Origin of the sequence: Rhodocyclus purpureus, from assembly GCF_016653115.1 — a bacterium.
Taxonomy (GTDB): Bacteria; Pseudomonadota; Gammaproteobacteria; order Burkholderiales; family Rhodocyclaceae; genus Rhodocyclus; species Rhodocyclus purpureus.
In genome coordinates this window covers 95,147-139,231 of record NZ_NHRX01000063.1, presented here as the reverse complement: position 1 = coordinate 139,231, position 44,085 = coordinate 95,147, and the positions used below count along the sequence as shown (strand labels likewise).

Genomic DNA, 44,085 nt, shown 5'->3' with positions numbered 1-44,085 from the left:
TCGGTACGATCGGTCACGTTGACCACGGCAAGACGACGCTGACGGCGGCGATCACCACCATCCTGTCGAAGAAGTTTGGCGGCGAAGCCAAGGCCTACGACCAGATCGACGCGGCGCCGGAAGAAAAGGCGCGCGGCATCACGATCAACACCGCACACGTCGAATACGAAACCGAATCGCGTCACTACGCGCACGTCGACTGCCCGGGGCACGCCGACTACGTGAAGAACATGATCACCGGTGCCGCCCAGATGGACGGCGCCATCCTGGTCTGCTCGGCCGCTGACGGCCCGATGCCGCAGACGCGCGAGCACATCCTGCTCGCCCGCCAAGTCGGCGTTCCGTACATCATCGTCTTCCTGAACAAGTGCGACATGGTCGACGACGAAGAGCTGCTCGAGCTGGTCGAGATGGAAGTTCGCGAGCTCTTGTCGAAGTACGACTTCCCGGGCGACGACATCCCCATCGTCAAGGGTTCGGCGCTGAAGGCGCTCGAAGGCGACACGGGCCCGCTCGGCGAGCAGGCGATCATGGCGCTGGCCGCTGCGCTGGACAGCTACATCCCGACGCCTGAGCGCGCCATCGACAAGCCCTTCCTGCTGCCGATCGAAGACGTGTTCTCGATCTCGGGTCGTGGCACGGTCGTGACCGGCCGCGTCGAGCGTGGCATCGTCAAGGTCGGCGAGGAAATCGAAATCGTCGGTATCAAGGCGACGACCAAGACGACCTGTACCGGCGTCGAAATGTTCCGCAAGCTGCTCGACCAGGGTCAGGCGGGCGACAACGTCGGCGTGCTGCTGCGCGGCACCAAGCGTGAAGACGTCGAGCGCGGCCAGGTTCTGGCCAAGCCGGGTTCGATCACGCCGCACACGCACTTCACGGGCGAAGTCTACGTCCTGTCGAAGGAAGAAGGCGGCCGCCACACGCCGTTCTTCAACAACTACCGTCCGCAGTTCTACTTCCGTACCACCGACGTGACCGGCGCGATCGCGCTGCCGGAAGGCACCGAGATGGTCATGCCGGGCGACAACGTGTCGATCACCGTCAAGCTGATCGCCCCGATCGCCATGGAAGAAGGCCTGCGCTTCGCCATCCGTGAAGGCGGCCGTACGGTCGGCGCCGGTGTGGTTGCGAAGATCATCGAGTAAGTGCAGTTCAATGACGCCGGGCGGCCTTGCAGGCTTGCCCGGTAGTCTCTGCCGCAGGGGTATAGCTCAACTGGCAGAGCGTCGGTCTCCAAAACCGAAGGTTGGGGGTTCGATTCCCTCTGCCCCTGCCACACATATCAAAGCTGAAGAAATGGCCGACAAACTCAAGTTCGCGCTGGCGCTGGCCTTGCTTGCCGCTGGCGTAGCCGGCTTTTATCTGCTCGGCGAGCAGGCGCTGATCGTGCGCGTCCTGTCCGTGCTCGCGGGCCTTGCCGCCGCCGTCGGGACTGCATGGACGACCGAACAGGGGCGTCAATTCTTCGGTTTTGCGAAGGACGCGGTCGATGAAACGCGCAAGGTCGTCTGGCCGACGCGCAAGGAAACCCTGCAGACGACCGGGATGGTCTTCGTGTTCGTCGTGGTCATGGCGCTTTTCCTCTGGCTCGCCGACAAGAGTCTCGAGTGGCTGTTGTACGACCTGATTCTTGGATGGAAACAATCATGAGCATGCGCTGGTATGTCGTTCACGCCTATTCGGGCTTCGAGAAGAGCGTGCAGCGCGCGCTGGCTGACCGCATCGCCCGCCAGGGGATGCAGGATCATTTCGGTCGCATCCTGGTTCCCGTCGAGGAAGTCGTCGAACTGAAGGGCGGCCAGAAGAGCATCACCGAGCGCAAGTTCTTCCCGGGCTACGTCCTCGTCGAAATGGAAATGAACGACGACACCTGGCACCTGGTCAAAAGCACGCCCAAGGTTACCGGCTTCGTCGGCGGCGCTGCCAACAAGCCGACGCCGATTTCCGAGAAGGAAGTCGACAAGATCATGCAGCAGATGCAGGAAGGCGTCGAAAAGCCGCGGCCCAAGGTCCTGTTCGAGCCGGGCGAAGTGGTCCGTGTCAAGGAAGGCCCGTTCACCGACTTCCACGGCTCGGTCGAGGACGTCAATTACGAGAAGAACCGTCTGCGCGTCTCGGTCACCATCTTCGGCCGGTCGACGCCGGTCGAGCTCGAATTCAGCCAGGTCGAGAAGTCCTGAGGACTTCATGGCCCGGAAGGCTGCCGGCGTGATGCGCCGGGGCAGCCAAGGCTTGCGGCCAAGTGGCCGCAAGTGTCGTTTGGGGAGCGTCGGCAACGGCGCGCTCGTACCCGTCTTTTGGAGCGTTTAACGTGGCAAAGAAGATAATCGGCTTCATCAAGCTGCAAGTGCCCGCCGGCAAGGCGAATCCGTCGCCCCCGATCGGTCCCGCACTCGGCCAGCGCGGTCTCAACATCATGGCGTTCTGCAAGGAATTCAACGCCAAGACGCAGGGCATGGAGCCCGGTCTGCCGATCCCGGTGGTGATCACCGCGTTCGCGGACAAGAGCTTCACCTTCATCATGAAGACCCCGCCCGCAACGGTGCTGATCAAGAAGGCATCGGGCGTGCAGAAGGGCAGCGCCAAGCCGCATACCGACAAGGTCGGCAAGCTGACGCGTGCCCAGTGCGAGGAAATCGCCAAGACCAAGATGCCCGATCTGACCGCCGCCGACATGGAAGCTGCGGTGCGCACGATCGCTGGCAGCGCCCGCTCGATGGGCATCACGGTGGAGGGTCTCTGAGATGGCCAAACTGAGCAAGCGTCAACAGGCCCTGCAGGGCAAGATCGATCGTAACCGCAACTACGCCGTCGCCGAAGCGCTGACGCTGGCCAAGGAAGTCGCGACCGCCAAGTTCGACGAGTCGATCGACGTCTCGGTGAACCTCGGCATCGACCCGCGCAAGTCCGACCAACTCGTCCGTGGTTCGGTCGTGCTGCCCGCGGGGACCGGCAAGACCGTCCGCGTCGCCGTCTTCGCGCAGGGTGAAAAGGCTGAAGCCGCCCGCGCCGCCGGCGCCGACATCGTCGGCTTCGACGACCTCGCCGCCGAAATCAAGGCCGGCAACATCAACTTCGATCGCGTCATCGCCACCCCCGATGCGATGCGCGTCGTCGGTCAGCTCGGCCAGATCCTCGGTCCGCGCGGCCTGATGCCGAACCCGAAGGTCGGCACCGTGACCATGGACGTCGCCACCGCCGTGCGCAACGCCAAGGCCGGTCAGGTCCAGTACCGCACCGACAAGGGCGGCATCGTGCACTGCACGATCGGTCGCGCCTCGTTCGAAGTCGCGCGCCTCGAGGAAAACCTGAAGGCGCTGATCGACGCGCTGAGCAAGGCCAAGCCGGCCAGCTCGAAGGGCCAGTACCTGAAGAAGGTTGCCGTGTCGAGCACGATGGGTCTCGGCGTTCGCGTCGACCTCGCCAGCCTGCAAGGCTGATCGCAGTAACAAGCGCCGGCGTCCCTGACGTCGGCGCCAACGTACTTTGGGACGTCGCATCCTCGCGGGTGCGGCGGATCGTCAAAGACCGCAGGCGCTGCCGGAGTCATCCGGCAGTCTAAGCGCGCAAGCGACCTGCGCAGACGGTGTGCCCGAAACAGGATTTTTTGCCGACGCCCGCCAAGGCGGCGGTGACGCTCCTGATCGAGGTCGCCGTGGGTGCGACGTGTCCAGCCGGACGCGTCGTGTGTGGACTTGATAGGAGGACAGGCCCGTGGGTCTCAATCTTGATGATAAAAAGGCCGTAGTCGCCGAAGTATCGGTGAAAGTGGCCAGCGCCCAGACGATCGTTCTGGCCGCGTACAGCGGGATCGCCGTCGGCGACCTGACCCGCTTGCGCGCCCAGGCACGCCAGTCGGGCGTCTACCTGCGCGTGGTGAAGAACACCCTCGTACGTCGCGCAGTTGCGGACACCCCGTTCGCTCCCCTCGCCGAGCAGATGACCGGCCCGCTGATCTACAGCATTTCCGAAGATCCGGTGGCAGCGGCGAAGGTGCTCAGCGATTTCGCGAAAACCAACGACAAGCTCGTGCTCAAGGCCGGCTGCTACGGCGGCAAGGTGCTCGACAAGGCCGGCGTGCAAGCGCTCGCCTCGATCCCCAGCCGCGAAGAACTGCTCGCACGCCTGCTCGGCGTCATGCAGGCTCCGGTTTCCGGGTTCGCGCGTGCGCTCGCTGCGCTCGCCGAGCAGCGCGGTGGCGCCGCAGCCCCGGCCGAAACGGCCGCGGCTTAAAGCACGCTTCGACATTTCGCATCCCTTTTCAAGATTTATCTGGAGTTAATCGATTATGGCTATCAGCAAAGAAGACATCCTCGAAGCCGTCGGCGCAATGACGGTCATGGAACTGAACGACCTGGTCAAGGCGTTCGAAGAGAAGTTCGGCGTTTCCGCTGCCGCGATGGCGGTTGCCGCTCCGGGCGCTGCTGCCGCCGCCCCGGCTGAAGAGCAGACCGAATTCACCGTCATCCTCGCCGCTGCCGGCGACAAGAAGGTCGAAGTCATCAAGGTCGTGCGTGCGGTCACCGGTCTGGGCCTCAAGGAAGCCAAGGACCTCGTCGACGGCGCGCCGAAGCCTGTCAAGGAAGGCATCTCGAAGGCCGACGCCGAAGCGCTGCAGAAGCAACTCGAAGGCGCTGGCGCGAAGGTCGAGGTCAAGTAAGACGGCCTCTCCTGGGCGGGTCGACGGCTTACGGCCGTCGGCCCGCTTGCGTTTTTCTGTCAGGCAAGTCGTTCCCTGCCGGCAAATGGGGACGGCGGGCACCGGTCGGGGCTCGCGCGCAGACAAACGTGAGGTTGATTGCGAAGGCAGTCTCCTCACGTTTGTCCGCTGTACGGTGTGGCGGGACTGATCCCCCGCGCACCGCGCAATCTAGGATCTTTCAAGCTCGGAGCGACCATGACCTACTCCTACACCGAGAAAAAACGCATCCGCAAGAGCTTCGCCAAGCGCGCCCGCGTGCTCGACGTGCCCTTCCTGCTGGCGACCCAACTCGACTCCTTCACCGCCTTCCTGCAGTCCGGCGTGCCGGCGTCGCAACGGCGGGTCCAGGGCCTGCAGGCGGCGTTCAACTCGATCTTCCCGATCACCAGCCACAGCGGTAACGCGCGCCTCGAGTTCGTCAGCTACACTCTGGCCGATCCGGCCTTCGACGTGCCCGAATGCCAGCAGCGCGGGCTGACCTACGCCTCGGCGCTGCGTGCGCGCGTGCGCCTCGTCATCCTCGATCGCGAAGCGCCGGACACGATCAAGGAAGTCAAGGAGCAGGAAGTCTACATGGGCGAGATCCCGCTGATGACGACGACCGGCTCCTTCGTCATCAACGGTACCGAGCGCGTCATCGTCTCGCAGCTGCACCGTTCGCCCGGCGTGTTCTTCGAGCACGACCGCGGCAAGACGCACAGCTCGGGCAAGCTGCTCTTCTCCGCGCGCGTCATCCCCTACCGCGGTTCGTGGCTCGACTTCGAGTTCGATCCCAAGGACATCCTCTTCTTCCGCGTCGACCGCCGGCGCAAGATGCCGGTGACGACGCTGCTGCGTGCGATCGGGCTGAACAACGAACAGATCCTGCGCGAGTTCTTCGAGTTCGACACCTTCACGCTGGGCAAGGGCGCCGCCGAATTCGAGCTGGTTCCCGAGCGCCTGCGCGGTGAAGTCGCCCGCTTCGACTTCGTCGATACGACTGGCCGCGTCATCGTCGCCAAGGACAAGCGCATCACCGCGCGTCACATTCGCGAGCTCGCCGAAGCCGGCGTCAAGCGCATCGCCGTTCCCGACGACTTCGTCCTCGGCCGCGTCGTCGCGCAGAACGTGATCGACGCCGAAACCGGTGAGATTCTCGCCAACGGCAACGAAGAGGTCACCGAGAGCCTGCTCGACCGCCTGCGCGAGGCCGGCGTGAGCACGCTGCAGACGCTCTACGTGAACGATCTCGACCGCGGCGCCTTCATCTCGCAGACGTTGCGCGCCGACGACACGACCACGCGCCAGGCTGCGCGCATCGCCATCTACCGCATGATGCGCCCGGGCGAGCCGCCCACCGAAGAAGCGGTCGAGATCCTGTTCAACGGCCTGTTCTACTCCGACGAGCGCTACGACCTCTCGGGCGTCGGCCGCATGAAGTTCAACCGTCGCGTCGGACGCCAGGATGTCGTCGAATACAAGGTGATGGTCCGCCACGTCCCGCACAAGCGCGAGGCCATCGTCCAGGCGATCGCCGACGCGACCGGCAGCACCGCCGGTGCCGTCGAGCTGGTGCTCGGCGAGCTGCCCTTCGGTGCGCGCGCCGTCGCCGAAAACCTCACCGAGGAAAAGGCACGCGCGATCGCCGAGCAGCTGAAGGCGCTCGGCGCCGGCGTCGAGGTGCGCGAGCAACTGACGCTCTCCCCGCGTGACATCACCGAAGTGATCAAGATCCTGGTCGAACTGCGTAACGGCCGCGGCGAAATCGACGACATCGACCACCTCGGCAACCGCCGCGTGCGCTCGGTCGGCGAACTCGCCGAGAACCAGTTCCGTGCCGGCCTCGTCCGCGTCGAGCGTGCGGTCAAGGAGCGCCTGAGCCAGGCCGAGTCCGACAACCTGATGCCGCACGACCTGATCAATGCCAAGCCGATCAGCGCCGCGATCAAGGAGTTCTTCGGCTCGAGCCAGCTGTCGCAGTTCATGGACCAGACCAACCCGCTGTCCGAGATCACGCACAAGCGTCGCGTCTCGGCCCTCGGCCCGGGCGGCCTGACGCGCGAACGCGCCGGCTTCGAGGTGCGCGACGTGCACCCGACGCACTACGGCCGCGTCTGCCCGATCGAGACGCCGGAAGGTCCGAACATCGGCCTGATCAACTCGCTCGCTCTCTACGCGCGCACCAACGAGTACGGCTTTCTCGAGACCCCGTACCGCAAGGTGGTCGACGGCGCGGTGACCGACCAGATCGAATTTCTGTCGGCGATCGAGGAAGGCCGCTACGTCGTCGCCCAGGCCAACGCCTCGCTCGACGAGCGCGGCGTGCTCTCCGACGAGCTCGTCACCTGCCGTGAAAAGGGCGAAACGATCCTTGCCGAACCGTCGCGCGTCCAGTACATGGACGTCGCTCCCGGTCAGATCGTCTCGGTCGCCGCCTCGCTGATCCCCTTCCTCGAGCACGACGATGCGAACCGCGCGCTGATGGGCGCCAACATGCAACGTCAGGCGGTTCCCTGCCTGCGTCCGGAGAAGCCGCTGGTCGGCACCGGCATCGAGCGCACCGTCGCCGTCGACTCGGGCACCGCGGTGCAGGCGCTGCGCGGCGGCAAGGTCGACTACGTCGACGCCTCGCGCGTCGTCGTCCGCGTCAATGACGACGAGACCATCCCGGGCGAAGTCGGCGTCGACATCTACAACCTCGTCAAGTACACGCGTTCGAACCAGAACACCAACATCAACCAGCGGCCGCTGGTGCGCGTCGGCGACATCATCGCCAAGGGCGACGTCGTCGCCGACGGCGCGTCCACCGACAAGGGCGAACTCGCGCTCGGCCAGAACATGCTGGTCGCGTTCATGCCGTGGAACGGCTACAACTTCGAAGACTCGATCCTGATCTCCGAACGCGTCGTCGCCGAGGACCGCTACACCTCGATCCACATCGAGGAACTGACCGTCGTCGCGCGCGACACCAAGCTCGGACCCGAGGAAATCACGCGCGACATCGCCTCGCTCGGCGAAGCGCAACTCGGCCGTCTCGACGAATCGGGCATCGTCTATATCGGTGCCGAGGTCGAGGCCGGCGACGTGCTGGTCGGCAAGGTGACGCCGAAGGGCGAGACGCAGCTGACGCCGGAAGAAAAGCTCCTGCGCGCGATCTTCGGCGAGAAGGCCTCCGACGTGAAGGACACCTCGCTGCGCGTGCCGTCGGGTATCGCCGGCACCGTCATCGACGTGCAGGTGTTCACCCGTGAAGGCATCGAGCGCGACAAGCGCGCACAGTCGATCATCGACGACCACCTGCGCGGCTACAAGCTCGACCTCGCCGACCAGATGCGCATCGTCGAACGCGACGCCTTCGCCCGTGTCGAGCGCCTGATCGTCGGCAAGACCGCCAACGGCGGACCGAAGAAGCTGGCCAAGGGCACGGTGATCAGCCAGGCCTACCTCGACGGCATCGACCCGCACCACTGGTTCGACATCCGCATGGCCGACGACGAGGTCGCGACCCAGCTCGAACAGCTGCGCGAAGGTCTCGAGCAGACGCGCAAGAACTTCGACGTTGCCTTCGAGGAGAAGCGCAAGAAGCTCACCCAGGGCGACGAACTGCCCCCGGGCGTGCAGAAGATGGTCAAGGTCTATGTCGCGGTCAAGCGTCGCCTGCAGTCCGGCGACAAGATGGCCGGCCGTCACGGCAACAAGGGTGTCGTCTCGCGCATCGTCCCGGTTGAGGACATGCCCTACACCGCCGATGGCAAGCCGGTCGACATCGTCCTCAACCCGCTCGGCGTTCCGTCGCGGATGAACGTCGGCCAGATCCTCGAAGTGCACCTCGGTCTCGCCGCCAAGGGCCTCGGCAACAAGATCGACGCGATGCTGCGCAGCCAGGCGGCGATCGCCGATCTGCGCGCCTTCCTCGACCGCGTGTACAACGAGCACGGACGCAGCGAAGACCTCGGCGAACTTAATGACGCCGAGATCGTCGAACTCGCCGAGAACCTCAGGAACGGCGTCCCGTTCGCGACGCCGGTCTTCGACGGCGCCAAGGAAGCCGAGATCAAGGCCATGCTGGCACTCGCCGACATGCCCGAGTCCGGCCAGATGACGCTGTTCGACGGCCGCACCGGCGAGCGCTTCGAGCGCGAAGTCACCGTCGGCTACATGCACATGCTGAAGCTGCACCACCTGGTCGACGACAAGATGCACGCGCGTTCGACCGGCCCGTACTCGCTGGTGACGCAGCAGCCGCTCGGCGGCAAGGCGCAGTTCGGGGGCCAGCGTTTCGGGGAAATGGAAGTGTGGGCGCTCGAAGCCTACGGCGCTTCCTACGTGCTGCAGGAAATGCTGACGGTCAAGTCGGACGACGTGAACGGACGGACCAAGGTCTACGAAAACATCGTCAAGGGCGAGCACAAGATCGACGCCGGCATGCCCGAGTCGTTCAACGTGCTGGTCAAGGAAATCCGCTCGCTGGCGATCGACATCGACCTCGAACGCTTCTGATACGAGCCGCCGGCCCGATCGGGCCGGCATCGGGGACGGCGCGTACCGGAGTGCCGCCGTCCCGACATCCAGAATTCTCACCCCGGATGGAGTGAAAGATGAAAGCACTACTTGATCTGTTCAAGCAGGTAACGCAGGAAGAAGAATTCGACGCGATCACCATCGGCCTCGCGTCGCCCGAGAAGATCCGTTCGTGGTCGTACGGCGAAGTCAAGAAGCCGGAGACCATCAACTACCGCACCTTCAAGCCCGAGCGCGACGGTCTCTTCTGCGCCAAGATCTTCGGCCCGATCAAGGACTACGAGTGCCTGTGCGGCAAGTACAAGCGCCTGAAGCACCGCGGCGTCATCTGCGAGAAGTGCGGCGTCGAAGTGACGCTGGCCAAGGTTCGTCGCGAGCGCATGGGCCACATCGAGCTGGCCAGCCCGGTCGCCCACATCTGGTTCCTGAAGAGCCTGCCGAGCCGTCTCGGCATGGTGCTCGACATGACCCTGCGCGACATCGAGCGCGTCCTCTATTTCGAAGCCTTCGTTGTCTATGACGCGGGGATGGTCGACAGCCTGAAGCGCGGCCAGCTGCTCACCGAAGACCAGTACCTCGAAATGGTCGAGGAGCACGGCGACGACTTCCGCGCCGCGATGGGTGCCGAGGGTATCCGCGAGTTGCTGCGCGCGCTCGACCTCGACAACGAAGTCGAGCACCTGCGTGCCGAGCTCGAAACGACGACCTCGGAAACCAAGAACAAGAAGCTGGCCAAGCGCCTGAAGCTGCTCGAAGGCTTCCAGAAGTCCGGCATCAAGCCCGACTGGATGGTGCTCGAAGTGCTGCCGGTGCTGCCGCCCGACCTGCGCCCGCTGGTGCCGCTCGACGGCGGCCGTTTCGCGACCTCGGACTTGAACGACCTCTACCGCCGCGTCATCAACCGCAACAACCGCCTGAAGCGCCTGCTCGAACTGAAGGCCCCCGACATCATCGTGCGCAACGAGAAGCGCATGCTGCAGGAGGCCGTCGACTCGCTGCTCGACAACGGTCGCCGCGGCAAGGCGATGACCGGCGCCAACAAGCGTCCGCTGAAGTCGCTCGCCGACATGATCAAGGGCAAGGGCGGTCGCTTCCGTCAGAACCTGCTCGGCAAGCGCGTCGACTACTCGGGCCGTTCGGTCATCGTCGTCGGTCCGCAGCTCAAGCTGCACCAGTGCGGCCTGCCGAAGCTGATGGCGCTCGAACTATTCAAGCCGTTCATCTTCAATCGCCTCGAGATCATGGGCCTGGCGACGACCATCAAGCAGGCGAAGAAGATGGTCGAGACCGAAGAGCCGGTGGTCTGGGACATCCTCGAAGAGGTGATCCGCGAACACCCGATCATGCTGAACCGCGCGCCGACGCTGCACCGCCTCGGCATCCAGGCGTTCGAGCCGACGCTGATCGAAGGCAAGGCGATCCAGCTGCACCCGCTCGTCTGCGCGGCCTTCAACGCCGACTTCGACGGCGACCAGATGGCCGTGCACGTGCCGCTGTCGCTGGAGGCGCAGATGGAAGCGCGCACGCTGATGCTCGCCTCCAACAACGTCCTCTCGCCCGCCAACGGCGAACCGATCATCGTCCCCTCGCAGGATATCGTTCTCGGTCTGTACTACGCGACGCGCGAGCGCATCAATGCGCGCGGCGAAGGCATGATCCTGCGCGACCTGGCCGAGGTGCAGCGCGCCATGCAGGCCGGCGAACTCGACATCCACGCCAGGATCTCCTGCCGCATCCGCGAATACGAGCGTGACGGCGAGAACGGCTGGAAGGAAAAGATCACGCGCTACGAGACCACCGCCGGCCGCGCCCTGCTGTCCGAGATCCTGCCCAAGGGCCTGCCCTTCAGCGTCCTCGACAAGCCGCTGAAGAAGAAGGAAATCTCGAAGCTGATCAACACCGCGTTCCGCCGCTGCGGACTGAAGGACACGGTCGTCTTCGCCGACCAGCTGATGCAGAACGGCTACCGCCTGGCGACCCGCGCCGGCATCTCGTTCTGCTCGGACGACATGCGCGTGCCGCAGCAGAAGTACGAGATCATCGCTGCTGCCGAAGCCGAAGTGAAGGAAATCGAGAGCCAGTACACCAACGGTCTCGTCACCTTCGGCGAACGCTACAACAAGGTCGTCGATATCTGGGGCCGCACCGGCGACCAGGTCGCCAAGGTGATGATGGAGCAGCTCGGCCAGGAGCAGGTGATCGACCGCCACGGCAAGGAAGTCAAGCAGGAGTCGTTCAACTCCATCTACATGATGGCCGACTCGGGCGCCCGCGGCTCCGCCGCCCAGATCCGCCAGCTCGCCGGCATGCGCGGCCTGATGGCCAAGCCGGACGGCTCGATCATCGAGACGCCGATCACCACCAACTTCCGCGAAGGCCTGAACGTTCTCCAGTACTTCATCTCGACCCACGGCGCACGTAAGGGCCTCGCCGACACGGCGCTGAAGACCGCCAACTCGGGTTACCTGACCCGTCGTCTGGTCGACGTGACCCAGGATCTGGTCGTCACCGAGGACGATTGCGGCACCGAGAACGGCGTCACCCGCAAGGCGCTGGTCGAGGGCGGCGAAGTGATCGAGGCGCTGCGCGAGCGTATCCTCGGTCGTGTCACGGCGGCCGACGTCGTGAACCCCGACACGGCCGAGACGGTGATCGTCGCTGGCACCCTGATCGACGAAGACCTGTGCGACCTGATCGACCAGCTCGGCATCGACGAGGTCAAGGTGCGCACGCCGCTGACCTGCGACACGCGCTACGGCCTCTGCGCCAAGTGCTACGGCCGCGACCTCGGCCGCGGTTCGCTGGTGAACGTCGGCGAGGCGGTCGGCGTCATCGCCGCGCAGTCGATCGGCGAACCGGGTACGCAGCTCACCATGCGCACCTTCCACGTCGGCGGTGCCGCTTCGCGGGCCGCGGTGGCCAGCCACGTCGAGACCAAGATCGCGGGTATCGCGCGTTTCAGCGCCAACATGCGCTACGTCACCAATCCGAAGGGCGAGAAGATCGTCATCACGCGTTCGGGTGAGGTGATCATCACCGACGACAACGGCCGCGAGCGCGAACGGCACAAGACGCCGTACGGCGCGACGCTGCAGGTGGCCGACGGCCAGGCGGTCAAGGCCGGCACCAAGCTGGCGACCTGGGACCCGCACACGCGTCCGATGATCGGCGAATACGCCGGTACCGTCCGCTTCGAGAACGTCGAGGAAGGCGTCACCGTCGCCAAGCAGATCGACGAAGTCACCGGCTTGTCGACCCTGGTCGTCATCGATCCGAAGCGCGGCGGCAAGGCGCAGACCAAGGGCCTGCGTCCGCAGATCCGCCTGTTCGACGAGAACGGCGAAGAGGTCAAGGCGCACGGCAGCGAGCACGCGGTGACCATCACCTTCCAGGTCGGCGCCATCATCAACGTCCTCGACGGCCAGCAGATCGCAGTCGGTGACGTGCTTGCGCGTCTGCCGCAGGAATCGGCGAAGACCCGCGACATCACCGGCGGTCTGCCGCGCGTCGCCGAGCTGTTCGAGGCGCGCACGCCTAAGGATGCCGGCATGCTCGCCGACGTCACCGGCACCGTCTCCTTCGGCAAGGACACCAAGGGCAAGCAGCGTCTGGTCATCACCGACCTCGAAGGCGTCGCCCACGAGTACCTGATCCCGAAGGACAAGCACGTCCTGGTGCACGACGGCCAGGTGGTGAACAAGGGCGAGAACATTGTCGACGGCGAACCCGACCCGCACGACATCCTGCGCCTGCAGGGCGTCGAGGCGCTCGCCGTGTACATCACCGACGAAGTGCAGGACGTGTACCGTCTGCAGGGCGTCAAGATCAACGACAAGCACATCGAAGTGATCGTCCGCCAGATGCTGCGCCGCGTCGCCATCGTCGAACCCGGCGACACGCGCTTCATCAAGAGCGAACAGGTCGAACGCGCCGAAGTCCTCGACGAGAACGACAAGATGATCGCGCAGGGCAAGCTGCCGGCGACCTACGAGCACGTGCTGCTCGGCATCACCAAGGCCTCGCTGTCGACCGACTCGTTCATCTCGGCGGCTTCGTTCCAGGAAACGACGCGCGTGCTGACCGAAGCGGCGATCATGGGCAAGCGCGACGAACTGCGTGGCCTCAAGGAAAACGTCATCGTCGGTCGCCTGATCCCGGCCGGTACCGGTCTTGCCTACCATACGGCGCGCAAGAAACGGGCGGCGGGCGAGGACATCGCCGGTGGCTTCACCAGCGAGATCGAGTCGGTGTTTGCCGATCCGCTGCCGGGTGCCGAACAAGCGGCCGAACCGGCGCCGGATTCGACGCTCGGTTGACTCGGGGCTTGATTGCCCATAGAATCCCCGGTCTTTTATGGCGGAATGCGACCAAAGCACCCGCCCTGACTGGATAATCGCCAAGGCGGTCCCTTTGGTCCGCCTTGGTTTTTTGCAGCGTTCGAGCGGCTTCCCGTCGCTCACGTCCTACGTGTTCTTTGGAAGAGAGTATGCCGACTATCAACCAGCTCGTACGCAAGCCGCGTACGCTTGTGCGCAGCAAGAGCAAGGTGCCTGCGCTGGAAAACTGCCCGCAGAAGCGCGGCGTCTGTACGCGTGTGTACACGACGACCCCGAAGAAGCCGAACTCCGCGCTGCGTAAGGTGTGCAAGGTTCGCCTGACCAACGGTTTCGAGGTCATCTCGTACATCGGCGGTGAAGGCCACAACCTGCAGGAGCACTCGGTGGTGCTGATCCGCGGTGGCCGTGTCAAGGACTTGCCGGGTGTGCGTTACCACACCGTGCGCGGTTCGCTCGACACCCAGGGCGTCAAGGACCGCAAGCAGTCGCGTTCGAAGTACGGCGCCAAGCGCCCGAAGAAGGCCTGATCCAGGTCTTAGTAAGTGGCCGCTCGCCTGGGCGGCCGGGAGGGGCGCGTCCTGCGACCCCTCGACTGAATCCTTTCATTTCTGAGGTCATCCATGCCCCGTCGTCGTGAAGTTCCCAAGCGCGATATTCTCCCCGATCCGAAGTTCGGGAGTGTCGAAGTCTCCAAATTCGTCAACACCATCATGATGTCCGGCAAGAAGTCGGTCGCCGAGCGCATCGTCTATGGTGCCTTCGACATCATCGCCGCCAAGGGCGGCAAGGATCCGCTCGAGGTCTTCACCTCCGCGATGGGCAACGTCAAGCCGCTGGTCGAAGTCAAGAGCCGCCGCGTCGGTGGTGCCAACTACCAGGTTCCGGTCGAAGTCCGCCCCAACCGCCGCATGGCGCTGGCGATGCGCTGGCTGCGTGAAGCGGCGCGCAAGCGTTCGGAAAAGTCGATGGGTCAGCGCCTGGCCGCCGAGATGCTCGAAGCCTCGGAAAACCGTGGCGGTGCCGTCAAGAAGCGCGATGAAGTCCACCGCATGGCCGAGGCGAACAAGGCCTTCGCCCACTACCGCTTCTAATGCCGACGAACCTACTTAGCGAAGGCTGACAACGTGGCACGTAAAACCCCTATCGAGCGCTACCGCAACATCGGTATCAGCGCGCACATCGACGCCGGCAAGACCACCACGACCGAGCGCATCCTCTTCTACACCGGTGTGAACCACAAGCTCGGCGAAGTTCACGACGGTGCTGCGACCATGGACTGGATGGAGCAGGAGCAGGAGCGTGGCATCACCATCACCTCCGCGGCGACCACCTGCTTCTGGAAGGGCATGGACCTGTCCTTCCCGGAACACCGCTTCAACATCATCGACACCCCGGGGCACGTCGACTTCACCATCGAAGTCGAGCGCTCGATGCGCGTGCTCGACGGCGCCTGCATGGTCTACTGTGCGGTCGGCGGCGTGCAGCCGCAGTCGGAAACCGTCTGGCGCCAGGCCACCAAGTACAAGGTGCCGCGTCTCGCGTTCGTGAACAAGATGGACCGCTCCGGCGCCAACTTTTTCAAGGTCGTCGAGCAGATGAAGACGCGCCTGAAGGCCAACCCCGTGCCGATCGTGGTTCCGATCGGTGCCGAGGACAGCTTCGTCGGCGTCGTCGATCTGCTGAAGATGAAGGCGATCGTCTGGGACGAGGCGAGCAACGGCATGAAGTTCGAATACGCCGACATCCCCGCCGACCTCGTTGACGTCGCCAACACCTGGCGTGAGCAGATGGTCGAGGCCGCCGCCGAGGCGTCCGAGGAACTGATGAACTCGTACCTCGAGAACGGCGAACTGTCGGAAGAGGACATCATTGCCGGCCTGCGCCAGCGCACCCTCGCCTGCGAAATCCAGCCGATGCTGTGCGGTTCCGCGTTCAAGAACAAGGGCGTGCAGCGCATGCTCGACGCGGTCATCCAGTTCCTGCCGTCGCCGGTGGACATCCCGCCGGTTGCCTGCGAAGACGACAATGGCCAGCCGACGACGCGTGAAGCCAGCGACGACGCCAAGTTCTCCGCGCTCGCGTTCAAGCTGATGACCGACCCCTACGTCGGCCAGCTCACCTTCATCCGCGTGTACTCGGGCGTGCTCAAGTCGGGCGACACCGTCTACAACTCGGTCAAGGGGCGCAAGGAGCGCGTCGGCCGCGTGCTGCAGATGCACGCCAACGATCGCGTCGAAATCAAGGAAGTGCTCGCCGGCGACATCGCCGCCTGCGTCGGCCTGAAGGACGTGACCACGGGTGAAACCCTGGCCGACCCGGAAGCGCCGGTCATCCTCGAGCGCATGGAGTTCCCCGAGCCGGTGATCCACGTCGCCGTCGAGCCGAAGACCAAGGCCGACCAGGAGAAGATGGGCATCGCGCTCGGTCGCCTGGCTGCCGAGGATCCGTCCTTCCGCGTGCGCACCGACGAGGAGTCGGGCCAGACCATCATCTCGGGCATGGGCGAACTGCACCTCGAAATCATCGTCGACCGCATGAAGCGCGAGTTCGGTGTCGATGCCAACGTCGGCGCGCCGCAGGTGGCGTACCGCGAGTGCATCAAGAAGGCGGTCGAGCAGGAAGGCAAGTTTGTCAAGCAGTCCGGCGGTCGCGGCCAGTTTGGCCACGTCTGGCTCAAGATCGAACCGAACGAAGCCGGCAAGGGCTACGAGTTCGTCGACGCGATCAAGGGCGGCGTCGTTCCGCGCGAGTACATCCCGGCGGTGGACAAGGGTCTGCAGGACGCGATCACCAGCGGCGTGCTCGCCGGCTTCCCGGTCGTCGACATCAAGTTCACGCTGTTCGACGGTTCCTACCACGACGTCGACTCGAACGAGAACGCGTTCCGCATGGCCGCCTCGATGGCGTTCAAGGAAGGCATGCGCAAGGCGCAGCCGACCCTGCTCGAGCCGATGATGTCGGTCGAAGTCGAGACCCCGGAAGACTACATGGGCAACGTCATGGGCGACCTGTCCAGCCGCCGCGGCATGGTGCAGGGCATGGACGACATCCCGGGTGGCATGAAGGCCGTCCGCGCCGAGGTGCCGCTGGCCGAGATGTTCGGCTACGCGACGCAGCTGCGCTCGCTGACCCAGGGTCGCGCGACCTACTCGATGGAATTCAAGCACTACGCCGAAGCGCCGAAGAACGTCGCTGAAGCCGTCATCAACAAGAAGTAATCATTCAAGGGAATAGCAATGGCTAAGGGAAAATTCGAACGCAAGAAGCCGCACGTGAACGTCGGCACGATCGGTCACGTTGACCACGGCAAGACGACGCTGACGGCGGCGATCACCACCATCCTGTCGAAGAAGTTTGGCGGCGAAGCCAAGGCCTACGACCAGATCGACGCGGCGCCGGAAGAAAAGGCGCGCGGCATCACGATCAACACCGCGCACGTCGAATACGAAACCGAATCGCGTCACTACGCGCACGTCGACTGCCCGGGGCACGCCGACTACGTGAAGAACATGATCACCGGTGCCGCCCAGATGGACGGCGCCATCCTCGTCTGCTCGGCCGCCGACGGCCCGATGCCGCAGACGCGCGAGCACATCCTGCTCGCCCGCCAGGTCGGCGTTCCGTACATCATCGTCTTCCTGAACAAGTGCGACATGGTCGACGACGAAGAGCTGCTCGAGCTGGTCGAGATGGAAGTTCGCGAGCTCTTGTCGAAGTACGACTTCCCGGGCGACGACATCCCCATCGTCAAGGGTTCGGCGCTGAAGGCGCTCGAAGGCGACACGGGCCCGCTCGGCGAGCAGGCGATCATGGCGCTGGCCGCTGCGCTGGACAGCTACATCCCGACGCCTGAGCGCGCCATCGACAAGCCCTTCCTGCTGCCGATCGAAGACGTGTTCTCGATCTCGGGTCGTGGCACGGTCGTGACCGGCCGCGTCGAGCGTGGCATCGTCAAGGTCGGCGAGGAAATCGAAATCGTCGGTATCAAGGCGACGACCAAGACGACCTGTACCGGCGTCGAAATGTTCCGCAAGCTGCTCGACCAGGGTCAGGCGGGCGACAACGTCGGCGTGCTGCTGCGCGGCACCAAGCGTGAAGACGTCGAGCGCGGCCAGGTTCTGGCCAAGCCGGGTTCGATCACCCCGCACACGCACTTCACGGGCGAAGTCTACGTCCTGTCGAAGGAAGAAGGCGGCCGCCACACGCCGTTCTTCAACAACTACCGTCCGCAGTTCTATTTCCGTACCACCGACGTGACCGGCGCGATCGCGCTGCCGGAAGGCACCGAGATGGTCATGCCGGGCGACAACGTGTCGATCACCGTCAAGCTGATCGCCCCGATCGCCATGGAAGAAGGCCTGCGCTTCGCCATCCGTGAAGGCGGCCGTACGGTCGGCGCCGGCGTCGTTGCGAAGATCATCGAGTAATACTGCCCGGGAGGGCGCCGCCTGCGCGTGGCGCCTTCGCGCTCCCCCTCGCTCTTTGGAAAAAACATGCAAAGCCAGAAAATCCGCATCCGCCTCAAGGCCTTCGACTATCGCCTGATCGACCAGTCGGCCCAGGAAATCGTCGACACCGCCAAGCGTACCGGCGCCGTCGTGCGTGGCCCGGTGCCGCTGCCGACGCGTATCGAGCGCTTCGACGTCCTGCGTTCGCCGCACGTCAACAAGACCTCGCGTGACCAGTTCGAGATCCGTACCCACCTGCGCCTGATGGACATCATCGACCCGACCGACAAGACTGTCGACGCGCTGATGAAGCTCGATCTGCCCGCGGGTGTGGACGTCGAGATCAAGTTGCAGTAAGCAGTATTGCATCAAGCAGTCGCGGCGGCTATAATCCGCCGCTTTAGCCGGGCGACCTCATCGAGGCCGCCCATTTTGACTTGCATCGCTCGCCGGCCAATCGCAGCCGGCAAGAGGAGAAAACAATGAGTCTAGGCCTTGTTGGGCGCAAGGTCGGCATGACGCGCATCTTTACCGACGACGGTGCTTCCGTCCCGGTCACGGTGCTCGACGTGTCGAACAACCGCGTCGCCCAGATCAAAACGCCTGAAAACGACGGCTACGCCGCCGTCCAGGTGACCTTCGGTCAGCGCCGCGCTTCCCGTGTCAATAAACCGCTGGCGGGTCACCTCGCCAAGGCCGGCGTCGAAGCCGGGCACACGCTGCGCGAGTTCACCGTCACCCCCGAACAGCTGGCTTCGCTGAAGCCGGGCGACCACATCGCCGTCACCCTGTTCGCCGTCGGCCAGAAGGTCGACGTCACCGGCAAGAGCATCGGTAAGGGCTTCGCGGGCGGCATCAAGCGCCACAACTTCAGCTCGCAGCGCGCCTCGCACGGTAACTCCGTGTCGCACAATGCACCGGGCTCGATCGGCATGGCGCAGGATCCGGGTCGCGTCTTCCCGGGCAAGCGCATGGCCGGCCATCTCGGCGACGTGAAGCGTACGCAGCAGAACCTCGAAGTCGTCCGTGTGGACGTCGAGCGTCAGTTGCTGTTGGTCAAGGGCGCCGTGCCCGGCTCCAAGGGGTCGGACGTGATCGTGCGTCCTGCAGTCAAGGCGGGGGCATAATGGAACTCAAGGTCATCAACGAACAAGGCCAGGAAGCTAGCCGCCTGCAGGCCTCCGACGTGCTGTTCGGCCGCGACTACAACGAAGCGCTGATCCACCAGGTCGTCGTCGCCTACCAGGCCAATGCCCGTAGCGGCAACCGCGCCCAGAAGGACCGTGAGCAGGTCAGCCACACCACGCGCAAGCCGTGGGGCCAGAAGGGCACCGGTCGCGCGCGTTCGGGTATGTCGTCCTCGCCGCTGTGGCGTGGCGGCGGTCGTACCTTCCCGAACTCCCCCGACGAGAACTTCAGCCAGAAACTGAACAAGAAGATGTATCGCGCCGGCATGGCGTCGATCTTCTCGCAGCTGGCACGCGAAGACCGTCTGGCCGTGGTCGAGTCGATCGCAGTCGAAGCGCCGAAGACCAAGCTCTTCGCGCAGAAGATCAAGGGCATGGGCTACGACTCCGTGCTGGTCATCACCGACTCGCTCGACGAGAACGTGTTCCTTGCTTCGCGCAACCTGCCCAACGTGCTGGTTCTCGAAGTCAGCGAAGCGGATCCGGTGTCGCTGATCCGCTTCCCGAAGGTGCTGCTGACCAAGAGCGCCGTCGCCAAGTTTGAGGAGATGCTGGGATGAACCAGGAACGTCTATTGCAGGTTTTGCTCGCTCCCCAGATCTCGGAAAAGGCGACCTGGGTCGCCGAGAAGAACGAGCAGGTGATCTTCCGCGTCGCCAGCGACGCGACCAAGCCTGAAGTGAAAGCTGCCGTCGAGCTGCTGTTCAAGGTGCAGGTCGAGTCGGTGCAGATCGCCAACGTCAAGGGCAAGCAGAAGCGCTTCGGTCGCTTCAACGGTCGCCGCAAGGGCTGGAAGAAGGCTTTCGTCAGCCTCGCCGCTGGTCAGGCTATCAATTTCGTCGAAGGGGGGGCAGCGTAAATGGCTCTCGTCAAAGTCAAGCCCACGTCGCCGGGCCGTCGTGCCGTCGTCAAGGTCGTCAATCCCGACCTGCACAAGGGCAAGCCGCTGGCCTCGCTCGTCGAGCCGCAGTCGAAGAAGGCCGGCCGCAACAACAACGGTCGCATCACCACCCGTCACCAGGGCGGTGGTCACAAGCAGCACTACCGTGTGATCGATTTCCGTCGCAACAAGGACGGCATCGTCGCCAAGGTGGAGCGTCTCGAATACGACCCGAACCGCAGCGCCAACATCGCGCTGGTTCTCTACGCCGATGGCGAGCGTCGTTACATCATCGCGCCGAAGGGCCTCACCGTCGGTCAGCAGATCGTCAGTGGCTCGGAAGCGCCGATCAAGGCCGGCAACACGCTGCCGATCCGCAACATCCCGGTCGGTACCACGATCCACTGCATCGAGATGATCCCGGGCAAGGGTGCGCAGCTGGCGCGCTCGGCCGGTGCTGCGGTGCAGCTGCTCGCGCGCGAAGGCGTCTATGCCCAGCTGCGTCTGCGTTCCGGTGAAATCCGCCGCGTGCACGTCGAGTGCCGCGCGACCATCGGTGAAGTCGGTAACGCCGAGCACAGCCTGCGCTCGATCGGCAAGGCCGGTGCGATGCGCTGGCGTGGTGTGCGTCCGACGGTTCGCGGTGTCGTCATGAACCCGATCGACCACCCGCACGGCGGTGGTGAAGGCCGTACTGCGGCCGGTATGGCGCCGGTCAGCCCGTGGGGCACGAAGACCAAGGGTTATCGTACTCGTCGCAACAAGCGCACGAACTCGATGATCGTTCAGCGCCGTCACAAACGCTAAGGGATAGAGAACCATGGGACGTTCCATCAAAAAGGGCCCGTTCGTCGACGCCCACCTGATCAAGAAAGTCGACGCCGTTCGTGTGTCGAAAGACAAGCGCCCGATCAAGACCTGGTCGCGTCGCTCGACGGTCCTGCCCGATTTCGTCGGCCTGACCATTGCCGTGCACAACGGCAAGCAGCACATCCCGGTGTACATCACCGAAAACATGGTCGGCCACAAGCTCGGCGAGTTCTCCCTGACGCGTACCTTCAAGGGACATACCGCCGGCAAGAAGGCGAAGAGGTAAGGAGAGGATATGGAAACTCGTGCTGTATTGCGCGGCGTACGCCTGTCGGACCAGAAAGGTCGCCTCGTTGCCGACCAGATCCGCGGTTTGCCGGTGGATAAGGCCCTGAACATTCTGGCGTTCAGCCCGAAGAAGGGTGCCCAGATCATCAAGAAGGTGCTGGAGTCGGCGATCGCGAATGCCGAACACAACGACGGCGCCGACATCGACGAGCTCAAGGTCAAGACGATCTACGTTGAAAAAGGCGCGGTGCTGAAGCGCTTCTCCGCCCGTGCGAAGGGTCGTGGCAACCGCATCGTCAAGCCGACCTGCCATATTTACCTGACCGTCGGGAACTGAGGACTACAAATGGGACAGAAGATTCATCCGACCGGTTTTCGCCTGGCTGTCACGCGTGACTGGTCCTCGCGCTGGTACGCGAATAGCAAGAACTTCGCGGGCATGCTCAACGAAGACATCAAGGTCCGCGATTACCTGAAGAAGAAGCTGAAGCACGCCTCCGTCGGCCGCGTCCTCATCGAGCGCCCGGCGAAGAACGCGCGCGTCACCGTGTTCTCGGCCCGCCCCGGCGTTGTCATCGGCAAGAAGGGCGAAGACATCGACCAGCTCCGCGTCGACCTGCAGCGCATCCTCGGCGTCCCCGTGCATGTGTCGATCGAGGAAATCCGCAAGCCGGAACTCGACGCGCAGCTGATCGCCGACTCGATCGCCCAGCAGCTCGAAAAGCGCATCATGTTCCGCCGCGCCATGAAGCGCGCGATGCAGAACGCGATGCGTCTCGGCGCCCAGGGCATCAAGGTGATGAGCTCGGGCCGTCTGAACGGCGCCGAGATCGCGCGTCGCGAGTGGTATCGCGAAGGTCGCGTGCCGCTGCACACGCTGCGTGCCGACATCGACTACGCGACCTCCGAAGCCGAGACGACCTACGGCATCATCGGCATCAAGGTATGGGTTTACAAGGGCGACCTGCTCAACCGCAACGAAGCTCCGGCGGCCGCTGAGGCTGACGAGGCAGCGCGCAAGGCGCGTCGCGGTGTTCGTCCCGGCGATGACCGTCCGCGCGGTCGCGTCGTGAAGACTGAGGGTGCCGAAGGCGACAAGGCGCCGGCAAAACGTGTAAGAAAGGCAGGAGTCAAAGATGCTGCAGCCAGCTAGAAGAAAGTATCGCAAGGAGCAGAAGGGCCGTAACACCGGCCTGGCGACTCGTGGCGCCAAGGTCAGCTTCGGCGAGTTCGGCCTCAAGGCGACCGATCGCGGTCGTCTGACTGCGCGTCAGATCGAGGCGGCGCGGCGGGCGATGACCCGCCACATCAAGCGCGGCGGCCGCATCTGGATCCGTGTCTTCCCCGACAAACCGATCTCGAAGAAGCCGGCTGAAGTGCGGATGGGTAACGGCAAGGGCAACCCCGAGTACTACGTCGCCGAGATTCAGCCGGGCAAGGTGCTCTACGAGATGGACGGCGTGGCCGAGTCGCTCGCCCGCGAGGCGTTCGCCCTGGCAGCTGCCAAGTTGCCGATTGCGACGACTTTCGTCACGCGAATGGTGGGATAAACATGAAAGCCAGTGAACTCAGAACGAAGAGCGTCGACGAGCTGAAGCAGGAATTGCTTGATCTGCTGAAGGCGCAGTTCGGCCTGCGCGTCCAGGTGGCGACGCAGCAGATTTCCAACACTAGCCAGCTTGGCAAGGTGCGTCGCGACATCGCGCGCGTGCGCACCGTCCTCCGTGAAAAGGCGGTGCAACAATGAGCGAATCGACCTCCATCAAGCGTACTCTGATCGGTCGCGTGGTCAGCGACAAGATGGACAAGACGGTGACGGTGCTGATCGAACGTCGCGTCAAGCACCCGATGTACGACAAGATCATCGTGCGCACCAAGAAGTATCACGCGCACAACGAAGGCAACGAGGCAAAGGCCGGCGACCTGGTGGAAATCACCGAGACCCGTCCGGTTTCGAAGACCAAGGCGTGGGCAGTCACGCGCCTGCTGGAAAAAGCGTCCGCAATTTAACGCTTTGCAATCTAGACGGAGGCGGCTATAATGCCGCCTCTTTGTCGTGCGGCCGCCCGGCCGCACGTTCCTCCCGTACGGGTTCCAAGACTGTCCGCGAATTCGGCGGGATAAGTTGGAGTAAATAATGATTCAGATGCAGACGGTACTGGACGTCGCCGATAACACCGGCGCGCGTTCGGTCATGTGTATCAAGGTGCTCGGTGGCTCCAAGCGGCGCTACGCAAGCATCGGCGACGTCATCAAGGTCAGCATCAAGGATGCTGCCCCGCGTTCCCGCGTCAAGAAGGGCGACGTGTATAGCGCGGTGGTCGTTCGCACCGCCAAGGGCGTGCGTCGTGCCGATGGTTCCCTGGTCAAGTTCGATAATAATGCGGCGGTGCTCCTCAATAACAAGGGTGAGCCTATCGGTACGCGCATCTTCGGCCCGGTGACGCGCGAACTGCGCTCCGAGCGCTTCATGAAGATCGTGTCGCTGGCGCCGGAAGTGCTGTAAGGAGCCGCCATGAACAAGATTCGTAAAGGTGACGAAGTCATCGTCATCACCGGCAAGGACAAGGGCAAGCGCGGGACGGTTCTCTCCTGCTCGCTCGGCGATCGCCTCGTGGTCGAGGGCATCAACCGTGCCCGCAAGCACGTCAAGCCGAATCCGGTGAAGGGTGTCGTCGGCGGTTTTGCCGACAAGGACATGCCCATTCATATTTCCAATGTCGCACTGTACAACCCGGCGACCGGCAAGGCCGATCGCGTCGGCATCAAGCAGCTCGAAGACGGCACCAAGGTGCGCTTCTTCAAGTCGTCCGGCGAAGTGGTGGGGGCTTAAGCATGGCGCGTTTGCAGGATTACTACAAGACTACCGTAGCTCCCGAGCTGCAGCAGAAGTTCGCCTACAAGTCGAACATGGAAGTGCCGCGCATCACCAAGATCACCCTGAACATGGGTGTCGGTGAGGCCGTTGCCGACAAGAAGGTGCTCGAGCACGCCGTCGGCGACATGACCAAGATCGCCGGCCAGAAGCCCGTCGTCACCAAGGCGCGCAAGTCGATCGCCGGCTTCAAGATCCGTGACGGCTACCCGATCGGCTGCATGGTCACGCTGCGCGGACCGCGCATGTACGAATTCCTCGATCGCCTGATCACCGTGGCGCTGCCGCGCGTCCGCGACTTCCGCGGCATCTCCGGCAAGGGCTTCGACGGCCGTGGCAACTACAACATGGGCGTCAAGGAACAGATCATTTTCCCGGAAATCGAGTACGACAAGATCGACGCCCTGCGTGGCATGAACATCTCCGTCACCACCACCGCGAAGACCGACGCTGAAGCGCGTGCACTGCTCGCCGCTTTCAAATTTCCGTTCAAGAACTGAGGCGAACATGGCGAAACTTGCACTGATCAACCGCGAAGACAAGCGGGGCAAGATGGTCGAAAAGTATGCCAAGAAGCGTGCCGAGCTGACCGCGCAAATCAATGACCAGAGCCGTAGCGAAGAAGAGCGCTTCAACGCGCGTCTCGAGCTGCAGGCGCTGCCGCGCAATTCCAGCCCCGTGCGTTTGCGCAATCGTTGCCAGGTGACCGGTCGTCCGCGTGGCGTGTACCGCAAGTTCGGTCTGGGTCGCAGCAAGCTGCGCGACGCAGTCATGCGCGGCGAAGTGCCGGGCGTGACCAAGGCCAGCTGGTAAGCAGGAGATTACGAAATGAGTATGAGCGATCCGATCAGCGATATGCTGACCCGCATTCGCAACGCACAGATGGCGGAAAAGGCGTCGGTGTCGATGCCTTCCTCGAAGCTGAAAGTGGCGATTGCAAAGGTGTTGAAGGACGAAGGTTACGTCGAAGACTTCGCCGTTCGTGAGAACGACGGCAAGCCGCAGCTGGAAATCGGCCTGAAGTACTACGCCGGCCGTCCGGTCATCGAGCGCATCGAGCGCGTTTCCAAGCCCGGTCTGCGCATCTATCGCGGCGTCCAGGATATTCCGCGTGTGATGAATGGTCTCGGTGTCGCCATCGTGTCGACCCCGCAGGGCGTCATGACCGACCGCAAGGCCCGCGCCAGCCACGTCGGCGGCGAAGTGCTTTGCATCGTGGCGTAAGAGGTAACCATGTCCCGTGTAGCCAAGAATCCAATCGTGCTGCCGCAAGGCGTACAAGTCGCTCTGTCGGCAGAGGCGATCGCAGTCAAGGGCCCGCTCGGCGCGCTCAGCTTCGCCGCCAATCCGGCAGTCCGTGTCGAGCAGGAAGGCAACGAGCTGCGCTGCCGCCCGGTCGACGGCGTGGCCAACGCCAACGCGTTGTCCGGAACCGTTCGTGCCATCGTCGCCAACATGGTGCATGGCGTCAGCAAGGGTTTCGAGCGCAAGCTCAACCTGGTCGGCGTCGGTTACCGTGCGCAGGCGCAGGGCGATACGCTGAACCTGACGCTCGGTTTCTCGCACCCCGTCGCGCACAAGATGCCCGCCGGGATCACCGTGCAGACGCCGACGCAGACGGAAATTCTGATCAAGGGTGTCGACAAGCAACTCGTCGGTCAGGTAGCTGCCGAAATCCGCGCTTATCGCAAGCCGGAACCGTACAAGGGCAAGGGCGTTCGTTATTCCGACGAAGTGATCGTCCTCAAGGAAACGAAGAAGAAGTAAGGGTGGCTAAATGATTGACAAGAACCAGGCAAGGTTGCGCCGGGCCCGCAAAACCCGGGCCAAGATCGCCGAACTGAAAGTGGTGCGCTTGTCGGTGCATCGCACCAACAGCCATATTTACGCCCAAGTCGTCGCCGACGGTGGCGCACGCACCCTCGTGTCCGCTTCGTCGCTGGAGCCGGAGGTCCGCAAGGATCTGGCCAACGGTGGCAACGTCGCTGCTGCTGCGGCGATCGGCAAGCTGGTCGCCGAGCGCGCGCTGAAGGCGGGCATCGAGCAGGTTGCCTTCGACCGCAGCGGCTTCCAGTACCACGGGCGCGTCAAGGCGCTGGCGGAAGCCGCGCGTGAAGCCGGTCTGAAGTTCTGATCGGCCCGGACAAGGATCGGAGTAAATAATGGCTAAACCGCAAAGAGACAAGAAGCCCCAGCAGGGCGAAGAGCGCGATGACGGCATGCGCGAGAAGATGGTATCGATCAACCGTGTCACGAAGGTCGTGAAGGGTGGTCGTATCCTCGGTTTCGCAGCATTGACCGTGGTCGGTGACGGCGACGGTGGCGTCGGCATGGGCAAGGGCAAGTCGCGTGAAGTTCCGGTCGCCGTGCAGAAGGCGATGGAAGAAGCGCGTCGCAAGATGGTCAAGGTCAGCCTGAAGAACGGCACCCTGCATCACACCGTGATCGGCCGCCACGGCGCGTCGACGGTGATGATCCAGCCGGCCCCGGACGGCACCGGCGTCATCGCCGGCGGCGCCATGCGCGCGGTCTTCGACGTCATGGGGATGACCAACGTCGTCGCCAAGGCGCACGGCTCGACCAATCCCTACAACATCGTTCGTGCCACGCTCAACGGCCTGCAAGCCATGAGCACCCCGGCCGAGATTGCCGCCAAGCGCGGCAAGACGGTCGCAGAAATCACGGGGTAAGACATGTCTGAAAACAAAATCAAAGTCACGCTCGTGAAGAGCCTGATCGGCACCAAGCAGTCGCATCGCGCGACCGTGCGCGGCCTCGGCCTGCGTCGCCTGAACAGCTCGTCCGTGCTTGAAGACACGCCGGCAGTGCGCGGCATGATCAACAAGGTCTCGTACCTGCTGAAGTGGGAAGCCTAAGATGAAACTGAACACGATTCAGCCTGGTGAAGGTTCGAAGAAGGAGCGCCGTCGCGTCGGTCGCGGCATCGGCTCGGGTCTGGGCAAGACCTGCGGTCGTGGCCACAAGGGTCAGAAGTCGCGCGCCGGTGGTTTCCACAAGGTTGGTTTCGAAGGCGGTCAGATGCCTTTGCAGCGCCGTCTGCCGAAGCGTGGCTTCATCTCGCTGACCAACGCGCGCAACGTCGAAGTCCGCCTGTCGGAAATCGAGATGCTGCCGATCGACGAGATCGACCTGCTGACGCTGAAGGCTGCCGGTATCGTCGCTCAGCACGCGCTGTCGGCCAAGGTGGTCCTGTCGGGTGAGATCACGCGTGCGGTCAAGCTGGTCGGCGTCGGCGCCACCGCCGGCGCACGTGCGGCGATCGAAGCCGCCGGCGGCTCGGTTTCCGAGTAAGAGACGGGTGACCGGTCTTGGCAACTAATCCGGGCGCAATCGGCAAGGGCGGCAAGTTCGGCGACCTCAAGCGCCGGCTGTGGTTTCTCCTCGGCGCCTTGCTCGTCTACCGTATCGGTGCGCATATCCCCGTGCCGGGGATCGACGCAGAGGTCCTGGCCGAGTTGTTCAGCCGGCAACAGGGCGGCATCCTCGGCATGTTCAACATGTTCTCGGGTGGCGCCCTGTCGCGCTTCACGATCTTCGCGCTCGGCATCATGCCGTACATCTCGGCGTCGATCATCATGCAGTTGATGACCGTCGCCAGTCCGACGCTGGAAGCGCTGAAGAAGGAAGGCGAGGCCGGGCGGCGCAAGATCACGCAGTACACCCGCTACGGCACGGTCTTCCTGGCCCTGTTCCAGGGTATCGGCATCGCCATCGCGCTGGAGTCGCAGCCGGGCCTGGTGATCGATCCTGGCCTGATGTTCCGCCTCACCGCGGTGACGACGCTGCTCACGGGCACCATGTTCCTGATGTGGCTGGGCGAGCAGATCACCGAGCGTGGCCTAGGCAACGGCATCTCGATCATCATCTTCGCCGGTATCGCTGCCGGACTGCCGAGTTCGATCGGCGGCCTGCTCGAACTGGTGCGCACCGGTGCCATGCATCCGCTGACGGCCATCGTCATCACGCTGCTGGTGGGTGTGGTCACGGCCTTCGTCGTCTTCGTCGAGCGCGGCCAGCGCAAGATCCTGGTCAACTACGCGAAGCGCCAGGTCGGCAACAAGATCTACGGTGGTCAGAGTTCGCACCTGCCGCTGAAGCTGAACATGTCGGGCGTCATTCCGCCGATTTTCGCTTCGTCGATCATCCTGTTCCCGGCGACCATCGCCGGATGGTTCGGGTCGAACGAATCGATGACCTGGCTGAAGGACTTCGCCGGCACCCTGTCGCCGGGGCAGCCGATCTACGTCATGCTCTACGCGACCGCGATCATCTTCTTCTGTTTCTTCTACACGGCGCTGGTCTTCAACTCCAAGGAGACGGCCGAGAACCTGAAGAAGAGTGGTGCCTTCGTTCCGGGCATCCGTCCGGGCGAGCAGACGGCGAAGTACATCGACAAGATCCTGATGCGGCTGACGCTGGTCGGCGCCGCCTACATCACGGTGGTGTGTCTGCTGCCGGAGTTCCTGATCCTCAAGTGGAACGTCCCGTTCTACTTCGGCGGAACCTCGCTGCTGATCATCGTGGTGGTGACCATGGATTTCATGTCGCAGGTGCAGGCGTACGTGATGTCCCACCAGTATGAGGGCCTGCTCAAGAAGGCCAACTTCAAGGGTTCTGGATTTACAGCGAAATAAGATGGCCAAGGAAGATCTCATCGAAATGCAGGGCGAGGTCATCGAGAACCTCCCCAACGCGACCTTCCGGGTCAAGCTGGAAAACGGTCACGTCGTTCTCGGCTTCATCTCGGGCAAGATGCGGATGCACTACATCCGCATCCTCCCGGGCGACAAGGTGACCGTGCAACTGACGCCCTACGACTTATCCCGGGCGCGGATCGTCTTCCGCGCCAAATAACGAATCTCTACGCAGTGAAGAAATTCGGCGGACGGCTGGCTGCGCCCGAAGTCGAGCAACCAGGAGCTGAACATGAAGGTGCTGGCATCTGTAAAGCGGATTTGCCGCAATTGCAAAATCATACGGCGCCACGGCGTTGTGCGCGTGATCTGTTCCGATCCGCGGCACAAGCAGCGTCAAGGTTGATCGTCACGGCTCTTTGAGTCGGGTGACGGTTGAAGATATAATCAGAAGTTTCGCTAAATTGGGGTGAATCGATGGCCCGCATTGCAGGGGTAAACATTCCCAACCACCAGCACGCCGAGATCGCGTTGACCGCCATCTACGGTATCGGTCGTACGCGCGCGCAGAAGATCTGCGATGCGGCTGGGGTTGTACGTTCCAGGAAGATGAAGGACCTGACGGACGCCGAGATGGAGCGCTTGCGCGACGAAGTCGGCAAGTTCACCGTCGAGGGTGATCTGCGTCGTGAAGTGACGATGAGCATCAAGCGTCTGATGGACCTTGGTTGCTACCGTGGTCTGCGCCACCGCAAGGGCTTGCCCTGCCGTGGACAGCGTACGCGCACCAACGCCCGTACGCGCAAGGGCCCGCGCAAGCCGATCGCCGGCAAGAAGTAAGAGGATACGACCATGGCCAAGACCGCGCCGAAAGTCCGCAAGAAAATCAAGAAGAACGTCGCCGAGGGCATCGCCCACATCCACGCGTCGTTCAACAACACCATCATCACCATTACCGACCGTCAGGGCAATGCCCTGTCGTGGGCGACCTCGGGTGGCGCCGGCTTCAAGGGCTCGCGCAAGAGCACCCCGTTCGCCGCGCAGGTGGCTGCCGAAGCCGCCGGCAAGGTGGCCGTCGAGTGTGGCGTGAAGAACCTCGAAGTGCGCATCAAGGGCCCCGGCCCCGGCCGCGAATCGTCGGTTCGTGCGCTGAACGCCCTCGGCATGAAGATCACGTCGATCACCGACGTGACGCCGGTTCCGCACAACGGCTGCCGCCCGCCCAAGAAGCGCCGCATTTAAGGAGAAAGAACTGTGGCTCGCAATCTCGATCCGAAATGCCGTCAGTGCCGCCGCGAAGGCGAAAAGCTGTTCCTGAAGGCCGAGAAGTGTTTTACCGACAAGTGCGCCATCGAGCGCCGCTCCTACGCGCCGGGTCAGCACGGCCAGAAGTCGGGACAGCGTCTGTCCGACTACGGCGTGCACCTGCGTGAGAAGCAGAAGATTCGCCGCATCTACGGCGTGCTCGAAGGCCAGTTCCGCAAGGTGTACAAGGAAGCCGACCGCCGCCGTGGCGTGACCGGCGAAATCCTGCTGCAACTGCTCGAATCGCGTCTCGACACCGTCGCCCACCGCATGGGCTTCGCCGGCTCGCGCGCCGAATCGCGCCAGCTGGTTCGCCACAACGGCGTGCTGGTCAACGGCCGCCGCGTGAACATTCCGTCGTTCCAGGTCAGCCCCGGCGACGTGGTCGAACTCGCCGAGAAGGCTAAGGGCCAGCTGCGCGTCAAGGCTGCGCTCGCCGCCGCCGAATCGCGTGGTTTCCCGGAATGGGTCGAAGTCGATGCGAAGGCCGGCAAGGGCACCTACAAGGCCCGTCCGCAACGCAGCGAGTTGCCGCCGACGATCAACGAAGGCCTCGTGATCGAACTGTATTCGAAGTAATGGCGGCTCGGCTTGACCGAATCGGGCAAAGGACTACACATGCAAAGCAGTGGACTATTGAAACCGCGCATCATCGATGTGCAAAGCGTGTCGCCGGTGCAGGCGCGCGTCGTGATGGAGCCGTTCGAGCGCGGCTATGGTCACACGCTCGGTAATGCGCTGCGCCGCATCCTGCTTTCCTCGATGCCGGGTTACGCGCCGACGGACGTCACGATCGAAGGTGTTCTGCACGAGTACTCGACGATCGACGGCGTCCAGGAAGACGTCGTCGACATCCTGCTCAACCTGAAGGGTATCGTCTTCAAGCTGCATGAGCGCGACGAAGTGGTCCTGCAGCTGAAGAAGGAAGGCGAAGGCGTCGTTCGTGCCTCCGACATCGAGACGTCGCACGACGTCGAGATCATCAATCCGGAGCACGTGATCGCGCACCTCTCGGCTGGCGGCAAGCTGGCGCTCGAACTGAAGGTGCAGAAGGGCCGTGGCTACGTTCCCGGCAACGCACGCAACCTCGGCGACGAAGGCAAGAGCATCGGCAAGCTGGTGCTGGACGCCTCGTTCAGCCCGGTTCGCCGCGTCAGCTATGCGGTCGAGAGCGCCCGCGTCGAACAGCGTACCGACCTCGACAAGCTGGTGATGGACATCGAGACGAACGGTGTCATCGAGCCGGAAGAGGCGATCCGCACGGCGGCGCGCATCCTGATGGGTCAGCTGGAAGTGTTCGCTTCGCTGGAGGGCACCTCGGCGCCGGTGGAAAGCCAGAAGGCCGTCCAGGTGGATCCGGTGCTGCTGCGTCCGGTCGACGATCTGGAACTGACGGTGCGCTCGGCCAACTGCCTCAAGGCCGAGAACATCTACTACATCGGCGACCTGATCCAGCGCACCGAGAACGAACTGCTGAAGACGCCGAACCTCGGTCGCAAGTCGCTCAACGAAATCAAGGAAGTCCTGGCCGCGCGCGGTCTGACCTTGGGGATGAAGCTGGAGAATTGGCCTCCGGCTGGCCTCGAGAAGTAATGCCGCTCACCGGCTAGTACAAGAGAGGAACAACAAATGCGTCACCGTCAGGGTCTCCGTAAACTCAACCGCACCAGCGCGCACCGCCTGGCCATGCTGCGCAACATGTCCGTGTCGCTGCTCCAGCACGAAACGATCAAGACGACGCTTCCGAAAGCCAAGGAACTGCGTCGTGTGGTCGAACCGCTGATCACGCTCGGCAAGAAGCCCAGCCTGGCCAATCGCCGCCTGGCTTTCGACCGCCTGCGCGATCGCGAGATCGTCGGCAAGCTGTTCAACGAACTCGGCCCGCGTTTCGCCACGCGTAACGGCGGCTACCTGCGCATCCTGAAGTGCGGGTTCCGTCAGGGCGACAACGCCCCGATGGCTTACGTGCAACTGCTCGACCAGCCGGAACCGGCTGATGCAGTGGCCGCCGAGTAAGCAGGGCAGCAAGGGCGAACTCAGCGTCGTCCGGTAACAGCAAAAAAAGCCAGGCCACAAGCCTGGCTTTTTTGTGCGGGGACACCTTGGATACAAGGTGTCCCCGTTGTACATGGTGTCCCCTTACCCTTCTTCCTCCTGCTGCAAGGCCCACATGCGCGCGTAGCGGCCGTTGCGCGCCAGAAGGTCGGCGTGCGTGCCGCGCTCGACGATCTGGCCGGCGTCCATCACCAGGATCTCGTCGGCGTCCATCACCGTCGACAGGCGATGCGCGATGATCAGCGTCGTGCGTCCGCGCGCGGCGGCGTCGAGGCTGGCCTGGATCGCCTTCTCGGTGTGCGAGTCGAGCGCCGAGGTCGCCTCGTCGAAGACCAGCAACGGCGGGTTCTTCAGGAGCGCGCGCGCGATCGCCACGCGCTGCTTCTCGCCGCCGGATAGCTTCAGCCCGCGTTCGCCGACGCGCGTCTCCAGCCCGTCGGGCAGCGAGTCGATGAAGCGCGTCAGCTGCGCCGCCGCGGCCGCCGCCAGCACTTCCTCGCGCGTTGCCTCGGGGCGTCCGTACTGGATGTTGTAGAAGAGCGTGTCGTTGAACAACACCGTGTCCTGCGGGACGATGCCGATCGACGCGCGCAGGCTGGCCTGGCGCAGCGCGCGCAGGTCGATGCCGTTGAGACGGATGGCGCCGCCGCTGACGTCGTAGAAGCGGAAGAGCAGGCGCGCCAGCGTCGACTTGCCCGCTCCCGAATGGCCGACGACGGCCAGGGTGCGTCCGGGCGGAACGACGAAGCTGACCTGGTCGAGGATCCGGCGGCGCGGGTCGTAGCGGAAGTCGACCGCGTCGAAGCGGAGCTCGACCGGCCCGGGGGGAAGATCGACGGCGTCGGCCGCATCGGCGACCTCGCGGTTCACCGCGAGCAGGGTGAACATGCGTTCGATGTCGGCGAGCGCCTGGCGGATCTCGCGATAGACGACGCCGAGGAAGTTGAGCGGGACATAGAGCTGGATGAGGAAGGCATTGACCAGCACCAAGTCGCCGATCGACATGCTGCCGGCGACGACCCCGGACGCCGCGCGCCACATGATCGCGGTGACGCCACCGGCGATGATCAGCTGCTGGCCGAGGTTGAGGTAGGACAGCGAGACCTGGCTCCTCGTCGCCGCCTCCTCCCAGCGTGCCATCTGCGCGTCGTAGCGGCGTGCCTCGAAGTCCTCGTTGTTGAAGTATTTCACCGTCTCGTAGTTGAGCAGGCTGTCGACCGCGCGCGTGTTGGCCTCGGAGTCGGTGTCATTGACCCTGCGCCGGATGTCCATGCGCCAGTTGCTGACGGTGACGGTGAACACGATGTAGGCGGCGAGCGAGAGCACGGTGATCAGCACGTAGCCGAAGTCGTACTTGGTGTAGAGGATGCCAAGCACGAGGCTGATTTCGACCAGCGTCGGCAGGATCGAATAGAGCGTGTAGCTGATCAGGCTGGAGATCGCCCGCGAGCCACGCTCGATGTCGCGCGAGACCCCGCCGGTCTGCCGTTCGAGATGAAAGCGCAGTGACAGCGCGTGCAGGTGGCGGAACACTTCCAGGGCGATGCGCCGCACCGCACGCTGGGTGACGCGCGCGAACAGGATTTCGCGCAACTCGGTGAACAGCGAGGTCGAGAAACGCAGGCAGCCGTACAGCGCCAGCAACAGCACCGGCAGGGCCAGCGCCTGCTCTGCTCCCGACAGGCTGTCGATCATGTCCTTGAAGACGAGGGGGACCGCGACGTTGGCCAACTTGGCGCCGACCAGGCAGGCGAGGGCGAGCAACACGCGCCACTTGTAGCTCAACAGGTAGGGAGCGAGATGGCGCAAGGCGGGCCACAGCCTGACGCTGGGGGCGGGAGCGCCGGCAGGCGGGCGCGACGAGGATCGATGACGCATGGGGTGCTCGGTGGATGAAGTGGGGCAGGGTGGCTTCTGCCGATTGGAGTCAGAACGCCCGGGCGCGGAATAGATCCCGGGCTGCCGGAACGATTTTGCACCGGGAAAGGGCCTGGCTGTGCGCGCCGCTGCCGATTCCGGCGAGAGCGCGCTACCATTGGCGGGTGGCCGTCTCCTGTGCACGGCTGCGCTTGCCAACTTCAGCGGGGAATTCCAGCATGCCGGAACTGCCAGTCGTCCTTCCCGAGCGCCAGCCGGCGCTGCGCGTCGTGCCGATGCCGGCCGACCTCAACCCCAGCGGCGACGTCTTCGGCGGCTGGATCATGGCGCAGACCGACATCGCCGGCGCCACCGTCGCCATGTACCGCGCCCGCGGTCGCGTCGCCACCGTCGCCGTCAATGCCTTCCACTTCACCGAACCGGTTTCGGTCGGCGACATTGTCAGTTTCTTCGCTGAGGTCGTCGCCACCGGCCGCACCTCGATCACGGTCAAGGTCGAGGTCTATGCCCAACGGAACCCGACCGACCCGGCGACCGTGAAGGTGACCGAGGCGCTCCTCACCTATGTCGCCCTGGACCTGCACGGCAACAAGCGAGCGCTGCCCGAGCTCGAATAAATCCCGACGCGCCGAACTCCCGAGACGCTAGAATTGCGGGCTACGCCATCGCAGTGGCCTCGTCCACGACCGCCATTCCCAGGAGATCCCCAACGATGAACCCCAGAACGACGATGCAGATCGTTCCCGCCCTCGTTCTCGGCCTGTTCGCCGGCCAGGCGTCGGCGTCCGGCTTCCAACTGCTCGAACAGAACGCCAGCGGCATCGGCACCGCCTACGCCGGTTCGGCGGCAGTCGCCGACAACGCCAGCACGGTCTTCTACAACCCGGCGGGGATGACGCAGCTGCAGGACCGCGAGATCTCGGTCGGCGTCAGCGCGGTGACGCCGAGCTTCAAGTTCGCCAACGGCAGTTCGAACGCCGTTGTGGCCGGAGACGGCGGCGATGGCGGCAGCACCCGCTTCATTCCCAATGCCTACCTGTCGGCGGCGCTGACCAAGGACCTTTACTTCGGCCTCGGCATCAGCTCGCCCTTCGGCCTGAAGACCGAGTACGACAACCCGTGGAAGGGTGGGGCGCAGTCGCAGAAGTTCGAGATCAGGACGGTGAACGTCAATCCCTCGCTCGCCTGGCGTGTGAACGACAAGGTCTCGCTCGGCTTCGGGTTGAACTGGCAGAAGTTCGACGCCGAGTATCAGCGGCTCGCCTCGACCACCGATCTCTCGCCCGTCAGACTGAATCTCGACGACGAGGCCTGGGGCTGGAACGCCGGCGTCCTGTTTACGCTGTCGCCTTCGACCAAGCTCGGCCTCGCCTACCGCTCGGCGGTCAAGTTCGAAACCACTGGCGACATCAATGGCAGCACCGCTGCCAAGGCAGATCTCAAGCTGCCCGACACCTTCACCATCAGCGTCGCGCAGAAGCTCAGCGACCGCTGGGAGATGCTCGGCGACCTCTCGCGCACCGGCTGGAGCAGCATGCACAAGGTCGACATCTTCAACGGCACCAGCCTCACGCAGACGCTCGACACCGACTTCCGCAACACCTGGCGCGTCGCGCTCGGCGCCAACTACCTGCTGAACGACGCCTGGAAGCTGAAGTTCGGTATCGCCTACGACCAGACCCCGGTCAAGGGCGCCGACACGCGCCTCGTGTCTCTGCCCGACAACAACCGCGTCTGGCTGTCGCTCGGCGCCCAGTGGAAGCTCTCCACCTCCAGCCGCATCGACTTCGGCGGCGCCTACCTCTACCTCAAGGACGCCGACATCAACAACGACCAGACGGCTGCTGGTCGCGGGCTGGTCAACGGCACGTACAAGGACAGCATCTGGGTCTTCGGCGCGCAGTACTCGCAGTCCTTCTGATCCGCTTTCCTGCACCGTGCCAACGCCCCGTCCGTCCGGGGCGTTGGTGCTTCTGGCCTGCAGACTTTTTCCACTCACTCAAGGAGCCAACGATGGCCAAGACGATCATTTCCTCCCCCGACGCGCCGGCAGCGATCGGCACCTACTCGCAGGCGGTCCGTGTCGGCGACACCGTCTATCTCTCGGGCCAGATCGGCCTCGACCCGCAGACGATGGTCATGGTCGAGGGCATCGACGCGCAGATCGAGCGCGTGTTCACCAACCTCAAGGCAGTGGCCGAGGCCGCGGGCGGGACGCTGGCCGACATCGTCAAGCTCAACGTCTATCTTGTCGACCTCGACGACTTCGGCAAGGTCAACGAGGCGATGACGCGCTACTTCAGCGCCCCCTTCCCGGCGCGCGCCGCGGTCGGTGTTGCCGCCCTGCCGCGTGGCGCGCGCGTCGAGGCCGACGCGGTGCTGGTGCTCGGCGCCTGATGCCCTCACCCGCGGCGAAACCTCCGCCGCATCAGGGAAGCGGAGACGCCGCGGCGCGCCAGCCCGGGCCGCGGGCCGCGCCGCCGGCGCTGCGCACGCGGCTCGCCAAGCTCGGCCTGCAGCGCAACGAGGACCTGGTCCTGCACCTGCCGCTGCGCTACGAGGACGAGACGCGGCTCTCCATGATCGCCGACGCACCGCCCGGCGAGAGCGTGCAGGTCGAGGTCGAGGTCGCGGACGTCAGCGTGCAGTTGCAGCCGCGCCGCCAGTTGCTCGTGCGCACGCGCGACGCGAGCGGCGAACTCTGGCTGCGCTTCATCAACTTCTACGGCAACCAGGCGAGCAGCCTGGAGGCGGTGCGCGACGGCGGCCGCCGCCTGCGCGCCTTCGGCGAGATCCGCCACGGCTTCCTCGGTGCCGAGATGGTGCATCCGCGCTTCCGTGCGGTCGACGCCGGGGAGGGCCTCAACGAGTCGCTCACTCCCGTCTATCCGACCACCGCCGGGCTCGTGCAGAGCGCGCTCAGGAAGATCATCGCGCGCGCGCTGGCGACGACGCCCCTCTTTGAAACCTGCACGGCCGACGAACTGTTCGCCAGCACCTCGCCGCGGCAGCCGCTCTGGGACTTCGCCGCCGCCGTCCGCTACCTGCACGCGCCGCCGCCGGATGCCTGCGCCGACGCGCTGCAGACGCGCACGCACCCGGCCTGGCAGCGCATCAAGTTCGACGAGCTGCTCGCGCAGCAGCTGTCGCTGAAGCGCGCCAGCCTCGCCCGCCGCAGCGTCGGCGCACCGCCGCTCGATCCACCGGGAAGGCTGGCGGCCGCCCTGCTCGGCGCGCTGCCGTTCCCGCTCACCGGCGCGCAGCGGCGCGTGGTCGCCGAGATCGACGCGGATCTCGCGCGGCCGTACCCGATGCAGCGCCTCCTGCAGGGCGACGTCGGCAGCGGCAAGACCATCGTCGCCGCGCTCGCCGCCTGTCGCGCGATCGAGGCCGGTTGGCAGGCGGCGTTCATGGCGCCGACCGAAATCCTCGCCGAGCAGCACTACCTGAAGCTGTCGGGCTGGCTCGAACCGCTCGGCGTGCGCGTCGCCTGGCTCTCCGGCAGCCTGAAGAAGTCGGCCAAGCTGGCGATGCAGGCCAAGGCCGCCGGCGACGCGCAACTCGTCGTCGGCACGCACGCGCTGATCCAGGAAGGCGTCGACTTCGCCCGGCTCGGTCTCGCCATCGTCGACGAGCAGCACCGCTTCGGCGTCGAGCAGCGGCTCGAACTGCGGCGCAAGGGCGGCTCGCCGCACCAGTTGATGATGTCGGCGACGCCGATCCCGCGCACGCTGGCGATGAGCTACTACGCCGACCTCGACGTATCGACCCTCGACGAACTGCCGCCGGGCAGGACGCCGGTCACCACCAAGCTGATCGCCGACAGCCGCCGCGGCGAGGTGGTCCAGCGCCTGCGCGTCGCCGTCGGCAGCGGGCGCCAGGCCTACTGGGTGTGCCCGCTGATCGAGGAGTCGGAAAAGCTGCAACTGCAGACCGCGATCGACACGCACGCGGCGCTGTCCGAGGAACTCGCCGGGCTCGTCGTCGGCCTGGTGCACGGGCGCATGAAGGCCGCCGAGAAGGCGGCGACGATGGCCGCCTTCGCAGCCGGCGAGATCGACGTGCTGGTCGCGACGACGGTGATCGAAGTCGGCGTCGACGTCCCCAACGCCAGCCTGATGGTGATCGAACACGCCGAGCGCTTCGGCCTCTCGCAACTGCACCAGTTGCGCGGACGCGTCGGTCGCGGCGCGCACGAGTCGGCCTGCGTGCTGCTCTACCAGACGCCGCTGTCGCAGACCGCGCGCGCCCGGCTGCGCACGATGCACGAATGCAACGACGGCTTCGAGATCGCCCGCCGCGACCTGCAGTTGCGCGGCCCCGGCGAGTTCGTCGGCAGCCGCCAGTCGGGGACGCCGCTCCTGCGCTATGCGGACCTGGAGACCGACGCCGAGCTGATCGAACTCGCGCGCGACGCCGCGAACCGCCTCCTCGCCACCCCCGCCGGCATCGCCGCGGCCGAACGCCACCTCGCGCGCTGGGTCGGCTGGCGCGAGGAATTGCTCAAGGCCTGAGTGGGAACGGAGCGCCGGGGCAAGAGCCTGCGCTTGGAGCCGGACGGTCCGCCGTGTGTGCTACTTCTCTCCAATCGGACCGAGCGCGTCGACGGCGATCTCAAGCTCCCGTGTGACTTGCAGCAAGTCCCTGACCAGCCGGGGTTCAACGTCGAAGTATCCCTCGTACTCGGCAAGGTTACGTTTGTTGTGGCAGAGGTCGAGCACCCGCCATTTTGCAGGCGGAAAGCCGCAGGTGTGCTGTAGCGCCTGAAAAACCAGATAGCGATTCTCGGAGCGATAGCCATGCCAGCGCAATGCCGCGAGCGCAAAAGCATGCGCCGCGTTGTAGGCGAGGTCGAAACTGCTTTCCAGGCCCAGTGACGGCGTTTGCGCGTCGAGCAGCTTGCGCCTCGCCGAGCGGACCAGTCCGTCGATCTCGGACTGACCCGGGGCTTCGATCTTCAGCCCACCCTTGCTGACTTTGGCGCGATTATCGAGTGGGGAGTTCATGCTCGCTTCCGATCAGGAAAATTTTCGGCTGGTCCAGAACGCTCGAAATGAAATGGTTTCCTGCACGGAATTTTGTGGCCAGTTCGACCGGCGTGTAAAGCGTCGGGTTGATTTTTCTGCCGAGCGTCGCCTCGGCGGACGCGACGCGCTCGAACACGTCGGCGTAGGCGAGGGAGTCGGAGACGATCATCAGGTCGATGTCGCTGGCGGCAGTGTCAGTGCCTTTTGCCAGCGATCCGAAGACGAAGGCAAGCTGGATGCGGTCGGCGACTTCGGCAAGCGCGTCGCGCAGCACGTCGGCCAGGCCGCAACTCTTGAGCGCGATTCCGCGCAACTCGGAAAAGATCGGCGAGTCGGGGTTGGCCTGATAGTGCTTTTGATTGCCGACGGTCGAGATCGTGATCAGCCCGCTGGCGGCCCATTTTTCAAGCTCGCGCTGCAATCCGCCGCGCCCCGTTCCGGTGAGTCGCAGCAACTCGTTGCCGTAGAACGAACGCCCGGACTGCCCGAACAACAGCCGTAGCAAACGCTGTTGCAGGCTTGAAAAGAGCGCGTCGGCGAGGGAAATCCGGGTTTCCGCTGCGCTTGCCGCTTTCATTGCCGTCCTTTCTCGTATCGCATCATGATGACCATCAACGTGTATAGCAATCCCTATTTAGGGGATTATAGGCCCAGTTTTGGGGATGATCCGTGAAAGCCGAGCGCTCGGCACTCGCAGCAGGCTGCCGTCAACGCTCGCGGAGATAACGCGGCTGCAGTCGGGAGAGAACGTGCACGCGGTGACTGGTCCCGCATACGCTTGCCAGACGGCAGTGTCAGAGGACGAATCCCAGCGGTGCAGCAGGCATTCGGGCCTGCCGGACCTCCCACGACAGGTCAGTGTATCTTGCCCTCCGCTGCGAGCGGCGGCAGCCGCGAATGCTCCGCCCGCAGCGCCGATCGCCGATCGGTGAAGCAGGCAGGCGCTCCGCTCGGCTAGAATGACGCCCATGAACACGATCTCCAACCCCACTTCCGGGCTGCCGCCGCCGGCGCCTGCCTCGCTGACGCTGCGCGAGCGGCTCGGCCTCTACGCCAAGCTGATGCGGCTGGACAAGCCGATCGGCATCTTGCTGCTGCTCTGGCCGACCTACTGGGCGCTGTGGTTGTCGTCCTCCGGTCATCCCGACTGGACCGTTTTCCTGATCTTCACGCTCGGCACCGTGCTGATGCGCTCGGCCGGCTGCGTCATCAACGACTTCGCCGACCGCGACTTCGACCCGCACGTCGCACGCACCAAGCTGCGGCCGCTGGCGGCGCGCAAGCTGAGCACCCGCGAAGCGCTGATCCTGTTCGCGGTGCTCGTCGTCCTCGCCTTCATCCTGATCCTGCCGCTCAAGAACCTGCTGGTGATCGAGCTCTCGTTCGGCGCGCTGTTCTTCGCCGCCAGCTACCCCTTCACCAAGCGCTTCTTCGGAATCCCGCAGTCCTACCTCGGCATCGCCTACGGTTTCGGCATCCCGATGGCCTTCGCCGCGCACCTCGACAGCGTCCCTGCGGCGGCATGGTGGCTGCTGCTCGCCAACGTCTTCTGGTCGGTCGCCTACGACACCGAGTACGCGATGGTCGACCGCCCCGACGATCTCAAGATCGGCATCAAGACCTCGGCGATCACCTTCGGCCGCTTCGACGTCGCCGCGGTGATGCTCTGCTACGCGCTGACGCTCTCCCTGGTGACCTGGGTCGGCCATGGTTTCGGGCTCGGCGCCTTCTTCTACGTCGGCATCGCTGTCTCGGCCGGCATCGCGCTCTATCACTGGACCCTGATCCGCAATCGCGAGGGCGGTCCCTGCTTCAAGGCCTTCCTGCACAACAACTGGATCGGCGCCGCGATCTTCGCCGGCATCGTGCTTGACTACCTCTTCGCCAACGGAGGATCGTGATGTTCCGTTCGCTCAAGTTGCTCGGGGTGGCCGCGCTGGCCACCGTCGGCCTGGCGTCCGGCGTGCAGGCTGCCGACGACACGCGCATCGCCGTCGCCATGCCGGAAGCCGCCGCACGCAACCTGCGCCTGGAGATGGTGGACAACCTGCGCGCGCTCGCCGAGATCCAGTCACTGCTCGCCGCCGGCAAGGTCGCCGAAGCCGGCCCGGTCGCCGAGAAAAGCCTTGGCATCGGCGCGATGGGACGACACCGCAGCGAGCCGATGGACGCGCGTCCGGGCGCGCACATGCCGCCCGAGATGCACGCGATCGGCGTCGAGGGCCACCGCGCGGCGAGCGAGTTTGCGCGCGTCGCCGCCACCGGCGAGCGCGACCCGGCGCTGTCCGCGCTCACCGGAATCTACAACCACTGCGTCGCCTGCCACAGCATTTACAGGATCAGATGAAATATCACGACCTGCGCGACTTCATCGCGCAACTGGAAAAGATCGGCGAACTGAAGCGCATCAGCGTCCCCGTCGATACGCGCCTCGAGATGACCGAGATCTGCGACCGCGTGCTGCGCGCGGGCGGTCCGGCGCTGCTCTTCGAGAAGCCGGTCGGGCCGAACGGCGAGTACGCCATCCCGGTGCTCGCCAACCTGTTCGGGACGCCGCGCCGCGTCGCGCTCGGCATGGGCGAGGAATCGGTCGAGGCACTGCGCGAAGTCGGCAAGCTGCTCGCCTTCCTCAAGGAACCCGAGCCGCCGAAGGGCTTGAAGGACGCCTGGGAGAAGCTGCCCGTGTTCCGCCAGGTGCTCAACATGTCGGCGAAGTCGGTGGGTAAGGCGCCCTGCCAGGAAGTGGTGATCGAGGGTAAGGACGTCGACCTCGCGCGCCTGCCGATCCAGCACTGCTGGCCGGGCGACGTTGCGCCGCTGATCACCTGGGGGCTGACGATCACGCGCGGTCCGAACAAGAACCGGCAGAACCTCGGCATCTACCGGCAGCAGGTGATCGGCCCGAACAAGCTGATCATGCGCTGGCTCGCGCACCGCGGTGGTGCGCTCGACTTCCGCGACCATTGCCTCGCGCATCCGGGTAAGCCCTTCCCGGTCTCGGTCGCGCTCGGCGCCGACCCGGCGACCATCCTCGGCGCGGTGACGCCGGTTCCCGATTCGCTGTCCGAATACCAGTTCGCCGGCCTCCTGCGTGGTTCGCGCAGCGAGCTCGTCAAGTCGATCGGCAACGACCTGCAGGTGCCCGCGTCGGCCGAGATTGTCCTCGAAGGCTACATCGACCCGAACGAGACAGCGCTCGAAGGTCCCTACGGCGACCACACCGGTTACTACAACGAGCAGGCGTCGTTCCCCGTATTCACCATCGAGCGCATCACAATGCGCCGTGACCCGATCTACCACAGCACCTACACCGGCAAGCCGCCCGACGAGCCGGCGATGCTCGGCGTCGCGCTGAACGAGGTGTTCGTCCCGCTCCTGCAGAAGCAGTACCCGGAGATCGTCGACTTCTACCTGCCGCCCGAGGGCTGCTCGTACCGGCTGGCGGTGGTCAGCATCAGGAAGCAGTATCCCGGCCACGCGCGCCGGATCATGTTCGGCGTCTGGAGCTTCCTGCGCCAGTTCATGTACACCAAGTTCATCATCGTCGTCGACGACGACGTGAACACGCGCGACTGGAAGGAAGTGATCTGGGCAATGACCACCCGCGTCGACGCCGCGCGCGACACGCTGATCGCCGAGAACACGCCGATCGACTACCTCGACTTCGCGAGTCCTGTTTCCGGGCTCGGCAGCAAGATGGGGATCGACGCGACCAACAAGTGGCCGGGCGAAACGAGCCGCGAGTGGGGGACGCCGATCGTCATGGATGCGGCGGTCAGGGAGCGTGTCGACGCGCTGTGGCCGCAGCTCGGCCTGTGAGCCGGCGGGAGGGAGGGCGCAGCGTGCTCCGGACACTGCACTGAAGCACTGAACGCGGCCGCGAGGCCGGGAGGGAGGGCATCATGAGCGGTCGATCCGATCTGGTTCCGGCGAACGAGGAATCCCTCGTCCGCATCACGCACGTGATCTACGCGCTGCACGCGCTGTCGGCGCTGACCGGCGTGCTCACGGCAGCGACCGTCATCGGCGCCTTCCTGTTCGGCTGGCCGTCGATCATCGCGGTGATCATCAACTACGTCAAACGCCCCGATGTCGCCGGCAGCTGGCTGGAAAGCCATTTCCGCTGGCAGATCCGCACCTTCTGGTTCGCCGCGCTGTGGGCGACAATCGCGCTCGTCGTCGCCTTCACCGTCGTCCTGCTGCCGCTGGCGATGTTTGCCTACTTGGTGCTCACCCTCTGGCTGCTCTACCGCGTCGCCCGCGGCTGGCTGGCGCTCGCCGACCGGCGGCAGATATGAATACTGATTCTGTCGGGTGACGCTGCGCCAACCGTCGTGGCAAGTTCCACCACCCCGGAGCATCAAGAGCGCCCATTCGCTGCCGTCATTGCGAGGCGCGCAGCGCCGTGGCAATCCAGTTCGTTCTTCCGAGTCCTTGGCGCTTATTCACGGGCGCCCAGCTAACAGGCCTACGCGCTGGATCGCCACGCCCTGCGGGCTCGCGATGACGCGTTGCTATCCCGTCATTGCGAGGCGCGAAGCGCCGTGGCAATCCAGTTCGTTCTTCCGAGTCCTTGGCGCTCATTCACGGGCGCCCAGCTAACAGGCCTACACACTGGATCGCCACGCCCTGCGGGCTCGCGATGACGCGTCGCTATCCCGTCATTGCGAGGCGCGCAGCGCCGTGGCAATCCAGTTCGTTCTTCCGAGTCCTTGGCGCTTATTCACGGGCGCCCAGCTAGCAGGCCTACGCACTGGATCGCCACGCCCTGCGGGCTCGCGATGACGCGTTGCTATCCCGTCATTGCGAGGCGCGCAGCGACGTGGCAATCCAGTTCGTTCTTCCGAGTCCTTGGCGCTCATTCACGAGCGCCCAGCTAACAGGCCTACGCACTGGATCGCCACGCCCTGCGGGCTCGCGATGACGCGTCGCTATCCCGTCATTGCGAGGCGCGCAGCGCCGTGGCCATCCAGTTCGTTCTTCCGAGTCCTTGCCGCTCATTCACGGGCGCCCAGCTAGCAGGCCTACGCGCTGGATCGCCACGCCCTGCGGGCTCGCGATGACGCGTCGCTGTCCCGTCATTGCGAGGCGCGCAGCGCCGTGGCAATCCAGTTCGTTCTTCCGAGTCCTTGGCG

At 64.5% G+C, this 44,085-nt stretch carries 53 protein-coding genes and 1 tRNA gene; 51 read left to right on the top strand and 3 right to left on the bottom strand.

Features of this window, described 5'->3' with window-relative positions; all coding sequences use genetic code 11:
* The 43 genes from tuf (CCR84_RS13510) to rplQ all read left to right on the top strand — a co-directional run.
* A partial coding sequence (gene tuf / locus CCR84_RS13510) for an elongation factor Tu (protein WP_201213300.1) occupies nucleotides 1-1,148 on the top strand: 1,148 nt, incomplete at its 5' end.
* Nucleotides 1,149-1,203: 55 nt separating this feature from the next.
* Nucleotides 1,204-1,279: transfer RNA gene (locus tag CCR84_RS13505), tRNA-Trp, on the top strand.
* Nucleotides 1,280-1,299: 20 nt separating this feature from the next.
* On the top strand, nucleotides 1,300-1,653 hold the full coding sequence (gene secE / locus CCR84_RS13500; protein ID WP_201213298.1) for a preprotein translocase subunit SecE: 354 nt from the start codon (nucleotides 1,300-1,302) through the stop codon (nucleotides 1,651-1,653).
* Entirely contained in the window at nucleotides 1,650-2,183 is a 534-nt protein-coding gene (nusG, locus tag CCR84_RS13495; RefSeq protein ID WP_201213296.1) for a transcription termination/antitermination protein NusG, read from the top strand. Before secE ends, nusG begins: the two co-directional genes overlap by 4 nt.
* 131 nt (nucleotides 2,184-2,314) lie before the next feature.
* Nucleotides 2,315-2,746 carry a 50S ribosomal protein L11 gene (gene rplK / locus CCR84_RS13490; RefSeq protein WP_201213294.1) on the top strand — a complete coding sequence of 144 codons (432 nt, stop codon included), beginning with the start codon at nucleotides 2,315-2,317 and terminating at the stop codon, nucleotides 2,744-2,746.
* Nucleotide 2,747: 1 nt separating this feature from the next.
* Nucleotides 2,748-3,443: a 50S ribosomal protein L1 gene (rplA, locus tag CCR84_RS13485; protein WP_201213293.1), complete on the top strand. Its 696-nt coding sequence runs from the start codon at nucleotides 2,748-2,750 to the stop codon at nucleotides 3,441-3,443.
* A gap of 274 nt (nucleotides 3,444-3,717) precedes the next feature.
* Nucleotides 3,718-4,236: a 50S ribosomal protein L10 gene (gene rplJ, locus CCR84_RS13480; RefSeq protein ID WP_201213291.1), complete on the top strand. Its 519-nt coding sequence runs from the start codon at nucleotides 3,718-3,720 to the stop codon at nucleotides 4,234-4,236.
* 55 nt (nucleotides 4,237-4,291) lie between these two features.
* The gene (gene rplL / locus CCR84_RS13475) at nucleotides 4,292-4,663 is read left to right on the top strand and encodes a 50S ribosomal protein L7/L12 (protein WP_201213289.1); all 372 of its coding nucleotides are present in this window, start codon (nucleotides 4,292-4,294) and stop codon (nucleotides 4,661-4,663) included.
* 237 nt (nucleotides 4,664-4,900) lie between these two features.
* Nucleotides 4,901-9,184 (top strand): DNA-directed RNA polymerase subunit beta, encoded by a 4,284-nt coding sequence (gene rpoB / locus CCR84_RS13470; RefSeq protein WP_201213287.1) that lies wholly within the window; start codon nucleotides 4,901-4,903, stop codon nucleotides 9,182-9,184.
* A 98-nt stretch (nucleotides 9,185-9,282) separates the two neighbouring features.
* Nucleotides 9,283-13,521, top strand: a complete 4,239-nt coding sequence (gene rpoC, locus CCR84_RS13465; protein WP_201213285.1) for a DNA-directed RNA polymerase subunit beta' — start codon at nucleotides 9,283-9,285, stop codon at nucleotides 13,519-13,521.
* A gap of 170 nt (nucleotides 13,522-13,691) precedes the next feature.
* Nucleotides 13,692-14,069 (top strand): 30S ribosomal protein S12, encoded by a 378-nt coding sequence (gene rpsL, locus CCR84_RS13460; RefSeq protein WP_201213283.1) that lies wholly within the window; start codon nucleotides 13,692-13,694, stop codon nucleotides 14,067-14,069.
* A gap of 93 nt (nucleotides 14,070-14,162) precedes the next feature.
* Nucleotides 14,163-14,633, top strand: a complete 471-nt coding sequence (gene rpsG / locus CCR84_RS13455) for a 30S ribosomal protein S7 (RefSeq protein ID WP_201213281.1) — start codon at nucleotides 14,163-14,165, stop codon at nucleotides 14,631-14,633.
* 33 nt (nucleotides 14,634-14,666) lie between these two features.
* Entirely contained in the window at nucleotides 14,667-16,760 is a 2,094-nt protein-coding gene (gene fusA, locus CCR84_RS13450; RefSeq protein ID WP_201213272.1) for an elongation factor G, read from the top strand.
* An 18-nt stretch (nucleotides 16,761-16,778) separates the two neighbouring features.
* On the top strand, nucleotides 16,779-17,969 hold the full coding sequence (tuf, locus tag CCR84_RS13445) for an elongation factor Tu (protein ID WP_201213270.1): 1,191 nt from the start codon (nucleotides 16,779-16,781) through the stop codon (nucleotides 17,967-17,969).
* A 66-nt stretch (nucleotides 17,970-18,035) separates the two neighbouring features.
* A complete protein-coding gene (gene rpsJ, locus CCR84_RS13440; RefSeq protein WP_201213268.1) occupies nucleotides 18,036-18,347 on the top strand; it encodes a 30S ribosomal protein S10 in 312 nt (103 codons plus the stop codon).
* A gap of 125 nt (nucleotides 18,348-18,472) precedes the next feature.
* Nucleotides 18,473-19,117 (top strand): 50S ribosomal protein L3, encoded by a 645-nt coding sequence (gene rplC, locus CCR84_RS13435; RefSeq protein WP_201213266.1) that lies wholly within the window; start codon nucleotides 18,473-18,475, stop codon nucleotides 19,115-19,117.
* Nucleotides 19,117-19,737, top strand: a complete 621-nt coding sequence (gene rplD / locus CCR84_RS13430) for a 50S ribosomal protein L4 (protein WP_201213264.1) — start codon at nucleotides 19,117-19,119, stop codon at nucleotides 19,735-19,737. The genes rplC and rplD overlap by 1 nt, the downstream gene beginning before the upstream one ends.
* Nucleotides 19,734-20,036 carry a 50S ribosomal protein L23 gene (gene rplW / locus CCR84_RS13425; RefSeq protein WP_201213262.1) on the top strand — a complete coding sequence of 101 codons (303 nt, stop codon included), beginning with the start codon at nucleotides 19,734-19,736 and terminating at the stop codon, nucleotides 20,034-20,036. The genes rplD and rplW overlap by 4 nt, the downstream gene beginning before the upstream one ends.
* A complete protein-coding gene (rplB, locus tag CCR84_RS13420; protein ID WP_201213260.1) occupies nucleotides 20,037-20,864 on the top strand; it encodes a 50S ribosomal protein L2 in 828 nt (275 codons plus the stop codon).
* Between the two features lie 13 nt (nucleotides 20,865-20,877).
* On the top strand, nucleotides 20,878-21,153 hold the full coding sequence (gene rpsS, locus CCR84_RS13415) for a 30S ribosomal protein S19 (protein WP_201213258.1): 276 nt from the start codon (nucleotides 20,878-20,880) through the stop codon (nucleotides 21,151-21,153).
* A 9-nt stretch (nucleotides 21,154-21,162) separates the two neighbouring features.
* On the top strand, nucleotides 21,163-21,492 hold the full coding sequence (gene rplV / locus CCR84_RS13410) for a 50S ribosomal protein L22 (RefSeq protein ID WP_201213256.1): 330 nt from the start codon (nucleotides 21,163-21,165) through the stop codon (nucleotides 21,490-21,492).
* Nucleotides 21,493-21,501: 9 nt separating this feature from the next.
* Nucleotides 21,502-22,308, top strand: a complete 807-nt coding sequence (rpsC, locus tag CCR84_RS13405; protein ID WP_201213248.1) for a 30S ribosomal protein S3 — start codon at nucleotides 21,502-21,504, stop codon at nucleotides 22,306-22,308.
* Nucleotides 22,292-22,705 carry a 50S ribosomal protein L16 gene (gene rplP, locus CCR84_RS13400; RefSeq protein ID WP_201213246.1) on the top strand — a complete coding sequence of 138 codons (414 nt, stop codon included), beginning with the start codon at nucleotides 22,292-22,294 and terminating at the stop codon, nucleotides 22,703-22,705. The genes rpsC and rplP overlap by 17 nt, the downstream gene beginning before the upstream one ends.
* Nucleotides 22,706-22,707: 2 nt before the next feature.
* The gene (rpmC, locus tag CCR84_RS13395; protein ID WP_201213244.1) at nucleotides 22,708-22,902 is read left to right on the top strand and encodes a 50S ribosomal protein L29; all 195 of its coding nucleotides are present in this window, start codon (nucleotides 22,708-22,710) and stop codon (nucleotides 22,900-22,902) included.
* Nucleotides 22,899-23,165 carry a 30S ribosomal protein S17 gene (gene rpsQ, locus CCR84_RS13390; protein WP_201213242.1) on the top strand — a complete coding sequence of 89 codons (267 nt, stop codon included), beginning with the start codon at nucleotides 22,899-22,901 and terminating at the stop codon, nucleotides 23,163-23,165. The genes rpmC and rpsQ overlap by 4 nt, the downstream gene beginning before the upstream one ends.
* 127 nt (nucleotides 23,166-23,292) lie before the next feature.
* On the top strand, nucleotides 23,293-23,661 hold the full coding sequence (gene rplN, locus CCR84_RS13385; RefSeq protein WP_201213241.1) for a 50S ribosomal protein L14: 369 nt from the start codon (nucleotides 23,293-23,295) through the stop codon (nucleotides 23,659-23,661).
* A 9-nt stretch (nucleotides 23,662-23,670) separates the two neighbouring features.
* Nucleotides 23,671-23,988, top strand: a complete 318-nt coding sequence (gene rplX / locus CCR84_RS13380) for a 50S ribosomal protein L24 (protein WP_201213239.1) — start codon at nucleotides 23,671-23,673, stop codon at nucleotides 23,986-23,988.
* Nucleotides 23,989-23,990: 2 nt separating this feature from the next.
* The gene (rplE, locus tag CCR84_RS13375; RefSeq protein ID WP_201213237.1) at nucleotides 23,991-24,530 is read left to right on the top strand and encodes a 50S ribosomal protein L5; all 540 of its coding nucleotides are present in this window, start codon (nucleotides 23,991-23,993) and stop codon (nucleotides 24,528-24,530) included.
* 7 nt (nucleotides 24,531-24,537) lie between these two features.
* The gene (rpsN, locus tag CCR84_RS13370) at nucleotides 24,538-24,843 is read left to right on the top strand and encodes a 30S ribosomal protein S14 (RefSeq protein WP_201213234.1); all 306 of its coding nucleotides are present in this window, start codon (nucleotides 24,538-24,540) and stop codon (nucleotides 24,841-24,843) included.
* A 15-nt stretch (nucleotides 24,844-24,858) separates the two neighbouring features.
* Nucleotides 24,859-25,254: a 30S ribosomal protein S8 gene (gene rpsH / locus CCR84_RS13365; protein WP_201213226.1), complete on the top strand. Its 396-nt coding sequence runs from the start codon at nucleotides 24,859-24,861 to the stop codon at nucleotides 25,252-25,254.
* 9 nt (nucleotides 25,255-25,263) lie between these two features.
* Complete coding sequence (gene rplF, locus CCR84_RS13360) at nucleotides 25,264-25,797, top strand: 50S ribosomal protein L6 (protein ID WP_201213224.1); 534 nt, start codon at nucleotides 25,264-25,266, stop codon at nucleotides 25,795-25,797.
* Between the two features lie 10 nt (nucleotides 25,798-25,807).
* Nucleotides 25,808-26,164, top strand: a complete 357-nt coding sequence (gene rplR, locus CCR84_RS13355) for a 50S ribosomal protein L18 (protein WP_201213222.1) — start codon at nucleotides 25,808-25,810, stop codon at nucleotides 26,162-26,164.
* Between the two features lie 28 nt (nucleotides 26,165-26,192).
* Complete coding sequence (rpsE, locus tag CCR84_RS13350; protein WP_201213220.1) at nucleotides 26,193-26,720, top strand: 30S ribosomal protein S5; 528 nt, start codon at nucleotides 26,193-26,195, stop codon at nucleotides 26,718-26,720.
* A gap of 3 nt (nucleotides 26,721-26,723) precedes the next feature.
* Nucleotides 26,724-26,906: a 50S ribosomal protein L30 gene (gene rpmD / locus CCR84_RS13345; protein WP_201213218.1), complete on the top strand. Its 183-nt coding sequence runs from the start codon at nucleotides 26,724-26,726 to the stop codon at nucleotides 26,904-26,906.
* A 1-nt stretch (nucleotide 26,907) separates the two neighbouring features.
* Nucleotides 26,908-27,342 (top strand): 50S ribosomal protein L15, encoded by a 435-nt coding sequence (rplO, locus tag CCR84_RS13340; protein ID WP_201213216.1) that lies wholly within the window; start codon nucleotides 26,908-26,910, stop codon nucleotides 27,340-27,342.
* Nucleotides 27,343-27,359: 17 nt separating this feature from the next.
* Nucleotides 27,360-28,685, top strand: coding sequence for a preprotein translocase subunit SecY (gene secY / locus CCR84_RS13335; RefSeq protein ID WP_201213214.1), 1,326 nt, complete (start codon nucleotides 27,360-27,362; stop codon nucleotides 28,683-28,685).
* 1 nt (nucleotide 28,686) lies between these two features.
* The gene (gene infA / locus CCR84_RS13330) at nucleotides 28,687-28,905 is read left to right on the top strand and encodes a translation initiation factor IF-1 (protein WP_015767904.1); all 219 of its coding nucleotides are present in this window, start codon (nucleotides 28,687-28,689) and stop codon (nucleotides 28,903-28,905) included.
* Between the two features lie 72 nt (nucleotides 28,906-28,977).
* Nucleotides 28,978-29,091 (top strand): 50S ribosomal protein L36, encoded by a 114-nt coding sequence (gene rpmJ / locus CCR84_RS13325; RefSeq protein ID WP_082397123.1) that lies wholly within the window; start codon nucleotides 28,978-28,980, stop codon nucleotides 29,089-29,091.
* A gap of 71 nt (nucleotides 29,092-29,162) precedes the next feature.
* The gene (rpsM, locus tag CCR84_RS13320; RefSeq protein WP_201213212.1) at nucleotides 29,163-29,525 is read left to right on the top strand and encodes a 30S ribosomal protein S13; all 363 of its coding nucleotides are present in this window, start codon (nucleotides 29,163-29,165) and stop codon (nucleotides 29,523-29,525) included.
* Nucleotides 29,526-29,537: 12 nt separating this feature from the next.
* Entirely contained in the window at nucleotides 29,538-29,927 is a 390-nt protein-coding gene (rpsK, locus tag CCR84_RS13315) for a 30S ribosomal protein S11 (RefSeq protein WP_201213202.1), read from the top strand.
* 12 nt (nucleotides 29,928-29,939) lie between these two features.
* A complete protein-coding gene (gene rpsD / locus CCR84_RS13310) occupies nucleotides 29,940-30,569 on the top strand; it encodes a 30S ribosomal protein S4 (protein WP_201213194.1) in 630 nt (209 codons plus the stop codon).
* Nucleotides 30,570-30,608: 39 nt separating this feature from the next.
* The gene (locus CCR84_RS13305) at nucleotides 30,609-31,583 is read left to right on the top strand and encodes a DNA-directed RNA polymerase subunit alpha (RefSeq protein ID WP_201213187.1); all 975 of its coding nucleotides are present in this window, start codon (nucleotides 30,609-30,611) and stop codon (nucleotides 31,581-31,583) included.
* A gap of 36 nt (nucleotides 31,584-31,619) precedes the next feature.
* The gene (gene rplQ / locus CCR84_RS13300; protein WP_201213185.1) at nucleotides 31,620-32,006 is read left to right on the top strand and encodes a 50S ribosomal protein L17; all 387 of its coding nucleotides are present in this window, start codon (nucleotides 31,620-31,622) and stop codon (nucleotides 32,004-32,006) included.
* 123 nt (nucleotides 32,007-32,129) lie between these two features.
* On the opposite strand, the gene CCR84_RS13295 is transcribed toward rplQ, so the two are convergent.
* Complete coding sequence (locus tag CCR84_RS13295) at nucleotides 32,130-33,923, bottom strand: ABCB family ABC transporter ATP-binding protein/permease (protein WP_201213183.1); 1,794 nt, start codon at nucleotides 33,921-33,923, stop codon at nucleotides 32,130-32,132.
* A gap of 218 nt (nucleotides 33,924-34,141) precedes the next feature.
* On the opposite strand from CCR84_RS13295, the gene CCR84_RS13290 reads away from it, so the two are divergent.
* From CCR84_RS13290 to recG, 4 genes are all read left to right on the top strand, one after another.
* Nucleotides 34,142-34,540 carry an acyl-CoA thioesterase gene (locus CCR84_RS13290; RefSeq protein WP_201213182.1) on the top strand — a complete coding sequence of 133 codons (399 nt, stop codon included), beginning with the start codon at nucleotides 34,142-34,144 and terminating at the stop codon, nucleotides 34,538-34,540.
* A gap of 95 nt (nucleotides 34,541-34,635) precedes the next feature.
* A complete protein-coding gene (locus tag CCR84_RS13285; RefSeq protein ID WP_201213180.1) occupies nucleotides 34,636-35,844 on the top strand; it encodes an OmpP1/FadL family transporter in 1,209 nt (402 codons plus the stop codon).
* Nucleotides 35,845-35,936: 92 nt separating this feature from the next.
* Nucleotides 35,937-36,320 carry a RidA family protein gene (locus tag CCR84_RS13280; protein WP_201213174.1) on the top strand — a complete coding sequence of 128 codons (384 nt, stop codon included), beginning with the start codon at nucleotides 35,937-35,939 and terminating at the stop codon, nucleotides 36,318-36,320.
* The gene (gene recG / locus CCR84_RS13275; protein ID WP_201213172.1) at nucleotides 36,320-38,437 is read left to right on the top strand and encodes an ATP-dependent DNA helicase RecG; all 2,118 of its coding nucleotides are present in this window, start codon (nucleotides 36,320-36,322) and stop codon (nucleotides 38,435-38,437) included. The genes CCR84_RS13280 and recG overlap by 1 nt, the downstream gene beginning before the upstream one ends.
* Before the next feature lie 60 nt (nucleotides 38,438-38,497).
* Here recG and CCR84_RS13270 read toward each other — a convergent pair whose 3' ends face one another.
* Nucleotides 38,498-38,929, bottom strand: coding sequence for a hypothetical protein (locus CCR84_RS13270; RefSeq protein WP_201213170.1), 432 nt, complete (start codon nucleotides 38,927-38,929; stop codon nucleotides 38,498-38,500).
* On the bottom strand, nucleotides 38,910-39,527 hold the full coding sequence (locus CCR84_RS13265) for a nucleotidyltransferase domain-containing protein (RefSeq protein ID WP_201213168.1): 618 nt from the start codon (nucleotides 39,525-39,527) through the stop codon (nucleotides 38,910-38,912). Before CCR84_RS13265 ends, CCR84_RS13270 begins: the two co-directional genes overlap by 20 nt.
* 391 nt (nucleotides 39,528-39,918) lie before the next feature.
* Here CCR84_RS13265 and ubiA point away from each other — a divergent pair, with 391 nt between their 5' ends.
* The 4 genes from ubiA (at nucleotide 39,919) to CCR84_RS13245 (ending at nucleotide 43,248) form a co-directional block, all read left to right on the top strand.
* Nucleotides 39,919-40,851 carry a 4-hydroxybenzoate octaprenyltransferase gene (ubiA, locus tag CCR84_RS13260; protein ID WP_201213167.1) on the top strand — a complete coding sequence of 311 codons (933 nt, stop codon included), beginning with the start codon at nucleotides 39,919-39,921 and terminating at the stop codon, nucleotides 40,849-40,851.
* Nucleotides 40,851-41,297: a cytochrome C gene (locus CCR84_RS13255; protein WP_201213160.1), complete on the top strand. Its 447-nt coding sequence runs from the start codon at nucleotides 40,851-40,853 to the stop codon at nucleotides 41,295-41,297. The genes ubiA and CCR84_RS13255 overlap by 1 nt, the downstream gene beginning before the upstream one ends.
* Nucleotides 41,294-42,769 carry a 4-hydroxy-3-polyprenylbenzoate decarboxylase gene (gene ubiD, locus CCR84_RS13250; RefSeq protein WP_201213158.1) on the top strand — a complete coding sequence of 492 codons (1,476 nt, stop codon included), beginning with the start codon at nucleotides 41,294-41,296 and terminating at the stop codon, nucleotides 42,767-42,769. The genes CCR84_RS13255 and ubiD overlap by 4 nt, the downstream gene beginning before the upstream one ends.
* 83 nt (nucleotides 42,770-42,852) lie before the next feature.
* Nucleotides 42,853-43,248: a DUF4870 family protein gene (locus CCR84_RS13245; RefSeq protein WP_201213157.1), complete on the top strand. Its 396-nt coding sequence runs from the start codon at nucleotides 42,853-42,855 to the stop codon at nucleotides 43,246-43,248.
* The last annotated feature ends 837 nt before the right edge of the window (nucleotides 43,249-44,085 follow it).

Bases quoted from the DNA above. Each gene is read 5' to 3' on its own strand.
- rplP (WP_201213246.1), top strand. From the start codon at position 22,292: ATGCTGCAGCCAGCTAGAAGAAAGTATCGCAAGGAGCAGAAGGGCCGT.
- rpsH (WP_201213226.1), top strand. From the start codon at position 24,859: ATGAGTATGAGCGATCCGATCAGCGATATGCTGACCCGCATTCGCAAC.
- rpsJ (WP_201213268.1), top strand. From the start codon at position 18,036: ATGCAAAGCCAGAAAATCCGCATCCGCCTCAAGGCCTTCGACTATCGC.
- CCR84_RS13280 (WP_201213174.1), top strand. From the start codon at position 35,937: ATGGCCAAGACGATCATTTCCTCCCCCGACGCGCCGGCAGCGATCGGC.
- rpsL (WP_201213283.1), top strand. From the start codon at position 13,692: ATGCCGACTATCAACCAGCTCGTACGCAAGCCGCGTACGCTTGTGCGC.
- rplR (WP_201213222.1), top strand. From the start codon at position 25,808: ATGATTGACAAGAACCAGGCAAGGTTGCGCCGGGCCCGCAAAACCCGG.
- infA (WP_015767904.1), top strand. From the start codon at position 28,687: ATGGCCAAGGAAGATCTCATCGAAATGCAGGGCGAGGTCATCGAGAAC.
- rplX (WP_201213239.1), top strand. From the start codon at position 23,671: ATGAACAAGATTCGTAAAGGTGACGAAGTCATCGTCATCACCGGCAAG.
- rpsN (WP_201213234.1), top strand. From the start codon at position 24,538: ATGGCGAAACTTGCACTGATCAACCGCGAAGACAAGCGGGGCAAGATG.
- CCR84_RS13245 (WP_201213157.1), top strand. From the start codon at position 42,853: ATGAGCGGTCGATCCGATCTGGTTCCGGCGAACGAGGAATCCCTCGTC.
- rpsE (WP_201213220.1), top strand. From the start codon at position 26,193: ATGGCTAAACCGCAAAGAGACAAGAAGCCCCAGCAGGGCGAAGAGCGC.
- rplE (WP_201213237.1), top strand. From the start codon at position 23,991: ATGGCGCGTTTGCAGGATTACTACAAGACTACCGTAGCTCCCGAGCTG.
- rpoC (WP_201213285.1), top strand. From the start codon at position 9,283: ATGAAAGCACTACTTGATCTGTTCAAGCAGGTAACGCAGGAAGAAGAA.
- rpsC (WP_201213248.1), top strand. From the start codon at position 21,502: ATGGGACAGAAGATTCATCCGACCGGTTTTCGCCTGGCTGTCACGCGT.
- nusG (WP_201213296.1), top strand. From the start codon at position 1,650: ATGAGCATGCGCTGGTATGTCGTTCACGCCTATTCGGGCTTCGAGAAG.
- recG (WP_201213172.1), top strand. From the start codon at position 36,320: ATGCCCTCACCCGCGGCGAAACCTCCGCCGCATCAGGGAAGCGGAGAC.
- rpmD (WP_201213218.1), top strand. From the start codon at position 26,724: ATGTCTGAAAACAAAATCAAAGTCACGCTCGTGAAGAGCCTGATCGGC.
- rpsM (WP_201213212.1), top strand. From the start codon at position 29,163: ATGGCCCGCATTGCAGGGGTAAACATTCCCAACCACCAGCACGCCGAG.
- rpsS (WP_201213258.1), top strand. From the start codon at position 20,878: ATGGGACGTTCCATCAAAAAGGGCCCGTTCGTCGACGCCCACCTGATC.
- rplD (WP_201213264.1), top strand. From the start codon at position 19,117: ATGGAACTCAAGGTCATCAACGAACAAGGCCAGGAAGCTAGCCGCCTG.
- rplA (WP_201213293.1), top strand. From the start codon at position 2,748: ATGGCCAAACTGAGCAAGCGTCAACAGGCCCTGCAGGGCAAGATCGAT.
- rplQ (WP_201213185.1), top strand. From the start codon at position 31,620: ATGCGTCACCGTCAGGGTCTCCGTAAACTCAACCGCACCAGCGCGCAC.
- rplL (WP_201213289.1), top strand. From the start codon at position 4,292: ATGGCTATCAGCAAAGAAGACATCCTCGAAGCCGTCGGCGCAATGACG.
- ubiD (WP_201213158.1), top strand. From the start codon at position 41,294: ATGAAATATCACGACCTGCGCGACTTCATCGCGCAACTGGAAAAGATC.
- rpoB (WP_201213287.1), top strand. From the start codon at position 4,901: ATGACCTACTCCTACACCGAGAAAAAACGCATCCGCAAGAGCTTCGCC.
- ubiA (WP_201213167.1), top strand. From the start codon at position 39,919: ATGAACACGATCTCCAACCCCACTTCCGGGCTGCCGCCGCCGGCGCCT.
- tuf (WP_201213270.1), top strand. From the start codon at position 16,779: ATGGCTAAGGGAAAATTCGAACGCAAGAAGCCGCACGTGAACGTCGGC.
- rpmC (WP_201213244.1), top strand. From the start codon at position 22,708: ATGAAAGCCAGTGAACTCAGAACGAAGAGCGTCGACGAGCTGAAGCAG.
- rplC (WP_201213266.1), top strand. From the start codon at position 18,473: ATGAGTCTAGGCCTTGTTGGGCGCAAGGTCGGCATGACGCGCATCTTT.
- CCR84_RS13285 (WP_201213180.1), top strand. From the start codon at position 34,636: ATGAACCCCAGAACGACGATGCAGATCGTTCCCGCCCTCGTTCTCGGC.
- CCR84_RS13265 (WP_201213168.1), bottom strand. From the start codon at position 39,527: ATGAAAGCGGCAAGCGCAGCGGAAACCCGGATTTCCCTCGCCGACGCG.
- rpsG (WP_201213281.1), top strand. From the start codon at position 14,163: ATGCCCCGTCGTCGTGAAGTTCCCAAGCGCGATATTCTCCCCGATCCG.
- secE (WP_201213298.1), top strand. From the start codon at position 1,300: ATGGCCGACAAACTCAAGTTCGCGCTGGCGCTGGCCTTGCTTGCCGCT.
- rplF (WP_201213224.1), top strand. From the start codon at position 25,264: ATGTCCCGTGTAGCCAAGAATCCAATCGTGCTGCCGCAAGGCGTACAA.
- CCR84_RS13255 (WP_201213160.1), top strand. From the start codon at position 40,851: ATGTTCCGTTCGCTCAAGTTGCTCGGGGTGGCCGCGCTGGCCACCGTC.
- rplW (WP_201213262.1), top strand. From the start codon at position 19,734: ATGAACCAGGAACGTCTATTGCAGGTTTTGCTCGCTCCCCAGATCTCG.
- rplB (WP_201213260.1), top strand. From the start codon at position 20,037: ATGGCTCTCGTCAAAGTCAAGCCCACGTCGCCGGGCCGTCGTGCCGTC.
- rpsK (WP_201213202.1), top strand. From the start codon at position 29,538: ATGGCCAAGACCGCGCCGAAAGTCCGCAAGAAAATCAAGAAGAACGTC.
- rpsQ (WP_201213242.1), top strand. From the start codon at position 22,899: ATGAGCGAATCGACCTCCATCAAGCGTACTCTGATCGGTCGCGTGGTC.
- CCR84_RS13270 (WP_201213170.1), bottom strand. From the start codon at position 38,929: ATGAACTCCCCACTCGATAATCGCGCCAAAGTCAGCAAGGGTGGGCTG.
- CCR84_RS13305 (WP_201213187.1), top strand. From the start codon at position 30,609: ATGCAAAGCAGTGGACTATTGAAACCGCGCATCATCGATGTGCAAAGC.
- CCR84_RS13295 (WP_201213183.1), bottom strand. From the start codon at position 33,923: ATGCGTCATCGATCCTCGTCGCGCCCGCCTGCCGGCGCTCCCGCCCCC.
- CCR84_RS13290 (WP_201213182.1), top strand. From the start codon at position 34,142: ATGCCGGAACTGCCAGTCGTCCTTCCCGAGCGCCAGCCGGCGCTGCGC.
- rplO (WP_201213216.1), top strand. From the start codon at position 26,908: ATGAAACTGAACACGATTCAGCCTGGTGAAGGTTCGAAGAAGGAGCGC.
- rplV (WP_201213256.1), top strand. From the start codon at position 21,163: ATGGAAACTCGTGCTGTATTGCGCGGCGTACGCCTGTCGGACCAGAAA.
- rplN (WP_201213241.1), top strand. From the start codon at position 23,293: ATGATTCAGATGCAGACGGTACTGGACGTCGCCGATAACACCGGCGCG.
- rpmJ (WP_082397123.1), top strand. From the start codon at position 28,978: ATGAAGGTGCTGGCATCTGTAAAGCGGATTTGCCGCAATTGCAAAATC.